At 60.1% G+C, this 41,083-nt stretch carries 47 protein-coding genes and 2 pseudogenes (1 of these 49 running past the window's edge); 21 read left to right on the forward strand and 28 right to left on the reverse strand.

Annotated elements, in window-relative coordinates; translation table 11 throughout:
* Nucleotides 1–436, forward strand: the 3' portion of a protein-coding gene (locus tag X750_RS140335) for a Do family serine endopeptidase (RefSeq protein ID WP_023707500.1). The gene continues 965 nt to the left of window position 1, outside the view; only the last 436 of its 1,401 coding nucleotides appear in the window; its start codon lies off the left edge, out of view; it ends in the stop codon at nucleotides 434–436.
* A 183-nt stretch (nucleotides 437–619) separates the two neighbouring features.
* Here the strand turns inward: X750_RS140335 and X750_RS140330 are convergent, their stop codons facing one another.
* The 6 genes from X750_RS140330 to X750_RS140305 form a co-directional block, all read right to left on the reverse strand.
* The gene (locus tag X750_RS140330) at nucleotides 620–1,585 is read right to left on the reverse strand and encodes an ABC transporter permease (RefSeq protein ID WP_023682464.1); all 966 of its coding nucleotides are present in this window, start codon (nucleotides 1,583–1,585) and stop codon (nucleotides 620–622) included.
* A 3-nt stretch (nucleotides 1,586–1,588) separates the two neighbouring features.
* The gene (locus X750_RS140325) at nucleotides 1,589–2,536 is read right to left on the reverse strand and encodes an ABC transporter permease (RefSeq protein WP_245262660.1); all 948 of its coding nucleotides are present in this window, start codon (nucleotides 2,534–2,536) and stop codon (nucleotides 1,589–1,591) included.
* Nucleotides 2,537–2,589: 53 nt separating this feature from the next.
* Nucleotides 2,590–4,134 carry a sugar ABC transporter ATP-binding protein gene (locus X750_RS140320; protein ID WP_023748425.1) on the reverse strand — a complete coding sequence of 515 codons (1,545 nt, stop codon included), beginning with the start codon at nucleotides 4,132–4,134 and terminating at the stop codon, nucleotides 2,590–2,592.
* A 60-nt stretch (nucleotides 4,135–4,194) separates the two neighbouring features.
* Nucleotides 4,195–5,175 (reverse strand): ABC transporter substrate-binding protein, encoded by a 981-nt coding sequence (locus tag X750_RS140315; protein WP_023672664.1) that lies wholly within the window; start codon nucleotides 5,173–5,175, stop codon nucleotides 4,195–4,197.
* A 103-nt stretch (nucleotides 5,176–5,278) separates the two neighbouring features.
* Nucleotides 5,279–6,898, reverse strand: a complete 1,620-nt coding sequence (locus X750_RS140310; RefSeq protein ID WP_023748426.1) for a GMC family oxidoreductase — start codon at nucleotides 6,896–6,898, stop codon at nucleotides 5,279–5,281.
* Nucleotides 6,895–7,644, reverse strand: a complete 750-nt coding sequence (locus X750_RS140305) for an FCD domain-containing protein (protein ID WP_023748427.1) — start codon at nucleotides 7,642–7,644, stop codon at nucleotides 6,895–6,897. Before X750_RS140305 ends, X750_RS140310 begins: the two co-directional genes overlap by 4 nt.
* A 250-nt stretch (nucleotides 7,645–7,894) precedes the next feature.
* Between X750_RS140305 and X750_RS140300 the strand changes: the two genes are divergently transcribed.
* Nucleotides 7,895–8,926, forward strand: a complete 1,032-nt coding sequence (locus X750_RS140300) for a mandelate racemase/muconate lactonizing enzyme family protein (protein ID WP_280805604.1) — start codon at nucleotides 7,895–7,897, stop codon at nucleotides 8,924–8,926.
* A gap of 1,353 nt (nucleotides 8,927–10,279) precedes the next feature.
* On the opposite strand, the gene X750_RS140285 is transcribed toward X750_RS140300, so the two are convergent.
* From X750_RS140285 to X750_RS140265, 8 genes and pseudogenes are all read right to left on the reverse strand, one after another.
* Nucleotides 10,280–11,017, reverse strand: coding sequence for an SDR family oxidoreductase (locus tag X750_RS140285; protein ID WP_245271906.1), 738 nt, complete (start codon nucleotides 11,015–11,017; stop codon nucleotides 10,280–10,282).
* 70 nt (nucleotides 11,018–11,087) lie between these two features.
* On the reverse strand, nucleotides 11,088–11,585 hold the full coding sequence (locus X750_RS140280; RefSeq protein ID WP_031243423.1) for a 2,4'-dihydroxyacetophenone dioxygenase family protein: 498 nt from the start codon (nucleotides 11,583–11,585) through the stop codon (nucleotides 11,088–11,090).
* 203 nt (nucleotides 11,586–11,788) lie between these two features.
* Nucleotides 11,789–12,556: an NADH dehydrogenase ubiquinone Fe-S protein 4 gene (locus tag X750_RS140275; protein WP_031243425.1), complete on the reverse strand. Its 768-nt coding sequence runs from the start codon at nucleotides 12,554–12,556 to the stop codon at nucleotides 11,789–11,791.
* A 70-nt stretch (nucleotides 12,557–12,626) separates the two neighbouring features.
* A pseudogene (locus X750_RS1000000165030) lies at nucleotides 12,627–13,134 on the reverse strand (Hsp20/alpha crystallin family protein).
* A 73-nt stretch (nucleotides 13,135–13,207) separates the two neighbouring features.
* Nucleotides 13,208–13,681 (reverse strand): Hsp20 family protein, encoded by a 474-nt coding sequence (locus X750_RS140270; protein ID WP_031243428.1) that lies wholly within the window; start codon nucleotides 13,679–13,681, stop codon nucleotides 13,208–13,210.
* 262 nt (nucleotides 13,682–13,943) lie between these two features.
* Nucleotides 13,944–14,149: pseudogene (locus X750_RS1000000167130) on the reverse strand (hypothetical protein); the annotation flags it as partial.
* Between the two features lie 972 nt (nucleotides 14,150–15,121).
* Nucleotides 15,122–15,325 carry a hypothetical protein gene (locus X750_RS06040; protein ID WP_023706890.1) on the reverse strand — a complete coding sequence of 68 codons (204 nt, stop codon included), beginning with the start codon at nucleotides 15,323–15,325 and terminating at the stop codon, nucleotides 15,122–15,124.
* A 59-nt stretch (nucleotides 15,326–15,384) separates the two neighbouring features.
* Nucleotides 15,385–15,726: a hypothetical protein gene (locus X750_RS140265; RefSeq protein ID WP_023706891.1), complete on the reverse strand. Its 342-nt coding sequence runs from the start codon at nucleotides 15,724–15,726 to the stop codon at nucleotides 15,385–15,387.
* Between the two features lie 86 nt (nucleotides 15,727–15,812).
* Here X750_RS140265 and X750_RS140260 point away from each other — a divergent pair, with 86 nt between their 5' ends.
* From X750_RS140260 to X750_RS1000000165045, 4 genes are all read left to right on the forward strand, one after another.
* Nucleotides 15,813–16,010: a hypothetical protein gene (locus tag X750_RS140260; protein WP_023748436.1), complete on the forward strand. Its 198-nt coding sequence runs from the start codon at nucleotides 15,813–15,815 to the stop codon at nucleotides 16,008–16,010.
* A 76-nt stretch (nucleotides 16,011–16,086) separates the two neighbouring features.
* Nucleotides 16,087–16,785, forward strand: coding sequence for a hypothetical protein (locus X750_RS140255; protein WP_156932442.1), 699 nt, complete (start codon nucleotides 16,087–16,089; stop codon nucleotides 16,783–16,785).
* A gap of 629 nt (nucleotides 16,786–17,414) precedes the next feature.
* Complete coding sequence (locus X750_RS140245; RefSeq protein WP_023748438.1) at nucleotides 17,415–18,158, forward strand: hypothetical protein; 744 nt, start codon at nucleotides 17,415–17,417, stop codon at nucleotides 18,156–18,158.
* A 1,453-nt stretch (nucleotides 18,159–19,611) separates the two neighbouring features.
* On the forward strand, nucleotides 19,612–19,746 hold the full coding sequence (locus X750_RS1000000165045; RefSeq protein WP_023680989.1) for a DUF768 domain-containing protein: 135 nt from the start codon (nucleotides 19,612–19,614) through the stop codon (nucleotides 19,744–19,746).
* Between the two features lie 189 nt (nucleotides 19,747–19,935).
* Here X750_RS1000000165045 and X750_RS1000000166025 read toward each other — a convergent pair whose 3' ends face one another.
* The gene (locus X750_RS1000000166025; protein ID WP_023748440.1) at nucleotides 19,936–20,121 is read right to left on the reverse strand and encodes a hypothetical protein; all 186 of its coding nucleotides are present in this window, start codon (nucleotides 20,119–20,121) and stop codon (nucleotides 19,936–19,938) included.
* 286 nt (nucleotides 20,122–20,407) lie between these two features.
* Here X750_RS1000000166025 and X750_RS140235 point away from each other — a divergent pair, with 286 nt between their 5' ends.
* Nucleotides 20,408–20,647 (forward strand): hypothetical protein, encoded by a 240-nt coding sequence (locus X750_RS140235; protein ID WP_023706903.1) that lies wholly within the window; start codon nucleotides 20,408–20,410, stop codon nucleotides 20,645–20,647.
* A 701-nt stretch (nucleotides 20,648–21,348) separates the two neighbouring features.
* Here X750_RS140235 and X750_RS140230 read toward each other — a convergent pair.
* Both X750_RS140230 and X750_RS1000000163850 read right to left on the reverse strand, forming a co-directional pair.
* Nucleotides 21,349–21,564: a DUF1127 domain-containing protein gene (locus X750_RS140230; protein WP_023748441.1), complete on the reverse strand. Its 216-nt coding sequence runs from the start codon at nucleotides 21,562–21,564 to the stop codon at nucleotides 21,349–21,351.
* A 546-nt stretch (nucleotides 21,565–22,110) separates the two neighbouring features.
* Nucleotides 22,111–22,308: a hypothetical protein gene (locus X750_RS1000000163850; RefSeq protein WP_023748442.1), complete on the reverse strand. Its 198-nt coding sequence runs from the start codon at nucleotides 22,306–22,308 to the stop codon at nucleotides 22,111–22,113.
* A gap of 35 nt (nucleotides 22,309–22,343) precedes the next feature.
* On the opposite strand from X750_RS1000000163850, the gene X750_RS01000000163310 reads away from it, so the two are divergent.
* The 8 genes from X750_RS01000000163310 (at nucleotide 22,344) to X750_RS140210 (ending at nucleotide 26,649) form a co-directional block, all read left to right on the forward strand.
* Nucleotides 22,344–23,171, forward strand: a complete 828-nt coding sequence (locus X750_RS01000000163310; protein ID WP_023706907.1) for a type II and III secretion system protein family protein — start codon at nucleotides 22,344–22,346, stop codon at nucleotides 23,169–23,171.
* A 186-nt stretch (nucleotides 23,172–23,357) separates the two neighbouring features.
* Nucleotides 23,358–23,639 carry a hypothetical protein gene (locus X750_RS140225; protein WP_023706909.1) on the forward strand — a complete coding sequence of 94 codons (282 nt, stop codon included), beginning with the start codon at nucleotides 23,358–23,360 and terminating at the stop codon, nucleotides 23,637–23,639.
* A 72-nt stretch (nucleotides 23,640–23,711) separates the two neighbouring features.
* Entirely contained in the window at nucleotides 23,712–24,335 is a 624-nt protein-coding gene (locus X750_RS140220) for a pilus assembly protein TadG-related protein (protein WP_023706910.1), read from the forward strand.
* Between the two features lie 57 nt (nucleotides 24,336–24,392).
* Nucleotides 24,393–24,884, forward strand: a complete 492-nt coding sequence (locus tag X750_RS1000000166030) for a hypothetical protein (RefSeq protein WP_156932443.1) — start codon at nucleotides 24,393–24,395, stop codon at nucleotides 24,882–24,884.
* Between the two features lie 71 nt (nucleotides 24,885–24,955).
* Nucleotides 24,956–25,162 (forward strand): hypothetical protein, encoded by a 207-nt coding sequence (locus X750_RS1000000166035; RefSeq protein ID WP_156932444.1) that lies wholly within the window; start codon nucleotides 24,956–24,958, stop codon nucleotides 25,160–25,162.
* A 5-nt stretch (nucleotides 25,163–25,167) separates the two neighbouring features.
* The gene (locus X750_RS1000000163855; protein ID WP_023748446.1) at nucleotides 25,168–25,410 is read left to right on the forward strand and encodes a TadE/TadG family type IV pilus assembly protein; all 243 of its coding nucleotides are present in this window, start codon (nucleotides 25,168–25,170) and stop codon (nucleotides 25,408–25,410) included.
* Nucleotides 25,411–25,703: 293 nt separating this feature from the next.
* Complete coding sequence (locus X750_RS140215; RefSeq protein ID WP_023706913.1) at nucleotides 25,704–26,207, forward strand: TadE/TadG family type IV pilus assembly protein; 504 nt, start codon at nucleotides 25,704–25,706, stop codon at nucleotides 26,205–26,207.
* A gap of 7 nt (nucleotides 26,208–26,214) precedes the next feature.
* Complete coding sequence (locus tag X750_RS140210) at nucleotides 26,215–26,649, forward strand: AIPR family protein (RefSeq protein WP_023706914.1); 435 nt, start codon at nucleotides 26,215–26,217, stop codon at nucleotides 26,647–26,649.
* A gap of 77 nt (nucleotides 26,650–26,726) precedes the next feature.
* Here X750_RS140210 and X750_RS140205 read toward each other — a convergent pair whose 3' ends face one another.
* From X750_RS140205 to X750_RS1000000166040, 5 genes are all read right to left on the reverse strand, one after another.
* A complete protein-coding gene (locus X750_RS140205) occupies nucleotides 26,727–26,945 on the reverse strand; it encodes a conjugal transfer protein TraD (RefSeq protein ID WP_245271266.1) in 219 nt (72 codons plus the stop codon).
* Between the two features lie 287 nt (nucleotides 26,946–27,232).
* On the reverse strand, nucleotides 27,233–28,570 hold the full coding sequence (locus X750_RS140200) for an HlyD family type I secretion periplasmic adaptor subunit (protein ID WP_023706916.1): 1,338 nt from the start codon (nucleotides 28,568–28,570) through the stop codon (nucleotides 27,233–27,235).
* A 19-nt stretch (nucleotides 28,571–28,589) separates the two neighbouring features.
* Nucleotides 28,590–30,263 carry a type I secretion system permease/ATPase gene (locus tag X750_RS140195; protein WP_245271267.1) on the reverse strand — a complete coding sequence of 558 codons (1,674 nt, stop codon included), beginning with the start codon at nucleotides 30,261–30,263 and terminating at the stop codon, nucleotides 28,590–28,592.
* Nucleotides 30,264–30,464: 201 nt separating this feature from the next.
* Entirely contained in the window at nucleotides 30,465–33,770 is a 3,306-nt protein-coding gene (locus tag X750_RS0133615) for an Ig-like domain-containing protein (RefSeq protein ID WP_023748448.1), read from the reverse strand.
* Nucleotides 33,771–33,780: 10 nt separating this feature from the next.
* Nucleotides 33,781–34,254, reverse strand: coding sequence for a hypothetical protein (locus X750_RS1000000166040; protein ID WP_156932445.1), 474 nt, complete (start codon nucleotides 34,252–34,254; stop codon nucleotides 33,781–33,783).
* Between the two features lie 1,035 nt (nucleotides 34,255–35,289).
* On the opposite strand from X750_RS1000000166040, the gene X750_RS1000000167135 reads away from it, so the two are divergent.
* From X750_RS1000000167135 to X750_RS1000000167435, 3 genes are all read left to right on the forward strand, one after another.
* Nucleotides 35,290–35,814: a hypothetical protein gene (locus tag X750_RS1000000167135; protein ID WP_023750889.1), complete on the forward strand. Its 525-nt coding sequence runs from the start codon at nucleotides 35,290–35,292 to the stop codon at nucleotides 35,812–35,814.
* An 18-nt stretch (nucleotides 35,815–35,832) separates the two neighbouring features.
* Nucleotides 35,833–36,057, forward strand: coding sequence for a hypothetical protein (locus X750_RS1000000167140; protein ID WP_023707394.1), 225 nt, complete (start codon nucleotides 35,833–35,835; stop codon nucleotides 36,055–36,057).
* A gap of 673 nt (nucleotides 36,058–36,730) precedes the next feature.
* Nucleotides 36,731–36,862 (forward strand): hypothetical protein, encoded by a 132-nt coding sequence (locus tag X750_RS1000000167435; protein ID WP_023707393.1) that lies wholly within the window; start codon nucleotides 36,731–36,733, stop codon nucleotides 36,860–36,862.
* Between the two features lie 7 nt (nucleotides 36,863–36,869).
* Here the strand turns inward: X750_RS1000000167435 and X750_RS1000000166045 are convergent, their stop codons facing one another.
* From X750_RS1000000166045 to X750_RS1000000167145, 6 genes are all read right to left on the reverse strand, one after another.
* Entirely contained in the window at nucleotides 36,870–37,028 is a 159-nt protein-coding gene (locus X750_RS1000000166045) for a hypothetical protein (RefSeq protein ID WP_023707392.1), read from the reverse strand.
* Nucleotides 37,029–37,479: 451 nt separating this feature from the next.
* Complete coding sequence (locus tag X750_RS140185; protein ID WP_023748450.1) at nucleotides 37,480–37,686, reverse strand: KTSC domain-containing protein; 207 nt, start codon at nucleotides 37,684–37,686, stop codon at nucleotides 37,480–37,482.
* Between the two features lie 91 nt (nucleotides 37,687–37,777).
* Nucleotides 37,778–37,981 (reverse strand): hypothetical protein, encoded by a 204-nt coding sequence (locus X750_RS140180; protein WP_156932446.1) that lies wholly within the window; start codon nucleotides 37,979–37,981, stop codon nucleotides 37,778–37,780.
* Nucleotides 37,962–38,363, reverse strand: coding sequence for a DUF3606 domain-containing protein (locus tag X750_RS1000000167635; RefSeq protein ID WP_348524490.1), 402 nt, complete (start codon nucleotides 38,361–38,363; stop codon nucleotides 37,962–37,964). The genes X750_RS140180 and X750_RS1000000167635 overlap by 20 nt, the downstream gene beginning before the upstream one ends.
* Nucleotides 38,299–38,433 (reverse strand): DUF3606 domain-containing protein, encoded by a 135-nt coding sequence (locus X750_RS1000000167440; RefSeq protein ID WP_023748452.1) that lies wholly within the window; start codon nucleotides 38,431–38,433, stop codon nucleotides 38,299–38,301. The genes X750_RS1000000167635 and X750_RS1000000167440 overlap by 65 nt, the downstream gene beginning before the upstream one ends.
* Before the next feature lie 118 nt (nucleotides 38,434–38,551).
* Nucleotides 38,552–38,767, reverse strand: coding sequence for a DUF3606 domain-containing protein (locus X750_RS1000000167145; RefSeq protein WP_032904830.1), 216 nt, complete (start codon nucleotides 38,765–38,767; stop codon nucleotides 38,552–38,554).
* 124 nt (nucleotides 38,768–38,891) lie between these two features.
* Here X750_RS1000000167145 and X750_RS1000000167150 point away from each other — a divergent pair, with 124 nt between their 5' ends.
* The 3 genes from X750_RS1000000167150 to X750_RS1000000165075 all read left to right on the forward strand — a co-directional run bounded on the left by X750_RS1000000167150 (nucleotide 38,892) and on the right by X750_RS1000000165075 (nucleotide 41,002).
* On the forward strand, nucleotides 38,892–39,134 hold the full coding sequence (locus tag X750_RS1000000167150; RefSeq protein WP_023707389.1) for a hypothetical protein: 243 nt from the start codon (nucleotides 38,892–38,894) through the stop codon (nucleotides 39,132–39,134).
* A gap of 16 nt (nucleotides 39,135–39,150) precedes the next feature.
* Nucleotides 39,151–39,471, forward strand: coding sequence for a hypothetical protein (locus X750_RS1000000167155; protein ID WP_023707388.1), 321 nt, complete (start codon nucleotides 39,151–39,153; stop codon nucleotides 39,469–39,471).
* A 582-nt stretch (nucleotides 39,472–40,053) separates the two neighbouring features.
* Nucleotides 40,054–41,002 (forward strand): IS630 family transposase gene (locus X750_RS1000000165075; RefSeq protein WP_156932447.1). Its coding sequence is split into 2 segments (ribosomal slippage): nucleotides 40,054–40,506 and nucleotides 40,508–41,002, totalling 948 coding nucleotides; the frame shifts between segments, so codons are not numbered across the junction.
* Nucleotides 41,003–41,083: the final 81 nt, after the last annotated feature.

The following is a 41,083-nucleotide window of genomic DNA, read 5'->3' on the forward strand; positions in this document are numbered from 1 at the left end:
GCTTGCGACGGCTAGCCAGAAGCCTGGCAGCAAGGCCACTCTGACACGGAGTAACGGCGGAAAGGACCAGGAGATCGCGCTTGTCATCGGTGAGCGCAAGGATGCGGAGGTGAAGACCGGCGCTGTTCCCGACAAGAAGTCGGCGGCCGAAGGCCTCGGCCTATCCCTCAGCCCGATTCCGGATCAGGCGCGTCAGCAGCTAGGCATCAAATCAGGAACAACCGGCGTCTTCGTCGTGGAAGTGGTTCCCGATGGCCTTGCCGCCCGGAGCGGATTGCAGCCCGGCGATGTCATCATATCGGCCAACAATCGCCGCGTGACGGAGCCTTCGGATATCGTCGAGGAGTGGGCGAACTCTCGCCGGCAGAGCAAGCCCATCCTGTTTCGGCTGGAAAGGCAGGGGCAGTCCGTGTTCGTGGCGGTCGCCGGGAAATGACCGTCTCCAGGACGGCCATGTGACTGCACCAGGATCCGCTTGCGGATCCTGCTCCAAGGGTGTCGGACCCCAGGTGCACCGGGGAAGCATCGCCGCAGAAAGTCTGCGGGATGCGCTCATCGGCCGGGTGCGCAACGCGCACTGATTCTGCAGCGCCATCGTGCTCGAAGGCGCTCGCCATCCTCAGGCAGTTTCGCGCCTTGCCGTAAGCCGTGCCTGGAGAAGGACGACGACGAGCAAAAACAGCCCGCGGATCACCGACTGCCAGTAGGCTGACAGCGAAATCCAGCCCATGCCGTTTTCGAAGTTCAGGACGTTGAAAAGGATGCCGAGCAACAGCACGCCGGCCAGCGTGGTCAACACCGAGCCAGAGCCGCCGGTCAGCAGCGTCCCGCCCACGACGACCGCTGCGATGGCAAACAGTTCCCAGCCGACGCCCTCGATCGGCTGGCCTGCGCCGAACTGAGAAGCGAGGACGACGCCGGCGAGCCCGGCCAGGCACCCGCTTGCGACATAGACGAGAAATTTGACGCCGTCCGTGCGCAGCCCCATCAGCCGCGAGGCATCCTCGCCGCCGCCGATGGCCAGCACCGTCCGTCCCGTGCTGGTGTAGTTCAGGACCACTGAGCCGACGGCATAGGCAACCAGGGCGATGACTGCCGGAATCGGGAAAATCCAGAAATTCCCTTGGCCGATGGCGGTGAAACCCGAATCGTAAGACACCGAAACGGTCTGGTTGCCGGCCAGAAGCAGCGCCGAGCCGCTTGCGGCCAGCATGGTGGCAAGCGTGGCGATGAAAGGCATCAGGTTGCCGCGCGTAACCAGGAGCGCGTTGATCAGCCCGGCTGCCAGGCCGGCGCCAACGCCCGCTGCAAGGCCTGCCACGATGCCGTGCGGGCTCGCCAGGGCTGACGCGACGCTGCCCAAGGCGGCGACGGAGCCGACGGACAGGTCTATGCCGCCGGTCATGATCACGAAGCACATGCCGAGCGCGACGAGCGCGAACATCGAGTTGTAGCGCAGAACGCTCATCACGTTGAAGAGGCCGAGGAAGCGGTCGTAGCGCAGGAATCCGAACAGGACGAGGGCTGCAAGCGCGATGACGACACCGTAAGTGCCGATGATGCGAACCAGTCTGGCGCTGTTCATGGATTACACCCGGTGTTGCTGCTGCAGCCAGACGGCGAATGCGATGATGCCGGCCTTGACGACGAGCGCAGCGGCGTCGGGTACGCCATTGGCGAGCAGCGTGTAGCGCACCAACTGGATGGTCAGTGCGCCCAGCAGGGTGCCGATGATTGTGGCCTTTCCGCCACTCAACAGCGTGCCGCCCACCGCGACCGCCGCGATGGCGTCGAGTTCCATGCCCAGCCCCACGAGATTGGCGTCGCTGGAGGAGTTGATCGCAATGACGACGAGACCGGCTAGCCCCGCGCACAGGCCGCTGATCGCATAGACAGCGAGCTTGATCCTCGATACGGCGATGCCGGCGAGTTCAGAGGCCTTTTCATTGCCGCCGACCGCCAGGATGCTTCGCCCGAACACCGTGCGGTGAAGGGCCCAAGCGGCCGCCGCAACCAGCACGGCCATGATGATGACCTGCGCGGGAATGCCGAGCGGGCGGGCAAGTCCGATCCACTGGAATTGCGGCACGCGGAAGGTCTGCAGATTGCCGTTGGTCATGACCTGCGCGATCCCGCGCCCGGCGATGAACAGCACGAGCGTTGCGACGATCGGTTGGATGCGGAAACGCGAGACCAACCAGCCGTTGAACAGCCCGAACAGGCCGGCGACGAGGATCGAGGCAATCATCGCGACGGCTACCGCCAGATAGATGTTTCCGACCGGGAAGATCGTGCCCATGAAGATCATCGGCGCCAATGCGCCGGAGATCGCCATCAGCGAACCAACCGACAGGTCGATGCCGCCGGTGGCGATCACCAGGGTCATCCCCACCGCGACGATCACAATTGTGCAGACCTGGGTTAGGTTGACGTTGAGTGTCTGCAGCGTCGCGAAATTGCGCGTATAGGCAAGGTTGAAGACCACCAGCAGCACAAGCGCGATCACCGTGCCGTAGCGCGCCAGGAAACCGAACACATCAAAGCGGCGGTTTCCAGCGTCGTTGGCTGCGGATGGTGTGGCCAGATCGCTCACGCTGCCTCCTTCGCCGCGCCGCCATGCGCCATCGCCGCGAGCACGTCCTCCTCGTTGGCTGCCTGGCCTTCCAGTTCGGCCACCCTCACTCCTTCGCGCAGCACGAATATGCGGTCGGCTCCTTCCATCACTTCCTCGAGTTCCGAGGAGATCATCAGCACGCCGAGCCCGTCATCGGCAAGCTTGCGGATGAGGCGCTGGATCTCGGCCTTGGCCCCGACATCGATGCCGCGCGTCGGCTCATCGAGAATGAGCAGCTTCGGGTTCATCGCCATCCAGCGGGCAAGCAGCACCTTTTGCTGGTTTCCGCCCGACAGCTCGCGGACCTTCTGGTTGGGCCCCGAGCATTTGATGTCGAGTTCACGAATGAAGCGCTCGACGATCTCCTTCTGCCGGGCCTCGTTCAGGATGCCATTGCGGCTGATTTTCGGCAGCAGTGCCAGTGTTATGTTCTCCGCGACGGTCATTTCCGGCACGATGCCCTCGGCCTTGCGGTCCTCGGTGCAGAAGCCCATCCCCGCGGCGATGGCATCGGCGGCACGTGCGGGATGGTAGGACGCGCCCTCCATCGTCATCTCGCCTGCGCTCCGGCGGTCGGCGCCGAATACGAGGCGGGCTGTTTCGGTGCGGCCGGCGCCGAGCAAGCCGGCAAAGCCGGCGATCTCGCCGCGGCGCAGGTCGAAGCTCACGTCACGCACCAACTGGCCGGCTGCCAGCCTTTGCGCGGTAAACAGCACATCACCGATCCTCGACCGATCGCGTTCGCCGAACGCGGTCGCGTGGCCTTCGACGGCTGCGACGTCGCGGCCGAGCATGGCCGCGACCAGCTCCAGCTTGCCGATGTCGCTCATCGCCGCGCTTCGCACCGTGCGGCCGTCACGCATGATCGTGACCCGGTCGCAGACCTCGTACAACTCGTCGAGCTTGTGGCTGACGAACAGAACGGAGACGCCGTCGGCCTTGAGCTGACGGATAACGCTGAACAAGACCGAGACTTCACGCTCGTCCAGCGAGGAGGTCGGCTCATCCATGATCACGAGGCGGGCGGAAAAGCCGATGGCGCGGGCGATCGCCACCATCTGCTGCGTGGCGGTGTTGAAATCGCTGAGCGGGCGGCGCACGTCGATGCCGATCGAGAAGCGGCTGAGCAGGCGCTCGGCTTCCGCATGCATCGCGCTCCAGTCGAGCAGGCCGCGGCGGCGCTTCTCGCGTCCAAGGCAGATGTTCTCGGTCACCGAGCGCAGCGGTACGAGATTGATCTCCTGGTAGATGGTGCTGATGCCGCTGACCTGCGCCTGATGCGGAGACCCAACTTCGAACGGCTTCCGTTCGAACAGCACCTGCCCCGCATCCCGGCGGTAATAGCCGGTGAGCACCTTGATAAGTGTCGATTTGCCCGCACCGTTCTGGCCGATGAGTGCGTGGATCTCGCCCGGAAGAACCTGGAGCGAGGCATCGGCCAGGGCAGGGATGCCGGCAAAACGCTTCTGGATGTCACGCATGTCCAGGAGCAGCGCGGCTTGGTCCGGCTGAGCGGTCATCGTCAAACTCCCAAACCCTACCCGCCGAAGCGGGTAGGGCAACTGGAAAGAAAGTGGATATCAGAACGCAATATCGAAGTCTTTCTTCGCGTTCGTGGCGTCGAAGAAGGCATCCTCGTTCTTGATGAACGGCGGGATCTTCTTGCCGGCCGCATAGTCGGCCATCGTAGCGAAGGCCTTCGGCCCGAACAGCGGGCTGCAAGCGCAGATAGCGCCGATCTTGCCGTCAATGATTGCCTGGACGCCTTCCTTCTCGCCGTCGATCGACAAGATCAGCACATCCTTGCCCGGGGTCTTGCCGGCTGCTTCCAAAGCGGCGATGGCGCCCAGCGCCATCTCATCATTATGCGCGTAGATGATATCCGCATCAGGGTGCGCCTGAAGCAGCGTCTCGGCGACCTGCCGGCCCTTGTCACGAGCGAAGTCGCCGGACTGCGATGCCAGGATGGTGAACTGCGAGTGCTTGGCGATGAAATCGTCGAAGCCTTTCTTGCGGTCGGTAGCGGCCGAGGCTCCGGTCGTGCCTTCCAGCTCGATGATTTTCGACTTGCCATTGGCGTTCTTGACCAGCCATTCGCCGACGCGGGTCGCCTCCTCGATGAAATCCGAACCGATGAAGCAGACATAATCCTCGCCCGGCTTGGCCATGGTGTGATCAACGTCGCGGTCGACCAGAAACACCGGTATGCCGGCATCGCGCGCGGCAAGAATGACCGGCACCAGGGGCTTGTCTTCGCGGGGCGGCAGGAAGATTGCGTCGACGCCCTGCGCGATCATCGAGTTCACGTCGGAGGCCTGCTTGGCCGACGAACCGGCGGCATCCGTGTAGACCAGCTGATGGCCGAGCTTGGCGGCTTCGTCCTGCATGCTCTTGGTCTCGGCAAGGCGCCACGGATTGTTGCTTTCCGTCTGGGCGAAACCGACCTTGTACTTGTCCTTCTTGGCGAGTGGCGGGAGCGCCGCGAAGGCGCGTGAGCCGAGTGTCAGCGCGACCGCGCCGGCGGCGGAGCCAACCAGTAGTTTTCGACGGGTAATGATCATGCTCTTTCCTCCTTTATTGTCGCTTTCAGCGACTGTGTAATTTCCTCACGATATCGGCCCAGACGGCTTCGGCGATGACGCCGTCGGCAAGCTGGATCCGGCGCTATGCCGCCTCCAAAATAAAGTCGGCGCAGCGGTCGCCCAGCATCATGGCGGGCGCCGCCGTATTGCCGGCATTGATGTTGGGGCAGGCCGACATGTCGGCAACCCGCAGATTGTCTATTCCGCGCACGCGCAGCGCCGCGTCCAGCACCGCCATCCGGTCGCTGTCCGAGCCCATCCGGCATGTCCCAGCCGGATGGTAGTTGGTCTTCACAAAGCGCTTGCAATGCTTTGTCATGGCTTCGTCGCTGAGATCATCCTGGCTTGGCACGGCAATGGCCTTGACCCGATCGGCGAGCGGCTTGGTCTGAAAAACCTGCAGGAAATAACGCTGGCCGGAGATCATTTCCCGCATGTCGTCGGGATGTTTAAGGAGGTTCGGCGAAACGATCGGCATGTCCTTCGGATCCGCCGAACGCAGCCTCACGAAACCGCGCGACTTTGGCTTCACCACCACTGTCGTCACGGTAAGCCCATAGGTGTTCTCGACCAAGGTCAGGATATCGCGGTCCAGATAGACGTGCGGTACGCAGAAGGCCTGGATCGTCGGTTCGCCCTCCGGATCGGCCGGATTGACGAAGGCTCCGGCCTCCACCCCCGCTGACAGGATCGTGCCGGCGCCGAAGAGCTTGAAATGCAGGCCGTTCTTGATCATCCGCCAGCCTTGGCCCTGCCTGAAATAGCCGTATGGGCCGTTTGCGGTGGCGATGATCGGCACCTCTGGATGGTCGATCAGGTTTTCGCCGACCCCGGGCAGGTCGGCGACGCAGGAAATGCCGTGCCCGGCAAGCGCCTCGGCGGGGCCGATGCCGGACAGCATGAGCAGTTTCGGCGAGACGAGGGCACCGGACGAGACGATCACGTCGGCATCCGCATGGACGGTATGCTCGGCGCCCGACGCATCCGAATAGACGACGCCGGTGACCCGACCGTTCTCGATCAGCAGCCGGCTGACTGTGCAATTGAGTTTCAGCGTCAGCTTGGGATCATTCGTCAGCGGCTCGATGAAGGCATAGGCGGCGCTGCTTCGCTTTCCCCGCCGGTTCATGAACTGGTAGAAGCCGACCCCGCGCTGCGACGGTCCGTTGAAGTCATGGTTGTACGGCAATCCAAGGCCTTGGACGGCCTGGACGAACCAACGGGAAACATCATCGATGTGGCCTGGATCCGAGACCAGCAGCGGACCTTCGCTGCCATGCAGTTCGCCGCCGAGGCGGTTGTTTCCCTCCATGCCGGTGAAATGCGGCAGCACCGCCTGCCAGTTCCAGCGCACGCCGGCATTGTTGCCGCGCAGCAGTTCGTCCCACTCCTCATAATCGGCCGAGCGGCCTCGCATGTAGACCTGGGCGTTGACCGAGGTGCCGCCGCCCAGCACGTTGCCTTGCGAGATTTCATGGACGCGGCCGTCGAGATGGGCCTGCGGCTCGGTGCGGTGATAGCGCATGAATTTCGAGCCGTTGATCATCTTGAAGATGCCGGGCGGCATGTCGAGCAAGGGATGATGATGGGAATGGCCGGCCTCCAGCAGCAGGGTTCGCCGTCCCGCTTTGACAAGCCTTGCCGCCGCGACGCAGCCGGCTGCTCCGCCGCCCACCACGATATGGTCGTAGGACTGCGTCATGCTTCCGGCGCCTCACGGCTTTCGAATGTACCGCGGACATACTCCCAGGCCGCCGAGAGGTGGTTGAGCAGCGCCCGCTCGGCGCCGTCAGGATCTCGCTCAATGATGGCCGTGCAGATTTCACGATGGCTGAGGAAATTCACGCGGTTGCGCTCGGGCGACCGTGGCATGCGCATCCAATGCGGCGACAGCCATGCGGTAAATGCCTTGTGCACGACAGGCAGCACCGGGTTGCGCGCGATGTCATAGAGCGCTGCGTGGAACGCCACGTCCGTCGCATAGAATTTCTCGGAATCCGGGATGGCCGCCTCGTTCATCGCCAGCGCCGCCCTCAGGGCTGCGATGTCATCCTTGCGGGCATGGATGGCGGCGTTGCGCGCCAGCGACGCCTCGAGGAAGACGCGCATGTCGTAGAGGTTCTTCACGCCCGCCTGGTCGCTCAGCAGATGTCCTACAATGCCGTCGAGGGCGCCGAGCGCAGCATCCAGGCCAGGCCGACGCGCCACGGGCCGGAACCGCGGACGCGCTTCCACCAGGCCGCGGCTGGCCAGGCGCGCAATCGCCTCACGCACAACGCCCCGGCCGACACCATACTCGATCATCAGTTCGCGCTCGGCCGGCAGGTAGCTGCCGTCGCCAAGCCTTCCGGACGTGATGTCGGCCTCTATGCCGGCCACCATCGCGTCGGCCGCGCGGGCGGCGAGAATAGCCGCGGGCATCTCAGGACGCTCTTCCGTATCCAGCAAGCCTTTTCCTCCCAGATGGTCCTGTTATTAGAAGGTAAATCGGACCAAAGCACAAGCGGATTGATGCTTTTGTAGGACCAAAAATGACGGATTGGCTTCAGAACCGCTGAAAGATCAGCCACATTGTTGCCAGTCAGCGCTGCCGGTGCAATTATGGTCCGATGAAAAAACGTGAATGGAGCGCAGCATGAGCCGCACCGAAATCAAGGAAGTCGAGACCCGGCTGTTTCGGGTCCCACTGCGTGAGGTGATGACCGATGCCAAGCACGGCGCGCACACGCATTTCGAGCTGGTCACCGTCACGCTGAGGCTTGCCGACGGCACCGAGGGCACAGGCTACACCTACACCGGCGGCAGGGGCGGCTATGCAATCAAGGCAATGATCGATCACGACCTCGCGCCGTTCCTCAAGGCACGCGACGCAACGCAAATCGACACGATCTACGACGGCATGCTCTGGCACATCCACTATGTCGGGCGCGGCGGCATCGCTTCTTTCGCGATCTCGGCGATCGACATCGCATTATGGGACCTCAAGGGCCGGCGTAGCGGCCTGCCGCTTTGGCAGATGGCGGGCGGGGCCGGGAAGAGCGCCAAGGCCTATCGCGGCGGCATCGACCTAAACTTCACCCTCGATCAGCTTTTGGCTAGCATCGATTCCTATCTCAATGCCGGCTTCACCGGGGTGAAGATCAAGGTCGGCAAGGACGACCTTGCCGAGGATGTGGCCCGGGTGAAGGCAGTTCGCGAGCGCATCGGCCCTCATGTCACCTTTATGGTTGACGCCAACTACGCGCTGGACGTCCCGCGAGCGATCGAGGCAGCGAGAGCATTCGCCGCCTACGATCTGCTGTGGTTCGAGGAGCCCATCATACCCGACGACTATGAGGGTTACGCCAGCATTGCCAAGGCGACCGGAATGCCCCTGGCAATGGGAGAAAACCTGCATGTCATCGAGGAGTTCGAGCATGCCTTCGCTTGGTCGAATCTCAGCTACATCCAACCCGACGCCTCCAACTGCGGCGGGGTCACGGGCTGGCTGCGCGTGGCAGCGCTCTCACGCAAGGCTGGCATTCCGGTCTGCAGTCACGGGATGCAGGAACTTCATGTCAGCCTCGTTGCAGGTCAGACAAATGCCGGCTGGGTGGAGGCGCATAGTTTTGATGTTGACCATTATACCACTGAGCCGCTGAGGCTTCAGGATGGTTTGGCGATAGCACCCGACGAGCCTGGAGTGGGCGTTGTCTTCGACTGGCGGAAATTGGCGGATTTTCGCCAATAGCGCCTTGCATGGAACATGGTGCCTGTCGCTGCCGTTTAGAAATCTTGGAGGCGGCCGCATGCATTTTGTCCAGATCCTGCTTCCTCGTTCCGGCAACGCGGAGAGCGCTTCGCCGAGGAAGACTTCGACCGTCTGAAGAACGAACTCGCCGCCGCCGCAGCCAGCGGGCATACCACTTATCGGATGCCACACTTACATTTGTAATTGCAGCGACGCTTCACCGGCTTTAACTCACGCGATCATAGCAGCGACACGACAAATGCAGGCGGCCGCCCGAACACCGGCAGAAGCTGCAAGCATTGGGTGCGCCTGCAGGGAGGCGGCGATGGTTGCAACGGGTACGGACACTGCGCATGCGGTTATGGAGGACTTCATTCTATCACGGCACCGCTCACCGGTCCGCGAAGTTGGATTTTACGAGGCTATGAGTCAAACCCGACAAGCGATCGCCACATCGCGCGAGGTGCTGAGGCGCTTTCGCGAACGTCAGGGCGACGACACTCCTCGAGCAAAGAATACAGACCGTGGTCCTGTCGCCGTGTCAGCCTTCGATGCCGACATCATACGCGCTGCATGCCGAGATCTGATCGCGGAGATGAACGTGCCCGAGTGTCAATGGCGCGAGCTGGCGCGAAGTCTGGTGCGCGAATTCGTGGCCTGCGAGCAGACCGAAGCCGGTTTGGTGGATTGGATCGTCCGCCGGCCAGCGATGACGAAGACGGACGAGGCCGGCCGACCGGAGCCAACTGGCGAGGCGGCGAATGAGCCAGGAGTCAGTCGACCGCAATCAACGCGAGCAAACAGGTCTCCCGGCGACTTGTTGCGCGGAACTGCGGTGGTCCGAGGATCGGAAACTTTGGCGAGCGGCTTGGACACATCTGATCCTCCTCGTTTTTAGGCGTCCGGCCCCGTGTTCGCATTCGGAGACGAATGCGTCCAGCCGACTGTCCAAGGCAGGGCGACGGCCATGTCGCGTTGCTCCCGGCCTTCGCTCACAAAGGAGCCCAAGCCGGATGCTAACCAGGCTGCATTAGGCCAATGGGAACAATTTGCGCGGGCCGAGCTTGGGCTAGCGTGGTACAGAGGTGCAAGTATGCAAGATAATTTTGACCGAGCTTCATCCGTCGCGGAGGTTGCGGAATCATTCGTGAGATCCCGGAGGCCGTTCTCTGTCGTATCGACCCGGGATGCGGTCACGATTGTCAGGAAACAGGCAGCTTTTTGCGAGCATACGGATGGCGAGCTTGCGGAGTTGGTGGCGGCAATTGCGGTCAGGCATGGTCGGTTGGTCGCCTTCGATCTTGATCTCGACGACACAGGGTTGGAGATCGGTCGCGCAGCATAGCCAACGCCTCACGCAATGAGATAGCCACCGTCAACCGGCAGAATTGCCCCAGTGATGAAGCCCGCGAGCGGCGAACACAAGAACAAGGCGGGGCCGGTCAGGTCGCCCGGCGTACCCCAGCGACCCATCGGAGTGCGTTTCATCAATTCCGCGTTGCGAGCTGGATCGGCCCGTGGCGCGGCGGTCATGGCGGTCTCGATCCAGCCAGGCGCCAATGCGTTTACGCGAATGCCATCCCCGGCATAGGCGATGGCGAGCGACTTGGTAAGTTGCACGATGGCGCCCTTGGATGCGGCGTAAGCCGGCGCATGAGCTGCGCCGAAAAACGCGAACATCGAGGCGATGTTGACGATGGCGCCCCCGTTCGAGAGTGCCCCTCGGAACGCGCTCGCACTCCGCATGGAGCCGGTGAGATTGATATCGACCACCGTTTCGAAACCCTGGACAGTGAATTCGGCGGCGCGCAGGTTTACCCCTGCGCAATTTACGAGCGCTGCAACGGATGTGAACTGACTGGAATATCCTTCGACCGCAGTCATGTCCCGGACGTCGAGTACTGAATACGAGACGGCGGTGCCGTATGCACGAGCGGCCGCCACCTCGGCGGCCGTGGCCCCCGTCGCGTGGACGATTGCCCCGGCCCGGGCGAACGCCATGGCGATGCCGTTTCCGATGCCTGTCGTGCCTCCGGTAATGAAGACGATCTTGCTCGCGAAGAAGGGCATGGCCCATATGGAATCGGTCACCAAAATCTCCTCGTTTCGCCTCTGTGGCGGAGCGCGAACTCATCGCAGCGGAAGACAAACGGGCGGATGCCTACCGCACGAATTGATCGACGAAATCGTCACCGAGACCCACGCTCGCATAGTGGTTTCTGCACATGTCGATCTTGGTGAAAACGTCCTCGAAACCAATCTGCTTGTTGTCCTTGTCCAGGTAAACCATGCAGCCGGAGATGTTGAAGAAGGTGATCATCTCGGGCACGTCGCTTGGAACCGTGAGCGTGTGGATTTCACCGGGCGGCTCGAAAACGTAAGATCCCGTCTCTGCCACCCAGTCGTGTTCAAGATAGTGCCAACGCCCCTTGATCACATAGCCATGCACGGGGGCCGGATGCAGATGACGGCTTAATATCCCGGCCCGGCGTACGCGGAGCAGATTGCACCACTGGCCTTGCATTGTGTTGAGCATAAGTGGTCGGAACCACACGCCCTTAGCCTGTGGGACCCAGACACGCTCGTCTTCGGGGACGGCAGCGATCGCGATCTCTTTCGGTGCCAGGGGATGGGCGGAGCCGTTGAACGATTGATACATAGGAACCTCTGTCGCCAATTCATTGGAGTCCATATCAGCGCGATCCTAACAACTGGGCCGAGTTCTGCCGAGGCGCAATCGGGCGCCCACGCATTGGGAAAGTTGTCGGCGCGCGCCCGTCCGCTGCCGCGACCGCAAGCGGGAAGGGTTTCGGGATGGTCCGTTGGGCGTCGAAGACGATAAGTGGGTTCCTTCTTGCCTTATCATGCGGCTATCCGGGAGTGCACCGGGCTGGTCCTGGTCTGGAAGCCCCGGTTTCGGACTTCCAAGGCCAGCAAGGCGAGTTCGACCTCGTCCAATCGCGACGGGCGTGCATTTTCCGGCATGCCTTCGGCGGTGGCCAGGTCGATCAGATACTCGTTCCAGGCCCAGTTCTTGAGCACGGCGCGTTTCTCGTCGGGTGCGAGCACCGGGTCGTCCACGACCTCCATCGGAGAGGCGTAGAATGTATCGGGCTCCGAAAGCGCCGTCTGTATGTGCGCTGCCTGTGCACCGGCGCCATAGCCGTGACTTGCCTGGAGCCAAGCCAACTGCAGCCGCTGCCAAACCAGGTCGGAAAAGGCCTGTTTCTCCTCCGATACATGCTGTCTCCTGATCTTGGCCGGGGAAGCAGGAGGTGCCGCCTGCACCACGTAATTGAGCCCTTGACGCTCGGCATAACGGATCGCCGCTTCCAGCGTCGGAAAGTTCAGTTCAACCTGGGTCAGGGTGTCCCCGCCACCGGTATAGCCCATCAGCGGCTCGATGAACGGGGCTGTGCGGCGTTCGAAGACCAATCGCCAGTCCCTGTGGGGCTTTGCCGAGGTCATGGCCGAGCGGCAGGGCTGGTAGATCCGCGCCACTGCGCCCTCCGGAAACACTGACCGTCCCATTGACAAAGCCGGCCCGTCTAGACGAGGCCGATTGTCATTGTCCGGCCGGACGGACGTCTTGGTTAGGTTTCTGTTGTCGCTGCTTTGAACTGTCTCCATTGCCTGTCCTTCCCGTTATGAAGGGTCGCACGGGCAGCGGCCGTAAGGGCCGCCACCCATACTGCATCCGTCAGTTCTTCCCGTTGATTGCGATCCGCTTAGCCTTCGCCTGCGCCCGCTCGGTCTTGGGCAACGTCACGGTCAGCACCCCGTTCTTGAAGGCGGCGTTGACCTTGTCTTCTTCAACCTCGTAGCCGAGCGGAATGAGGCGCTCGAAGCGACCGTAGAAGCGCTCGGAGAACTGCCGGTCCTTGTCCTCGGTCTCGGAACGCTTCTCGCCTTTAAGCTTGAGCGCCCCATTTTCCAGCAGGACTTCTATGTCGCTCTCGTCCAGGCCAGGTATTTCCGCCGTGACGCGGACTTCCTTGTCCGTGTCGGAGATTTCGACACTCGGCCAACTGGCGGCGAAAGAGGGACCAAAGGCCGGCAGTCTGGCGCCAAAGCTGCGGAAGGCGTCATCGAAGCCGGTTTACCTCCCGGTGGAGGGAGACGAAGGGGTCTCGATCTCCATCAGGGAAGAGACTGGGCGCCGAGTTTCCGTTGCCCCGGCCCCATGGGATCAAGTCACGTACGCTCATTGTCTTTCTCCTTTCGTAGGTCTCTGAGCCGGGCGGGCCGCCCGGCTCAAGCGAAAGCCTCATGGTGGATTGCTCAGGCGGCCAGCTTGTCGGTCTCGACCTTGGGCGCCTCGATCTTCGGCATGGGAGCCCCGCTGGAGATTTCGATCTTGCGCGGTTTCATCTCCTCGGGAACCTCGCGCTTGAGATCGATGCTCAGCAGCCCGTTCTCTAGGCTGGCGCCCCCGACTTTGACATGATCGGCCAGTTCGAACCGACGCTCGAAAGCGCGCCCGTTGATGCCGCGGTAGAGATACTGGCCGTTCTCATCGCCGGATTGCGACCCGCTCACAACCAGCATGTTGGGCTGGTAGGTGACGGTCAACTGGTCCTGCGGGAAACCGGCGACCGCCATCGTGATGCGATACTGATCATCATCAACCTTGGCGACGTAGGGCGGCCAGTTGTCGAACGAGGCCACACGGCTCGCACTTTCAAGCATGTCGACCATGCGGTCGAAGCCGATGCTGGACCGGTATAGAGGGGTAAAATCGAGGTTTGTCTTCATAGCCACATCCTCCTTTGAGCAACATGGACAACAGAAGGCGCCCAAGAGCCTTGCCGCCTCCTGGTGTTGCCGGCCCCATTGGGCGGCCGGCGACCATCAATTTAGAATCGCGACTTGCACCTTCAAGAGCAAGAATAGGAAAATTTTCATCGGCAATCTGGGCGAACGCACCAATGCCACCCCTTCCGCCGGCGGGGTCACTCGCCGACGGGTCCATGGTGCAAGAACAACTACGTCGCCCTTCACCCGCTCGCGGCAGCATGCGAAGCGCTGGCACGGATTCTACGGCGCAGGCATCCGATGCCCATGGCGAAAGAATGGCGCGCTTCTCCTGATCGTCCAGGGCAACATCGGCCAAAACGTCGTGGGGATGTTTGAAATGCCGCGCCGGATGCAGCAAGCGGTCCAGAAAACGTCGGGGGCCACGGGTTCAATCGATGCAAAATAGGTCGAAATGGGTCCTTCCATGGATGGTCCTCCGCTTCAGACAATCTCATGCGAGTTTGGCGGCTCTCGCCAGCGGCTGTCGCGATCACGACCAGGCAGATCATCCAGGAACGACGCTCAACGACTTTCCCTAGGTGATGTCGATACCGAGACTCATCGTCCGGCACCCTGGGCGGCTCGATCACGACCGAAGCGAACGAGCCGTTCGCGATCGAGGGTGGCGATGCTGCACTTCCCCAGATGTTCGGAGCATAGCGAGGGCTGCGGCCTTGGAGCGGCGAGGGGACTTGCCTACATCGCACATGTCGTCGATATGGAGGTCGATGAGTTCGCCGAAGGCTTCAGGCGCGCTAACAGGGCTTTGTCGGCGTCTCACTGCGATCGACTTGGTGTCGGTGCCCCGGCGCCGCGCATCCTCGCGTTGCAGGAAGGTCTCGCTGACGCAGCGTGTGCGGCAGGTTCTAAGGTTCTGATGTTAAACAGATGCTGAAAAATCAAATCAAATGTTTATGAGGGTTCGTGTGCAAATACTGCACACGCAAGTTCCGCTTCTCTTCTTTTTTCGTTCCTACGAGGGAGCTGCCGAAAGGCCTTTTCGGACCCTCTTTTGCCGACGATACTATCCGCTCCAATGCGAATGCTCACCAGGATGTCCGTGAACCTGATTGTTGTCTGCGGCGTCCAGTTTGCTGGGGTTCCTGGAAGCTTTTCGAACTTTCTGCGTCGCGGGTCAGCCCGAATTGCGCTTGCTTATGGACTCGTTAAGCCTGTGGTCGGGAGGCTCGGACCGCACCGGCCCACGATATCGCGTCGGCGGCGCCGCACCTATTAGAGCGCTTATGGCTGGCTGCTGCTCAACAGGGCGAACGTCTACGACGCCCGCCTTCCGCATGAGCCAGGCAGGACACAGTTCCTTCAGTACCGATTTGAGATAGTCGACCATGCAAAGGCAACGCGCGTTGCCGCCTGCCGGTTCCGCCGCCGACTTGGCGCTCACATACCGAGCGTTTGAGTGCTTCCGACAGGTCGAGCCGCCTCAGCGAACAACTCAGCCGCTGCTTGCACCTTATCGGCAGCCTCTTCGACCCGATCGAAGCGCGTCAACACACGACATTGGAGCATCGACAACCGCGCCGCATGGTAAAGCTCGCTGCGCTTGTGACCGTCCAAGTCCAAGGATTGAAACAGCATCGTCATGGCGAAACCCCTCCCTCCGGTGCCCGGCTCTCGTCGAAGGCCGGGCGGTTAGACTGCGATCAATAGTCGGTGTCATAATCGCTGTTGTCGTCCTGCTGAATGACGACGTGACGGCGGTGATGCATCGGACGGTTGATCGATCCGGTGACCACAAAGTCGCTGGACCGGTGATGATGCCGGCGCCAGGCGCGCTCGCCATTGTCGTAAAACGCCTGCTCGCCATGATGGCGGCGATGGAGACGGTGTCCGTTCCGATAGATGACCACACGGTCGTTATTGTTGTCGTCCCAATAATGGCGGTGGTGATGTCGCTGGGTCTGGACGACGATGCCTTCTTCTGCGGACGCGACCGCAGGCGCAGCCAAGCAAAGCGCCAATGCGCCAAGGATGATGGTCTTCATTTCGAGTTCTCCAAAAACCTAAAACGCCCTTCGGTAAGGAAACTTTGCTCAACGACTTTGGTTCCGGCATCGGTCGAGACGTGCCCATGAGCACCGTGCGCAAACTCGCAGCGATCAGACGCCAACTCGCGCAAATGGCGGCGCTCGTCGCTGAGATCGAAACGGAGTTCGAGGATCGGAGTTCTGGAGATTGGGTCGAGACGGCGGTTGCCGCCGAGGCTCTCGGCCAGAAGATCGGAAAGGTTTCGGCCGGCGCGTCGGCGGCAGATGGAAAGCCGAGGTAGCGGCTATGCGGGAATATTTTCGGCAAACGTGACATACGCGACGGGACGCATCGCGTTTGCGATGGACATAATGGCAATGAACATCGCTGCCAAGACATCTTGCTCTTCGAAAATGGCCAGCGCGGCTTACTTCAGATCAGCACTGAAGCTCCCGAGACCGACCTCGGAATTCGTCGCGGCGGAAAATGCCTACCGCAAAGAGTCCGGCGCTCGGCGGGGTCTGAGCGGCAGGCTCGAAGCACTGAAGATCGAAGCAAACATCGACAACCCTTCCACGGCGAAGATTCCGACGCCCGGCACCGATTCCTTCAAGGACCAGACCGGCGGCGGCCGGCACTTCGAGAAGATTGGGGTCACCAGTGCGCAGCCGGCCTTTACAACTGCAGGTCCAATCAGCCGGACATGCGCCGATTTCAACGGCATCACCAGCCAACTGATAGGCGCGAGCATCTCCAATTTCGTGGGGCTGTCGTCCGGCTTTGTGATCTGTTCGGGCTACATCGATGCCATCAACACTAACAACATTGGCGCAGGCAACGCCGCTAACAATGACATCCTGTGGGTGACGACGCTGGTTACAAATGGCACTTCTATCCCGGGGCCCATTGGCCAAGGATCGAATTTCGTGTCGTACCCTTGGCAGGTTCCCAGTACTGCCATTTCGACCGGCGTGCCTGTGGTGACGACATGGCGCCACGAAGGCGGGAGCCTCTATTCTCAGTCAATGGCGGCATCGAGGCGTCCGTGGCGTCGGGTAATACCATCAACGATTTGACGACGCGCAAGATGTGCCTCGGCAAATCGGTTGGCGGCTATCTCTACCGCAAGATTTTTGAGGTTGCAACGTTCTCGACGGTACCGAGCGCACCCGAGAGGGACACCGTCATGCCGATTTCATGGCCCACATCGGTGCAGTCTGATGGTTGCGGCAACCTTCTGGCCATGATGTGCAACCAATCGCGATGCGCTAGTTTATGAGTTTGAAGCCTGCGACTAGACCCACGCTGCGTTCAATCTGGGCAGTGTACAGCCCTTTGTTCGCCACGTTGTCCCAGATGTAGAACACGGCGACAGCGGCAAGGATCAACAGAAATATTCGCATGATCTGCGCCTCGGTAACGTGGTTTGCCCACGGCGCCTTAGGCGAGTTGAAGGTTTCGGCCCGAGCCCGCGCGCATCCTCAACACCAGCAGGCGCGTCGCTGCGAATGGCGTCAAAACAATAAGCGCCAGCGTGGTATTGACTAAGAGCGACAGCAAACAGATCGAGCTTTGGGCGTAGCAAACGGATTCCATGACGTTCCCATCGTTACTGGTGGCCTCCGTGCGGCAAGAATGATCCTGGTTCACGAGAAATACATGCAGTTGCTAATACGTTGATATTTCCCCTAGGGTTGGGGCAACGATGCGAAATCGACGCCGGTCAGTTGTTTGGATAGCGATTGCCCTTGTCCTGGCGGCGTTGGCGATCACGGCGGCGATCATTGGCTTTCAGAATTTACAGCGCTCGTCACCGATCATGGTCTCGGCTGTCTCGGCCTTTAATAGTGGGGGGCTCGTCCCTGGCCCCACGGTTAAGGCGCCCTCGAAAAACCTTGGTGCTGTTGCTACCGGTAGGGATATCTGGCTCGAAGTCTCATGGAAGTTTTTCGGGGAGTTGCGGACGCTAGATACCGTAACTGTCGGCGACCTTCGGGCAAGGCGCCTGGTGCGCAGTCATGATGTGCCCTCAAGCGCCAATTCCGAGATCTGGTTCATATCAGCCGGCAGCGGCGACATATTGGAAAACACAACGTCGACCGACATCGGGTTCACTTTTGATGGCGGCAACCCGTCTGTCACGGCGCAGATTTACAGAGTGGTTGGAGCTTCCGAGATACCTGCCGCGACAGCTGCAGAAAGCGGCGACAGGATTACCATCACCATTCCAGCCGATGGCATCGCTTTTATCTCGCTCATCGCTTCCGGCACCACCTCCGGGTCCATGAGCAATGTCACCGAAGATTTTAGTGCCCTTTGTGGAAAGGATTTCCTTGGCATCCATGCATCAACAAGTTCGACCTCCGCTGAATCAGAGACTGCTACGTTTTCGGGAAACTCAACGGCAGATTTTGCTGCTGTCGCACTTCAGTCGGCCGCAGCGAGATAGCTAACCAGCCAGCGCCATTCCAAAGCAAACGCCTAGGCCGACAGCGAGGCCAAGGAACAGCTTGGCGGCAAGATCGAGGGCGAAGGCGCGGACTGGGCGCCACACGTCTGAGCGGGGCTCTCTGAGGGCGTTGGCGATATCATCGAACACCGTTTCCATGGAATGATTCTAAATCGNCACGTCTGAGCGGGGCTCTCTGAGGGCGTTGGCGATATCATCGAACACCGTTTCCATGGAATGATTCTAAATCGGAACTCCGGGAATGTGAATCCTCAGTTTGTTCCACTGTCGCCCCATTGGGCAACCTGCACGGTTCGCCCGAAACCGTGCAGGCAGCAAAGGTGGCTTAACGCACCACTCTGAAGCCAGTCGACTCCAGCGACGCTAGTGCCGTCTCTGCAAAGGTCGCGCAATTGTCCAAAGGATCATTGTTTTCATAGAGCGTTGGCTTGATAGGCTGCTGCTATGCCTTCAAAAATGGCGGTTAGAACTTGGTCGCGGCCTCTGGCGGCGTCAGCGGCCGGTTCAACAGTCATCTTTGGTGTTTCTGGGTGTTTGCCTTCCATGAGGAACTCGAGGAGCGCCGACACCAGGCACTCGGTGCTGTCCCTGTCCAGGGTCCCGCGAGACTCGGCCGGGCTCGCATCACCTCGCCGGTCGGTGCGAGCCCACAATCGCGGCCATCTGGTCCGTGCTTGAGCTTGGGCTTCATCAGAATGAAGGGCGACATGGTTCATCCGAATGTAGAAATTTGCGTTGGGGGGAGGTGAGAATGAGGCGACCAGGAAATGTGTTGGCTGGGAGAACGCCGAGGTGCAGTGCGGTCCGCGAAAGCGATCAATGAGGTTGAATGCACAGAACGTGCCGCCAAGACAGCCAGGTTGAAATCGCTACGCTTGGCTCAGATCTTGCCAGAGGCCGACCCGCACTTTTCGTTCAACGAGGAGCTCGACTGCTCGGTACTTGTCGCGGTGCTGGCTCGGGAACCGCATAATTATCCAAAGCGGCCCGAATCCCATTCTTTCCGGCGGCTGCCCCTGCGACGAGGCCTTTGATCTCCTCAAGCAGCGCCGTTAGGCTTTGTCAACAATCGGCTTTTTTCGCCGTGGCGACCCCACATGGCTCTCAACAACGCGCACGTGCTCGGCGTCGACAGTCACCAGTGGCCGCAGGCTGACGGTTACCTTGTCGCCGTCGATGCGCGTGACCGGGCCGACTAATTCCATATCTGGCCGATCACGGCCTTCGAAGTCGAATCGACAACCGCATGCGGGAAGTCATAGGAGGGAATCGTCACGCTTATGCGATCGGGTGTCACCCGGCCGCAGGCGGGTGCAGTGTCAAGGATGAGAGGTTGCTAACAAATGAGCGTCCGTGGCCTGAGGTTTCTCGATAAGTGGGTAGCCAAACAACTGCCCATTGTGGCGCGGGGAGACCCATCTCGGTTGGCGACTTGAAAGACCAGTTGATGACAGCTGCCGAGAAGGCCGGCATTCCTGCCGACGAGATCAACGGCGAGCTTGAAAGCGTCTTCGAATTGATTATCGAAGTGAATCGTCGTGGCGCCGAAAGGGTGGACTTAGCCTGAAGGCTTCCCCGACGTGCCAGTCATGTCCTACATGCCGGACTGCCTGACAAGGGGCTCGCTTACCTAACCGGCCAGCGCCACGCCAATGCCATCTCAGAGCAAATGTAGATCGAAACCGCGAATCCGTGAATCCCCGGTTTGTTCTGGTCATGGCTTCTGCGCCGGTCCGGTCACACAGCGCTGGTGCGTTCACCCCTCCGGCTGGGTAGGGTCCGGTTCTTGGTGCCGCTCTCGTTGTTTTTCGAGGAACAGCTTGGCGAGTTCGCCCCACTCAGGATGATCCGTGGCTTTATGCTCTTCTACGAACTCGACGAAAGCCTTGCGCAAAGCGTCAAGGTCGAAAACCCCAAGATGCTCGCCCATACCGTCGTCCATGCCCACGCCTCTCGAGGGTATTAGCTTGTCCTCTCGTTTGAGCCTTCAAGAGGGATTCCCTGAGTTTCGGCTTGGGATCGCCTACATGGTTAATTGCGTGATCGCTAATATGATCACATGCGGGGGGCTGGATCTTCCCGCGCGGTGGCCGGTGCGGCCCCCACACCCAAAGACTGCAGCGGCCATTTCTGTGGATGGGTAGCGCTAGCCGATGCGACATCATGCTGCAGCGATATTTTAGAATCAGCTAATTGCGCAATCGCTAAATTAATGAAATGCGTGAGGAATGTATTTTCCACAGTTTCTGGTCGGCATGTCTGCCACTGCGATCATTGTGGCGATCTGGACCTACATCGAAGCCGGTTCAATTTGGACCGCGCTCGGCTGTGCGGTCCTTGCGCTGATCGTTCTGCAAGTCGGGTACGCCGGGCTGGTCGTTTGCTTGATATACTGGCGATCATCGGAAGCGGCTGACTCAACTAGTCGAATTTCGGTCGCGGCTCAAGAGAACGTCGACGGCATCTGATAGCCCGCGACCGTCTCGGCACGGTCACAACCTCTTTCTCACTGGCCTTTGCAAGCCGAACGCCGCCCTTCCGAACCTTTGCCGTCACAACAACTGCCTCGCCTTTGTTCTGTTCGGCAGAGCGAACCGCGAACCATTCGGCGATGTCGCGGTCTATAAACAGATACCCCACGCTGCCCCAGCGGCAATCAAGCCGCGAGCCCAAGGGGGGCAATCTCAATGTTGAAGAATATCGCCGCTTCGGCGGATGGCGAAGCTTTGCCTACAAACGTGGTCTCAATGCCGTGGCCCTGGGGCAGCAGTTTTGCCTCGCAGTGCCGCCAGCAAGTGGGCCTACAACGTGTTTGCGGTGACAGACACCTACCCCGAGCTTCGGGCTGAAAGCCTTATCATTGATCCAGACGCGGAACTGGAGGACGGGTGCGTTGTGGTCGCTATGTTTGGAGGCGGTCATCGCAACCCATGAGCTGGCGCAACAATCACGGGCGAGGCTATGGGGGTCGCTTTGCCGCCAAGGGAAGTCTGCACGAGACGTTCCTTCTCGATTCCCTGGTGTGCGGACGAGGGCCATCTTCTTGCATTCGCATCCTCGGCCGGGTGTTCGGCTACCGGCGCTTCCCGCGCTACAGAACCTGGAACGATCCAGTTTAATTCTCGAATAATTTGGCTCGCTGCCTCACGGTGGCGGGCTTTTTTGTTGCTCAGCCCCAACGTCTCGACGCCGGGCTGCGGAACGCAAACGTCGTGATGTCGTCACGGGAAATCCCGATGTCGCTGAGCATGTCGTCTGGTGACGCGCTCAACTCGTCCGTTGCCTTCAACAGCGCCTTCTGCTCGGCTCGATGACGGACCCAATCGGCAAGGGGACCAACTGCGACAAGAGGAAGATTCACAAGCATAGGAAGGTTCACAAGCATCGTACCACTCCCTTTACCGCTGCAGGAAACTGCACGTAGCCTACGCCGACACGTCGATGCGTCTGTGACAAACCTCACAGATCGATCCGAACGGGCAAAAACTGCCCGGATGCCTGACGGTGGCGGGCTTTTCATATATTAGCAATGCATAAAATTCGAGAAGGTTCATGGCATGGTTGTTAGCAAACTCGGTGCTATCGTGCGACGCAGGGCTCGGTGGATGGTGTGCTGGAATGCGCGGGGCTGGATGGATCAGGGGTCTGATGGAAGCTGACGCTCGCGATCTGCGGAGCGAGATCAGTCGGCTCCAAATAGACTTGATCGCTGCCGCCAACTCTCAGGGTAAATCCAGGCTGCATGACGTCGCGCACACACTGCGATGCCAGAAGGCGCGGCTGGAACGTCTGGAGGAGTGCCTCGCTTCAATGACGTCGAATGTCCGGCCAGAGGCATCCGCAACCCCGCCCCATCAAGGCCGGCCGTAAAAGGCAGCTCATCATTTCCGAAAGAGAACCCGCTGCCTCACGGTGGCGGGCTTTTTATTGCTCAGCCCCTACGTCTCGACGCCGGGCTGCGGAACGCAAACGTCGTGATGTCGTCACGGGAAATCCCGATGTCGCCGAGCACGTCGTCTGGTGACTGGCTCAACCCGTCCGTTGCCTTCAACAGCGCCTTCTGCTCGGCTCGATGACCCACCCAATCGGCAAGGGGAGCAACGGCGACAAGAGGAAGATTCACAAGCATAGGAAGGTCCCGACGCCATCATCAATTCCGTCATTGTGGATGATAGCCAGCAGGTCAATCTCGAGGTCCGCGTGCTGGAAGCCAAGCGCAATGCTGGCCGCGACCTCGGTGTGTCGATCAAGAGCACAAATCGCAGCGGCACGACCCGTACAGGCACGCGCGTTGCTGCCGTCGACGAAGATGATGTGGTGCTGGGGCCCGGCAGCCTGATCACCGGCCTGCTGTCGAACACCAATCCCTTCGCGGCGCTGATCACCCGCGTCATCGACAGCAACATCAAGGTCGACCTGATCATTGAAGCGCTTGAGGCCAAGGGGGTCGTGCGCACGCTGGCAGAACCCAATCTCACCACTCTGTCCGGTGAGCCAGCCAGCTTCAACGCCGGCGGCGAAGTGCCTATCCGTGTCGTGGGCAATGATGGCCAGATAACCATCACGTACAAGCAATTTGGCGTAAATCTGCTGTTCACGCCAGTCGTACTCGACGACGGCAAGATCCATATGAAGCTGGCGCCGGAAGTGAGCGACCTCACCGGTTTCACCACCGCCGGCGACCCGATCTTCACCAACCGCAAGCTGGAAACCGTCGTCGAACTCCGCGACGGCCAGAGCTTCGCGGTCGGCGGGCTCCTGTCCAGCAAGACCACCAAGCTGCAGAACCAGGTGCCGTGGCTGGGCCAGGTGCCGGTCATCGGTGCGCTGTTCCGCAATTCGAGCAACCAGAAGGAAGAGACCGAACTGGTGGTTATCGTCACGCCGCACATCGTCCGGCCGGTGAGCCTGGCGAGCAGCTGGCGACCCCGTTCGACAAGACACGGCCGGCCAATGACCCGGAGTTCTTCATCCTTGGTCAGCTCGAGGTGAACAAGGACATGATCCGAAAATATGAAACGGGCGACGGCGTCACCGGCCCCTATGGCCACATGCTGGACTTCAAATCGAAGGACAAGATGCTCTATGTCAAGAAATAGCGCCTTGATCCTCNCCCCTATGGCCACATGCTGGACTTCAAATCGAAGGACAAGATGCTCTATGTCAAGAAATAGCGCCTTGATCCTCTTTCTGTGCGCCGGCGCCCTATCGGGCTGCGCTGCGGACTATCTGAACCACTACGACACGGTCACCCTGGCCGCCGGCGACACGCAAAAATTCAATTCGCTGGCGCAGACGGTGGATCCGTTCAATCCGAACGCGAAGAACACACATATCGAAGGCGACGGCGCCCGGGCAGCCGCTGTTGCACAGGGCTACAAATTTCCATCGCCACCACCGCCACCGCCTGCGATAACGGTCAATGTCGGCGGGTCGGGTGTGACCAACGGAGCGAATTGAACAGAAGGATGCGGTTGCGTTGCGCTGGGTGAGCGAGGGCCCTGGTGCAANAAGGAAGCAGAGAGTAAGGTCATGTTGGGGACCATTAGGGCGTTCTGGAATGATCAACGCGGCATAGCGATGATCCTCGTCGCAATCATGCTGCCTGTGCTCGTTGGCTTCGCGCTTCTGGCGATCGACATGAGCCGGGCCAATAGTCTTCACAACGATATGCAGAAAGGCGCCGATGCATTTGTGCTGGCGGCAGCGGCCGAGCTGGATGGCAATACGGACGCTATTACCAGGGCCAACCGGGCTCGCGACAATCTTCTGAAGACAAATGCCACGAAATTTTCTACCGCTGACTATCACAAGCTGGTTCCCGCCGACCTGACCGTCACCTACCTGTCCGGCATTCCCGCCAGTGACAGCATCGGGCTCAACGCCGCCGGCGTGGACGAAAACGGCGTTAACTGGAGCACCACAGATCCGAAGGCGGCGAGATTCGCTGAGGTAACCGTCAACTCCATCGCGTTTGCTACAATCTTCCCGGCGAGTTTTGTCGGAAGCAATGACACCATGAACCGGCAGACGCAGGCGGTGGCACGGTTTAACAACGCCCTGTGTCAATTCACACCGATGTTCATTTGCAATCCCTATACGTCTATCGGCGCTCTCCAGACAGCCGTGTCGGGAACCACTAAGCCGATGATTTGACTGAAGGAGCAGACCGGCGGCTCCAGCGCACAATATGGTCCCGGCAACTATGGGTTCTTGTCATCGCCGCAGGGCGACAAATCGACGGCCACGCTTACTGAAATGTTCGCGGTGACCAGCCCGCCTGCCTGCTATAGTCAGAACGGCGTAAAAACCCGCCCGGGCAACATTCCTCCAGTAAATGCCGGAATCAACACCCGTTTCGACATTTACGACAATGGCGGGCCATATAAGACCGATCCCACACCTAACCCGCCGGCGCCCAATGTCCGCAAAGGCATGGTTGTGAAGAATGCGGGCAAGTCAAACTGCAGCTATGATGCGCCCAACAGCGGGCAGGCGAACAATTATAAGGCGCTTCCCCGGGACAATTGCTTTACGTCGGGCAGTTGTTCGCAGGCAGGCGTGCTGGGCGATGGCAGCTGGGACTTCGCAGGTTACTGGACCGTCAACCATGGGAGCGCCAGCACTGCCGGGGTGATTACCTCGTGCGGCGCAAATCCCAGCGGATACTGTGTCTACAAGTTGAAATTGCCAATCCCGCCCTGAAGAGCGGGCAGGAGGCGACTGCCCCTCAGTGCAACACGACGACGCAGGGTGCCGACAGAAGACTGCTTTACGTGGCAATCATCGACTGCGTGGCCAACACAGTCCAAGGTGGTGGGCAGACTTTGCCAGTGCAGGCTTTTGCCAACGTGTTCGTAACCGAGCCGGCGGGCGGTGTGCCCAACGCCGACATTTACGGCGAGACCGAGGACATCAGCACGGTCGTCGGTCAGAATACGCTGAAGAAGCTTCAGCGCAATGAAGCCCAGCTCTACCGGTAGAGCAGATGATCAGGCTTAGGCAAATCACCCGGCGTTTCAGAGGCGACGAGAACGGCGCTGCACTGGTCGAGGTGGCGCTCATCGTACCCTTAATGCTGCTTTTGTCGGCGGGTGTGTTCGAATTGTCCAACATCCTGAACACGCGCCTTCTGCTCGAGGCTGGTGTAGAGGACGGCGCGCGTTACGTGGCCCCCTGTAACGACAGCAACTGGGCCAATGCGTTACCCTGGGAACGAACCTGGCTGTAAATGGCACTGTGACCGGCAGCATCGCGAGGGTAAAAGGCTGGACCAATGGACAGGTCACGGTCACCAAGAGTTTCGCTGACGCGGTCGATGTCTCCACTGGCACCGAACTATACCTCAGCAGCACCAGCACACTGGATGTCGTAGAGGTCAGCACTTCATTCCCATACAGCGATCTAGGGCTTTGGAGCTATCTGGGCTTCCGGGCTCTCACAATAACCGTGTCGCATCAGGAGCGAGTCTTCGGATGGTGACGGCTAAGACAAAATTCGGCGCGGATCAGTCCGCGCGCTACAATGGTTGAAATGGCCGTTGCCATGCCGTTGCTGCTGACGCTGCTGCTCGGCTTTGTCGACTTTGGCTATCTCTTGTACCAATGGAACGCGGGCAACAAGGCCGTACAGATGGGCGCCATACTGGCGCAGGTTTCGACGCCGGTCGCGAGTGGGATAGGGTGCGAAAATCGTAAAGTCCCCCTTCATTGGTACCTAGTCAAGCTCTCGACCAGCACCGTCTTTAGCTCTTCCCCGATGCCTGTCCGGCGGCGATGCGGATCGCATTGGCCGGGCGATCGAAGAGCGATCCATGTGGACTTCCGCGAGCTGGGCGCTTTGCTCAGATGTGTCATCGCCAGCCAGTCGAACAGCGGATACGGCTGCCTTCTCACAATGATGCCGGGCAATCTGCTGGTCGAGATGTACCGGCTACATGGCCCCAGGCTGCTCGAGCGGAACGTCCGCAGTTTCCTTCAGCTCAAGGGCAAGGTGAATCAAGTCATCCGGAAAACGATCCATCGATGAGCCTCAGATGTTCCTCGCGTTCGACAATGGCCTGGCTGTCACGGCGACCGGTCTTCGCATTCTGGATCATGGCGATGGCACGGCAGATCTCCTGGCAGCCGACGACTTCCGGATCGTCAACGGCGGCCAGACGACCGGTTCGATCTTCCGCGCGTGGCGCAAGGACGATGTGGACGCGAGCCGCCTCCAAGTGCCGGTCAAGATTGTCGAGATTCTGGACGATGGTGACATCGAGGAGATCGCGCCGCGCATCTCCCAGTCGGCCAACAATCAGAACAAGGTCGACATGGCCGACTTCTCGTCCAATCATCCCTTCCACCGACGGATGCAGGAGCTTTCGGGTCGATCTGGGCGCCCCCGGCGGGCGGTATGCAACGTCAGTCACGCTGGTTCTAGGAACGTGCGCGCGGTAGCGACGAAAGCTTCCTGCGCAGGCGTTTGACTGCGGCGTCGGCGCTGGCGCACCGGAGAAGTCTGCTGTTCGGGCTTCGTGCCGGCCGCTGCTCGCGCTAACTCTGGCTAAGTTCGCCGTCCCATCCGCTCGTCACGCCGTTCAGCATCGAACGCCTGTCTACCCTTCTCAGTCCATAATCGTTGTGCTTGCTCGCCTTCTGGGCTCTGGACCTTCGCGGTCATCCAGAGCATCGCGCCGTAGTTGGCAGCGCGATCGTAGTTGGTCAGATTAACGATGCCTGCCTTGACGAGGAGGCCGATCGGTAATGCGATGGATTTTTGCACGAACATACACGAACAAACATATTAATTTGTGTTGCAGCCATGTTGCAGGGACAGCAAGGAATGGGCCGAGACATGCCCGGAAAGAAAGGATTTAAGCGACAGAGAGCCGGAAAGTTCGTGCAACATGGAACTACCCCAACCGTAATCGCCAGAAATCGAAATAAGCTCCCGGATGGGTTGGGCCGCCTTGGAGATGGCGCAGACCATCGAATAAGATGGGTCTCGCCACCTACCTTGGACCGCGTCCGCAAATTGAAAAAACGCGAATATGTTGGGCGCGAAGCTCGTTACTTCTGGCGAAACGCGGAGTGGAACGACACAGCCAGCGGGCCTAAAATGTAGTCCAGTGCGGTGCGTTCCTCGGTGACGATCATGACTGACGCCGGCATGCCCGGATAAAGCGCAATCTGTGGGGCCGCGGCCAATTCCGCGGGATCGACCGCTACGTCGGCAAGATAGTAGGGAAGCCCGGTCTTGCTGTCGGTGACGCGATCCGCCGAAATGCGGGTGACCCGTCCATGAATGACCGGTATCGAACGCTGCTTGTAGGACGTGAAGCGGACCTCGGCCGTCATGTCGGCGCGCAGGCTGGATATGTCCTCGACCTTCACCTGCGCCTGAACGATCAACGAATTCCTAGTCGGCACGATGTCCAGGATGGTCTGGCCGGGGGCGACGATCGCGCCGGTCGAGAAAACGGTGAGATTCATCACCTGGCCGTCATAGGGCGCCCGCACTTCGGCGCGGTCGACCGTGGTTTGCGCGGCGAACATTTTCGGTACCAGGTCGGCGAGGTTGGACTGGGCGTCGATCAGCATGGTTGAGAGTTTTGCGCGGCGCTCGTTGGTGAGCTGCGCAATCTGGCTTTCAAGCTCGGCCTTACTCTGGCGGTTTCCGGCTATATCGCCGAGAGTCTGGTCGATCAGGCCCTGCAGGTCGGAGGCGGAGCGGTCGAGCTCCAGGACACGCGTGCGCGTTGTCAGGCCGGCCTTCAGCAACTTGTTGAGGCCTGCCTTTTCGTCAATCGTCGACTTGAGCTGCGCACGAAAAGATTCGACGCGCGCCTGCTTTCCATCGATCTGCTCGTCGAGTTCGGCTATCCGTTTCTGCAGGATCTGCTTGGCACCGGCCATCGAGGCGCGCTGGCTCCCGAGGTCGGCAATTTGGTTGGCCATCGCGTCCTGCAGATAGGCCTGGTGCTCAGCGGTGATGTCCTTCGGAAAGGCGACTGCCTCATGGCCGTCGAGCTCCGCACGAATGCGGGCATCGGTAGCGCGCAACAACGCATATTGCTGCGAATAGAGGTTGAATTCGGAACGGGCGTGCGTGTCGTCGAGCACCACCAGCACATCGCCTGCCTTGACGATGTCGCCATCCTTGACGCGGATCTCCTTCACCGTGCCGCCGTCGAAGTGCTGGACGCTTTTGCGATTACCTTCCACCTTGACGACAGCGTCGGCGAGCACGGCGCCGTTCAGCGGAGCAAAAGCCGCCCAGCCGCCGAAGATGGCGAAGAAGGCAATGATGATCAGCAGGCCGACACAGGCCGGCACCCGGATCGAATCCGGGGCCAGGATACCGGTTTCGCCGGACAGGTTCCGGTAGGTGAGGGCGCCGTCGCTCATCGATCTCTCCGGCCACAGCTCATTGGGTTGCCACCGCCATTGGAGCCGCGCGCTGGTTGAGCAGCGCCACGATCTCGTTTCTCATGCCGAAGGCCTCGACGGCGCCATCGCGCAACAGAAGGATTTTGTCGACATTGGCCAAGGTCGAAGGCCGGTGCGAGACGATGATAACTGTGCTGCCGCGGCGCTTGAGCTCGATCGCGCACTCGCTCAGCGCGCGGTCGCCATCGGCGTCGAGATTGGAGCTCGGCTCGTCGAGAATGATCAGGTTCGGCGTCCCGAATACCGCACGAGCAAGAGCAATCCGCTGCCGATATCCTCCCGACAGCACTGCGCCGCCTTCGCCGATCTGGGTCTCGTAGCCCTGCGGCAGCCGAATGATCATCTCGTGAACGCCGGCGAGCCGCGCGGCGGCTATCACCTCCTGGTCGACATTGGTCTTGAAGCGGCCGATGTTGGCGGCGACCGTATCGGCGAAGAGTTCGATATCCTGCGGCAGGTAGCCGATGTGGTCGCCGAGCGCGTCGTGCCCCCACTGCGACAGGTCGGCCCCGTCCAGCCTGACGGTGCCGCGGCTGGGTTGCATGACGCCCGCGAGATGACGCGCCAGCGTCGACTTGCCGGCGCCGGAAGGGCCGACGATTCCCAGCGCCTCGCCTGCGTCCAGCCGGAATGATACGTCGCGGAGAAGCACTTTCTGCTGGCTGGCAATTGCAAAGCTGACCTGCTCGACCGAAATCTTGCCGGTGGGCTTCGGCAGGTTGAAAGATCTTTCGTTGAGCGCCCCCCCGTCGACCAGCTTCTCGACCCTTGCCAACGCCGCCCGGGCCAGGATCAGGCTGCGCCAAAGGCCGACGATCTGCTCGACCGGCTGTAGCCCCCGGCCCAGCAAGAGGCTCGCCGCAAACATGGTGCCGCCGGTGATCTGCCGCTCGATCACCAGATAGGCGCCGAGGCCGAGGATCAGCGACTGCATGGTGAGCCGCAGGAACCGGATCAGGCCGGACATCAGGGCGGCGCGATCGCTTGCCTCCGCTTGGCGCCGCAGCGCCAAGTTACGGTCGCGCCCCCAGCGGCGGATGAGACCGTCGATCATCCCCATGGCGCGAACGACTTCCGAGTTTCTGAGGCTCATTTCGGTAAAATTATAGTTGGTCGTCGCCAGGTCGTTGGCCTGCTTCAGCGGCGAACGCACGAGATACTCGTTGAGCACGGCCATGGCGATCAAGAGCAGCGAGCAGCCCAGCGCGAAGAAGCCGAGCCACGGATGCAGCAGGAAGATGATGCCGATGTAGATGGGTGACCATGGCAGGTCGAACAGGGCATGGATGCCGCTGCCGGTGATCACCTGCCTGAACGTATCGAAATCGCGGATCGGCTGGCTTTGCGAGGAGCCCGGCGATGGGGTTTCGACCGACGCGGCGAGGATCTTTGCCGACAGCAGCCGGTCGAGCCGCGCGCTGGCACGCGTCAGGACCCAGGCGCGCACCAGATCGAGGCCGGCCAGCGAAAGGAAGGCCGCCAGCAACACAAGGGTCAGCATCACCAGCGTGGTTTCGCTGCCGCTGGTGATGACCCGGTCGTAGATCTGCAGCATGTAAAGTGGGGACGCGAGATAGAGCAGATTGATCGCCAGGCTGAATGCCGCCGCAACGAGAAAATAGCGGCGGCATGCGCGAAGCGCGTCCTTCACAATCTTGGATTTGTTGTCGAGACTCAACTACCCAGCGGAAAACCGCCCCCCTGTCCACGCCCGGAACCGATACTACTCCTGATCCTTCGATCGGCCACGTGGTTCCCTTCCTATTCCTGCCGTAAACCTCAATTCGTAAGCTGAATCAGGAACCGGCAGCATGAGGAGAGCCGCGCCTGTCCGCGCGGCTCTCCTTTTGGTTCACATCACAAAGTCGCTCACTTGCACCACCGTCCTGCCGGTGCCGTCGTCGGCAAGTGTGAAGCTGTGGGCATCGTAGACGCCGAGCAGGTGGAGCGTGGCGTTGTGCGTGCCGTCCGAGACGGTCAACGTTCCTCCGGTGCCGTCGAGGTCCGCCTGATAGGCAGCGGACGTTCCGGTGCCGAACAGGATGTCTTCGAGGTTCACCTTGTCGTCATTGGTGATGCCGGCGATGCTTCCGCTGAAATCGAAGGAATCGTCCAGCTGCAATGTGCCGGCGGCATTCGCCGCGAACGTGACGTCGGTTGAAGAGGCCGCGCCGAACTCGAGCTTCGACAGATCGCCGATCGTGGCATCGCCGTCGCCAGTGACCTGGCCGTTGATGGCAATGTTGCCGCCATTGGCCCAGATCATGCCGGAATTCGCCAGGCCGCCGGTGATAGTAAGGCCGCCGGAGCCGGTTGCCTCCAGCGTTCCCGAATTGACGACGACGCTGCCTCCGGTGTCGATGACCAGCGCGTGGGAGCCGGTGGCGATGATGGTGCCGCTGTTGTCGAGGCTGAGCATCCCGCCGCCCAGCTGGCCGGAGCCCGAGATCGTGTTGTCGACATTGACCAGGGTGACGTCCGGCCCCGTGCCGGAGATGACGTTGGCGGCGCTGTCGGACAGCAGGATCTGCCCGCCACCCTGCAGGGTCACGCCATGCTGGATGACCTGTAGCAGCGTATCGCTGCCCATCGAGTCGAGCGAGATGAGGCCACTGTTGTTGATCGTGCCGCTCAGCGGAAGCAAGGCACCGTCGCCGATCGTCATGGTGCCTGAATTGTTGACCACCGGTGTCTGGTCGAAGACGAAATTACCGTCCGCAAGCGCACTCGAGTGCACGCCGTCGAGCAGGATCGACTGCCCGTCGCCAAGCGTGATCACCGCGTTGCCGTTGGCGTCGTCGGCCATATGCGCCTGGACGTCGGCGAAGCTCTGGAAGCCGGAATAACCGATCAGGTCGATCTGGTCAGCGGCCGCGTCGAAGCTGTGCACCGTGTCGTTGCCGATCGGCTGTGAGAAGACGAACAGGTCGTTGCCACTCGAGCCAGTCAGCACGTCGTCACCGGACCAGGCGAAGATCGGCGAGCCTGGCGCGTAGGCTTCGACATTGTCGGCGATCGACATGTTTCCCGTCGTGCCGTCTGCGTTGGTCCAGGTCATCGAGACGTCGAGCACGGCCGCCCCCGCGAAATCGGCAGGCGTGGTGACCGTCAACCCGTGCAGGTCGTTGGTCTGTATCGTCCAGCTTCCGTCGGCATTGTGCGTTGCACCGTCGATGGTCCAGCCAGAAGGCACGTCCTTCACCGTGACGGTGATGAGCGCACCCTCATGCGATGGATCGGTGAGGGCGAGATTGATAGGCTCGCCGGCGACACCGGCGGGCAGGGTGAATACTGGGCTCCCTATGCCGCCATGTCCGGTAGAATCTGTCCAGAATGACGACCCCGTACCGCTACTTATCACGCGAATAGTGTGCGACCCCGATCCAGACGCGTCCTTAAGAGCCAGCGTGTAAATGTCTTGGCCACCAGTCATCCCTACGTGAATGATCGGTCCATTGACAGTTGCTCCGACAATCTGGAGGTCGCTGAGGTCAAATCCTGTAACCGCTTCGCTAAATGTAAATGTAATCGTAGGTTTCGAACCGTTGTTGTCCGACGTTATGACCACTGTCGGCGGCGCGTCGGCGGTGTTGACGGTATAGTTGACTGAGTTGGTTGTGGCCGCTGGGGCATTACCCGCTGGGTCTTGCCAGGAAGTGCCGACGGCGATGACGTTGGTAGCATCATTGATCGACGCGATCGGTGTTAGAGTGGCCGTGAAGACCCTTGGATCGCCCGTGGGCGTTATTGCGCCCAAGGTCGCGCTGGTGGTGTCATAGGTAACGTCTGCCGCGGAGAAGTTCGACGGTACCTCGCTGAAGGTAAAGGTCGCCGTCGCGACATCGCCGGCCGTGAGCGCGGTGTCGTTGAGTCCAATGGAGACCGTCGGCGCGACGGTGTCGACCGTCATGCTCAGCTGCGTGGCGGCGGTGTTGTTGTTGCCCGCCGCGTCGGNGACCGTCGGCGCGACGGTGTCGACCGTCATGCTCAGCTGCGTGGCGGCGGTGTTGTTGTTGCCCGCCGCGTCGGTGAAGCCGCCGCCCGCCACATTGACAGTGGCGGGGGGGGGGCTGCCGGGGGGGGGCGTGAAGTCGGCGGTGTAGCTGGTGCCGCTGCCGGCAAAATTGCTCAGCGTGCCGCCGGCGACGGCGACGTCGTCGCTGCCGAAGCTGGTCGACGCCTCGCTCAAGGTGAAGGTCAGGTGCGCGACATCGCCGATCTTCAGGGCGCTGTCGTCGGTGCCGATCACGACCGTCGGNCTCAAGGTGAAGGTCAGGTGCGCGACATCGCCGATCTTCAGGGCGCTGTCGTCGGTGCCGATCACGACCGTCGGGTTGGCGGTATCCACAATGACCGTGTCGGAGCCCGCCGCGCCGAGGTTGCCGGCAAGGTCGGTGTAGCTGTTTGCCGTCACAGACACCGAGCCGGTGCCGGCGAAGCCGTCATTTGCTATAAACTTCGCCGTATAATGCGAAGCATCAATCTTCACAAAATCAGTCAGCGTGCCATTCATTGCCGTAACATCGGCAGAATCGAAGCCCGTCACGGGACCAAGAAAAGTGAAGGTCACGACCGAGTTGTTGTCACCATCATTTAAGGAAGGGTCGACAATATTTACGGAGACAGGAACTTGCCCGGCGCTATCGAGAACGACGACCCGCTCGATCGCGGAGACCTTGAGGTTGATCGTGGCGAAGGTAAATTCTGCCTGACCTGCTTGGCCGGTATTCGTGTTCGAGTTCGCGGCAATGAAGGCACGAAACTGAGCAAGTTCGGTGTTAAACGCGGTCATGAATGACGTGTTGGCTAGTTGATCATTGCTTAGATAGATAGCGAGCGTATCGATCTCGGCAGTGCCTTTCGCAGCATTGCCGTTACCGCCGTCGTAGGTGTCGTAGCCGGAAAAGGCTGTTTGTCCGACGGTTGTCCCTGTGCCGTAGACTTGGCTACCAAACTTGTACTGATTTTCCCACGCGCGATAGATGAGCGTGTCCGCTCCCGATCCGCCCAGGACCGTGTCGAAACCACTGCCTCCATCGAGCGTATCGGCGCCTGAACCGCCATTCAGGCGATCGCTTCCGGCACCGCCCAAAAGCACGTCGTCTCCACTACCGCCGACCAGATTGTCGTTGCCGCTTGTACCAGTTGCCGTTGCCATACCCCGTCCCCTATCTCGCTAGTTGTTCTTGTCGATCGAGAAGTGCCGACATTGACCTGCCGCTTGCAGCGGCGTCGCTCAAAAATTGTGAACCTATGAGGGCAAGTTCGCCTTCGCCAACAAACGGCTTGATCCTGGGCGAGAGCGCCGGACCAAATGAGTTCGCATCCAGACCAATGGCATGTGTACCAATGCCAAACGCCCACGCTCGCGAGTCCGGCAAACACAGCTTGATGCCTGCTGAATCTGCGCAGGCAACAGCGGGCTTCTTCGGATCGGTCGAGGCGGAAAACTCATCATTCGGAGAGCAAAGTGTGATTTCGGCCAGATCGCAACTCGACCCATCGAGAGATATAATGGTCAGAACGGTGGAAATGGGGACGGGCGCATTTTCGGCTAAGCGGTAGGTATAGTCTCCGCCCTGTGGCGTATCGGGAAGCAACGTCGACATTCCGTCGGCGTTTATGATTTGAGAAGCAGCCATTATAACCCCCTTACTCATACACAGATGCCCCCACATCCGTTTACCGACCGCACTGAAAAGACAAAGCACTCGCTATCAAAACTCATAGACTTCGTCAGCCCACCAAACCGCCGCTATGTTACGCCTTGCGAACGGCTGACTCAGCAGTACCGTTTACGGATGGCGGCTCGATGTTGATGATGATGATGATGTTGCGACGAGATTGGTCGTCGCGCTGCGTCTCCCCATTGCGTCGGCAAACTCGTCGGCTGCCGATCATGTTTTTAAGAAAATGCTTATATTAGGCGATTATTAACTCTTCCGAGGGGGAGTCGTCAACATTCGACTAGCGTGACAGTTAACAGTCAAAATAAAACGTGCACGGAACCGGCTGCGGACCGCCTTCCAGAAACGCATGCCTCAGCGAGGGGAATGTGTAGCAGCAACGGCCGATCTCATGGACAATTGCGTTTCACTGTGTCGGTTGCTGTAACCTGAGAAGGTCCCAAGAGTCCGAATTTCCGCACCTTGGCCTTGTCTTTCGATCAGGAAGGGCAGGGATGGTCTGATTTCGATGCATCGTCTCCGGTAGGAGAGGTAATTAGGCGCGAGCAATATCCGGTTTCGATCATTCTCAGGCCGGCTCGAATTGTCCTGGAAGTCTTAATTGGCATCGAGAAGGTGATGAGGCTGCCCGTCAAGGATCTGCTCCAAGCAGTTATCCAAAACCTCACGAATCTTTTGGAAAACGCGGCGGCTGAAAAGGCGGGAGCAATCCAAAATGGCCGGCACACTGATCTCCTTCAAAATTGCCGATATTGCGCGCGGATCAAGAGCGCACGCTAAGGCAACATGGAGCCTGGCAGGTTAGAAATAGATCCGGCGACGGGCAAGATCGTGGTCATCGCCGCTACACATACGAGCGAACCGGAAAACCCCGTCGACCAGTATATAAAAAATCATGCGCGTTCGTCTTAAGGGGCTGAACAGCCGCGCCAAACAACTCGCCGACGGCAGCCTCGTCACCTACTAGTGGGCTTGGAAGGGCGGGCCACCTTGCCTGGCAAGCCTGGAGATCCCGAATTCATCGCAGCCTACAAAGCTGCCGCCGCGACCAAGGCCAAGCCGCGCCAGGGCGTGCTGCTGTCCGTGCTGAATGAATTTCAGGCCAGCTCGGATTTGGATGACCTGGCGCCGCGCACGCAAGCCGACTATGTCAAGCTGATCAAGGTTATCGGAAAGAAATTCGGTGACTTCCCGCTGTCGGGCATGAGCGACCGCCGCACGCGCGGCATCTTCATGGAGTGGCGCGACGAGCGCGCCAAGGCATCGCGCCAACAGGCAGACTATGGCTGGCAGGTGCTGGCGAGGATCCTGTCCTGGGGACACGGTCGCGGCCTTGTGTCAGCCAATCCTTGCGAGAAGGGCGGGCGCCTCTATCGCGGCACCAGGGTGGCTAACGTCTGGTCTGCCGCCTACGAGGCCGCATTCTATGCCAGCGCTCCCGCGCACCTGCATCTGCCGCTCACACTGGCCTTGTGGACCGGCCGGCGCCAGGGCGACCTGCTGCGGCTCACTTGACAGCAGTATGACGGCAAGGTGATCCGCCTGCAGCAATCCAAGACCGGAACTCGTGTGGTCATTCCCGTCGGAGGGCCGCTCAAGGCTGCGCTCGAGGCGTTGCGCGACAAGGTCGGGCAGATACTTTTGAACAGCGACGGCGTGCCATGGACCTCAGATGGCTTTCGATCATCGTGGCGCAAGGCCTGCGCCTCGGCCGGGGTGGTCGGAGTGACCCTAAATACATTCGCGGGACTGCTGTAACGCGCCTGGCGCTCGTCGAGGCCTGGGTGCCGGAAATCGCAACGATCACCGGCCACAGCCTTCCTCAACCGAGATCCGGCGCTCGGCGAAAGCGCCATCCGCAAGCTCGAAACGGGAACAAAAATTACCGACCGTGCGTCCGACTGACACGAAATGTTCTAATGATCAAACGGAAAAATCGCTTTCTGGGGAACCTGGATTCGAATCATAGCTGCAGGTCACGTCGCACCTTTACCGGATAGCCGTCGGCATCCTTGCGCTTGTCGAACTGCTTGGCGCGGCGATTGCAGCGGCATCGAAGTAGTCTGCCGGCCAGCGAACTTCACCGGAGGGCAGGGTGCGCTTGCGGACTTTAGCCATTCCTATTCCTCGCGGTACTTTGGATTAGGTTGCGTGGTGTGGGAGCGAGCTTGCCAGACCGGATAGCGTTCCGCCTCTTTCGCCAACTCTCTATCATTTCTTTCCGCGACGCTCCGATGGCCTCGAAAACCTCTTGGCCGATGGGGACGTCTCCGGAGGCGTATTCATTCGCAAGCTTGATTGCTTCGCCTAACTTTGGATTGTTGGCGAATGGCGCAAGTTCAACGAAAAGATTGAACAGGTTATCCAGACCGGAACAGTGCCGACTAACGGTTAATGTCGGCAGTGTCCCGAATCATGATTGGCTGGAGCGATGGCGGTACTGGCGTTCGATCTTGTCTATTTTTCCGGCCTGACCCTAGGCGACCTGCTGGGCAGCGTCATTTCGTTGCTGGCGTGTTTGGTGCTCTACAACGTTTTGGCTACGGACCGCCCGAACCGATAGGTCGGGTCTAACCCGCGTTCGCCATTCCAAAGCCAAGGCCCAGGCCGATTGCGACGCCAAGGAACAGCTTGCCGGCCATGTCGATGCGCGAAGGCGCATACAGGGCGCCATGCGTCTGTGCGGGCGCTCTGAGGCCGTTGCCGACGTCATCGAAGATCGTTTCCATCGGTCGAGTCTCCGAATCTGTGAATCCTCTGTTTGATCCGTCAAAGTCTAACGATCAGGGAAGCGCCATGAAAGCACGTGCAGTAACGGTTGATTCAACCATTGCTGGTATAAGTGTGGGGTGGGTGGCGGCTCCGACAGCTCGGGGGTGGAACTGAGTGCCGAAGCCGCCTGCGCAGCCAAGGTTGGGGTTTGACCGCGCCGTCCTATTCTGGGACAGCGCGGTCAACGATTCGTTAAAATTTTCCGGACCTAATTAAGTCGGTGCTAATTGCGCCCTTTGGCCTTTTTGGGTCAGCCGGGAACATCCCCGCTCCGAGGCTGTTCGGTCACACCCGGCTCGTTCTCAGCGGTCCCTGCCGGTGACCAAGATGGCCCCTCACTCATCATGGTCGGCCCGCGCTCGGAAGCAGGCGCGGGCCATCCCTGCACAAACCCGGCGTCTCCAGATGTCAGCGCCCTGGCGCGAGCCGGACTGCATAACGATTGCGGATGTGCCTGTTAAAATAGACGCCCTTAGCAAAGGCAGCTTTGAACGCAGCAACGGCCTCAGCAGGTACGTCCAAAAACTCGTAATGCTTCCCGCTTGCCACAAACCAGACGGAGAGAACCCTGGTGTTCGGGTCATAGTCGAACTTGCGTATCGAGGTCGACGGCATGGTATGCCATTCAAAAACTCAGCNCCCTGGTGTTCGGGTCATAGTCGAACTTGCGTATCGAGGTCGACGGCATGGTATGCCATTCAAAAACTCAGCTAGCCGAGTTGGCTGAAACTGTATTCGAATTGTGGCCGCGCTTTTCGTCGGCAACCCTGATCCAGATGGGCTCGCTGGTGCGCAGAGTGATGTCGCGCTCTGTCGCTTCCCGCGCCGCCCTGATCGGCGTTGTCGCGTGGACGATGTGGGTAGCCGTCACGGTATCGCCGTCCATTTCCTCAACGTGGTATTTCGGCACTTTTGGTCCTAAGCGTCCAGTTCGAGCGGCTCGTGCTCCGGATCGGCATGATAAGTGACCTGGCGAAAATCGCGCATATCGATCTGTTGACCGCAAACAGGCAAGGAAGGAAATGCGCGAGTTCGCTCGCGGGCGGGCCTTCATGTCGGTGGCCGATCAGTGGTCTGCCGAGATCAGATAGCCTGGTCATTGTTTCCGCAGCGCCTTGGCTACCCGCTCCAAAGTCTCGCGTTGGTTGCCCGTGCTTCGCGATCAGCTCTTTGACCTGCTGGGGTGTGATGCCGGTCTTTGTTGCGAAATATTCAACTTCATAATCCTCATCGGCCGTGNAGCTCTTTGACCTGCTGGGGTGTGATGCCGGTCTTTGTTGCGAAATATTCAACTTCATAATCCTCATCGGCCGTGACACGGTCCCGATCACGAAAATCCCGCTTGCTCTTGTCGTCGGCCATATCGATTCATCCTTCGCTCATCCCGCAACGTCGAGTTGACGTGTTTGTTGCACCAAAAGGCTGATTTCCGGCTTCGGAACCATTTTTACTTGGTCTTATTGAATCGCCGGAGGGTGGGTCAGTGCATGCGTTTGAAGTTCATCGAGCCGTTGATGCCGACCCTTGTGGAGAAGCCTCCCGAGGGTGAAGGCTGGACNCCGTGCTTCGCGATCAGCTCTTTGACCTGCTGGGGTGTGATGCCGGTCTTTGTTGCGAAATATTCAACTTCATAATCCTCATCGGCCGAGACACGGTCCCGATCACGAAAATCCCGCTTGCTCTTGTCGTCGGCCATATCGATTCCTCCTTCGCTCATCCCGCAACGCCGAGTTGACGTGTTTGTTGCACCCAAGAGGCTGATTCCGGTTTCGGAACTATTTTAGCTTCATCTTATTGAATCGCCGGAGGGTGGTCAGTACATGCGTTTGAAGTTCATCGAGCCGTTGATGCCGACCCTTGTGGAGAAGCCTCCCGAGGGTGAAGGCTGGACCCAGGAGGTCAAGTTCGACGGCTACCGATCGCAGATGATCATTGATGAAGTCGGCACACGCATTTATACGCGCAATGGCCACGCCTGGACGGCGAAATATCGCGACCTGGTGAGAGAGGCAAAGCGCCTTGGTGCCGAAGCGCCATTGTCGAGGGCGAGATCGTCGTTCTGAATGACAGCAGCACGACTTGTATTTTGTTGCCTTTGATCTGCTTCATCTTAACGGCCACGATCTGCGCGATAAGGCGCTAGAGGAGCGGCGCGAGATCCTGGCCAGCATGATCGAGCCCGGCGGGCGTATTCAGTTCAGCGAGCCCCTGCCGGGGGAAGCCAAGGCCATCTTTCACTTGCTCGACAAGGCCGGACTTGAAGGCATGGTCTCGAAGCGGAAGGACAGCAAATACCGACGCGGTCCGTCGACCAACTGGCTGAAGGCCAAGTGCTATGCGATCGACGATTCGATCTGCTCGGCGTCGAGCGTGAAGCGGGCAAGCCGGCTTTCACTCTAATGGCTGAGCGCGGCACCGGGCGTTATGTCTGAAGCGCATTCGTCACCTTGAACCGGGAAATGCGCGAGAGGCTATGGAAACGCGTCCAGGAGCACTCAGGCACGGCGCCCAAGGGCATCATGAAGCGGCCGGCCACGAAGGGTTGTCCTTAGGAAAGCTGAGGACGGGCAGGGCGCAGGCTCGAGCATCGTGATCGGGTTTTACATCGGCGGGTCGCGACGTTGGAACCACTTCGCGGATTGAACGTTGCGAGCGGATGATCAGACGATTTGCCTACGCCCTTATCCTCGTCCAAGTATCTATGGCTACTGCGCTCGCCACGCAAGTATTCCTGTCGACCGCAGACGAAGCCGGTAACGCAGAACGCTCGCTTGCGACGGCGTCAAGCGAAGATCAGGGATGCGCCAAGGCGATGTGGCCCAATATTCCGGAACGATGTCTGCAGCGAGCCGAGCCTAAGGTGGTTACGCTCGTCCTCAGCCAAAACAACTAGAGCAGTTCAGATTTTGACTGAATCTGCGGGATTCCCGTGAGAGTGGTTTTGTGATTCAAGATGCTGGCTGGATCGGAGGCCAGCATCAGATGACGGCTCCCCTTTCGAACGATCTACGTGAGCGTGTTGTTGGCGCGATCGAGGCTGGCGAGAGCTGCCGCTCGGTGGCGGCTCGTTTTGGCGTGGCGGTTTCGTCGGCGGTGAAGTGGTCGCAGCGCTATCGGGCGAATGGGTCTGTGGCACCGGGTAAGATGGGCGGCCACCGCAAGCGTGTTCTGGAGCCGCACCGGGCGTTCATCGTGGAACGGATCAACCAGACGTCGCATCTGTCGCTGCATGGGCTGAAGGACGAACTTGCGGCGCGCGGTGTGAAGGTCTCGCACGACACGGTATGGCATTTCCTGCGGCGCGAAGGATTGCGGTTCAAAAAAACGCTATTCGCCCTTGAGCAAGCTCGCGCCGATGTTGCCCGCCTACGACAACGCTGGCGTTCCTGGCAGGCGGGTCTCGATCCGGAACGGCTGGTATTCATCGACGAAACCCTGGATCAAGACCAACATGGCACCGCTGCGCGGCTGGGGACCATGCGGCAAACGCCTGCGCGGCTTTGCTCCGCACGGCCACTGGCGCACGCTGACCTTCCTCGGCGCCCTGCGGCTCGACCGTCTTGCTGCCCCTTGCGTCTTCGATGGACCGATCAACGGCGAGAGCTTCCGGGCCTATGTCGAGCAGCAGCTCGTGCCAGTGCTCCAGCCCGGCGACATCGTCGTCATGGATAATCTTGGCTCCCACAAGTCGGCCGCCATCCGGCAGATGATCCGCGCCGCAGGCGCCAGGCTTTGGTATCTGCCGCCATACTCGCCCGACCTCAACCCAATCGAGCAAGCCTTCGCCAAGATCAAACACTGGATGCGAGCCGCCCAGAAGCGAACCATCGACGACACCTGGCGACACATCGGCCACCTCGTATCAACCATCCAACCCAATGAATGCAGAAACTACTTCGCAAACGCTGGATACGCTTCTGTCAAAATCTGAAACGCTCTAGGTGTTTGATCCCAGGCTTTGATGGCGCATACTTTTCGTCCGAATCAAAGGATGCGCTATGGGCCAGGTTCT

Origin of the sequence: Mesorhizobium sp. LNJC391B00 (assembly GCF_000502535.1) — a bacterium.
In the GTDB taxonomy this organism is placed as follows: Bacteria; Pseudomonadota; Alphaproteobacteria; order Rhizobiales; family Rhizobiaceae; genus Mesorhizobium.

Bases quoted from the DNA above. Each gene is read 5' to 3' on its own strand.
- X750_RS140330 (WP_023682464.1), bottom strand. From the start codon at position 1,585: ATGAACAGCGCCAGACTGGTTCGCATCATCGGCACTTACGGTGTCGTC.
- X750_RS140320 (WP_023748425.1), bottom strand. From the start codon at position 4,134: ATGACCGCTCAGCCGGACCAAGCCGCGCTGCTCCTGGACATGCGTGAC.
- X750_RS140315 (WP_023672664.1), bottom strand. From the start codon at position 5,175: ATGATCATTACCCGTCGAAAACTACTGGTTGGCTCCGCCGCCGGCGCG.
- X750_RS140310 (WP_023748426.1), bottom strand. From the start codon at position 6,898: ATGACGCAGTCCTACGACCATATCGTGGTGGGCGGCGGAGCAGCCGGC.
- X750_RS140300 (WP_280805604.1), top strand. From the start codon at position 7,895: ATGACCGATGCCAAGCACGGCGCGCACACGCATTTCGAGCTGGTCACC.
- X750_RS140280 (WP_031243423.1), bottom strand. From the start codon at position 11,585: ATGTATCAATCGTTCAACGGCTCCGCCCATCCCCTGGCACCGAAAGAG.
- X750_RS140275 (WP_031243425.1), bottom strand. From the start codon at position 12,556: ATGGAGACAGTTCAAAGCAGCGACAACAGAAACCTAACCAAGACGTCC.
- X750_RS140270 (WP_031243428.1), bottom strand. From the start codon at position 13,681: ATGAAGACAAACCTCGATTTTACCCCTCTATACCGGTCCAGCATCGGC.
- X750_RS06040 (WP_023706890.1), bottom strand. From the start codon at position 15,325: ATGACGATGCTGTTTCAATCCTTGGACTTGGACGGTCACAAGCGCAGC.
- X750_RS140265 (WP_023706891.1), bottom strand. From the start codon at position 15,726: ATGAAGACCATCATCCTTGGCGCATTGGCGCTTTGCTTGGCTGCGCCT.
- X750_RS140260 (WP_023748436.1), top strand. From the start codon at position 15,813: ATGAGCACCGTGCGCAAACTCGCAGCGATCAGACGCCAACTCGCGCAA.
- X750_RS140255 (WP_156932442.1), top strand. From the start codon at position 16,087: ATGAACATCGCTGCCAAGACATCTTGCTCTTCGAAAATGGCCAGCGCG.
- X750_RS140245 (WP_023748438.1), top strand. From the start codon at position 17,415: ATGCGAAATCGACGCCGGTCAGTTGTTTGGATAGCGATTGCCCTTGTC.
- X750_RS1000000166025 (WP_023748440.1), bottom strand. From the start codon at position 20,121: ATGGACGACGGTATGGGCGAGCATCTTGGGGTTTTCGACCTTGACGCT.
- X750_RS140235 (WP_023706903.1), top strand. From the start codon at position 20,408: ATGTATTTTCCACAGTTTCTGGTCGGCATGTCTGCCACTGCGATCATT.
- X750_RS140230 (WP_023748441.1), bottom strand. From the start codon at position 21,564: ATGCTTGTGAACCTTCCTATGCTTGTGAATCTTCCTCTTGTCGCAGTT.
- X750_RS1000000163850 (WP_023748442.1), bottom strand. From the start codon at position 22,308: ATGCTTGTGAATCTTCCTCTTGTCGCCGTTGCTCCCCTTGCCGATTGG.
- X750_RS140220 (WP_023706910.1), top strand. From the start codon at position 23,712: ATGTTGGGGACCATTAGGGCGTTCTGGAATGATCAACGCGGCATAGCG.
- X750_RS1000000163855 (WP_023748446.1), top strand. From the start codon at position 25,168: ATGATCAGGCTTAGGCAAATCACCCGGCGTTTCAGAGGCGACGAGAAC.
- X750_RS140215 (WP_023706913.1), top strand. From the start codon at position 25,704: ATGGTTGAAATGGCCGTTGCCATGCCGTTGCTGCTGACGCTGCTGCTC.
- X750_RS140210 (WP_023706914.1), top strand. From the start codon at position 26,215: ATGTTCCTCGCGTTCGACAATGGCCTGGCTGTCACGGCGACCGGTCTT.
- X750_RS140200 (WP_023706916.1), bottom strand. From the start codon at position 28,570: ATGAGCGACGGCGCCCTCACCTACCGGAACCTGTCCGGCGAAACCGGT.
- X750_RS1000000166040 (WP_156932445.1), bottom strand. From the start codon at position 34,254: ATGGCTGCTTCTCAAATCATAAACGCCGACGGAATGTCGACGTTGCTT.
- X750_RS1000000167435 (WP_023707393.1), top strand. From the start codon at position 36,731: ATGGCGGTACTGGCGTTCGATCTTGTCTATTTTTCCGGCCTGACCCTA.
- X750_RS1000000166045 (WP_023707392.1), bottom strand. From the start codon at position 37,028: ATGGAAACGATCTTCGATGACGTCGGCAACGGCCTCAGAGCGCCCGCA.
- X750_RS140185 (WP_023748450.1), bottom strand. From the start codon at position 37,686: ATGCCGTCGACCTCGATACGCAAGTTCGACTATGACCCGAACACCAGG.
- X750_RS1000000167150 (WP_023707389.1), top strand. From the start codon at position 38,892: ATGCGTTTGAAGTTCATCGAGCCGTTGATGCCGACCCTTGTGGAGAAG.